49 protein-coding genes and 2 pseudogenes (2 of these 51 only partly in view) are annotated in these 56,968 nt (G+C 63.5%); 22 read left to right on the top strand and 29 right to left on the bottom strand.

Features of this window, described 5'->3' with window-relative positions; genetic code table 11:
- From NKI95_RS09400 to NKI95_RS09385, 4 genes are all read right to left on the bottom strand, one after another.
- On the bottom strand, positions 1–283 hold the 5' end (the start) of the coding sequence (locus NKI95_RS09400) for a carbohydrate ABC transporter permease (RefSeq protein WP_352716181.1). The gene continues 557 nt to the left of window position 1, outside the view; 283 of the gene's 840 nt are visible here — the first part of the coding sequence; the start codon lies at positions 281–283; the stop codon falls past the left edge of the window.
- Positions 284–295: 12 nt separating this feature from the next.
- Complete coding sequence (locus NKI95_RS09395) at positions 296–1,219, bottom strand: carbohydrate ABC transporter permease (protein WP_352716179.1); 924 nt, start codon at positions 1,217–1,219, stop codon at positions 296–298.
- A gap of 239 nt (positions 1,220–1,458) precedes the next feature.
- Entirely contained in the window at positions 1,459–2,718 is a 1,260-nt protein-coding gene (locus tag NKI95_RS09390; protein WP_352716177.1) for an ABC transporter substrate-binding protein, read from the bottom strand.
- A 2-nt stretch (positions 2,719–2,720) separates the two neighbouring features.
- On the bottom strand, positions 2,721–3,680 hold the full coding sequence (locus NKI95_RS09385) for an N-acetylmuramic acid 6-phosphate etherase (RefSeq protein WP_352716175.1): 960 nt from the start codon (positions 3,678–3,680) through the stop codon (positions 2,721–2,723).
- A 199-nt stretch (positions 3,681–3,879) separates the two neighbouring features.
- Between NKI95_RS09385 and NKI95_RS09380 the strand changes: the two genes are divergently transcribed.
- The 4 genes from NKI95_RS09380 to nagA are packed head-to-tail and all read left to right on the top strand — an operon-like array spanning position 3,880 to position 7,734.
- Positions 3,880–4,761, top strand: a complete 882-nt coding sequence (locus tag NKI95_RS09380; protein ID WP_352716173.1) for a glucosamine kinase nucleotide-binding domain-containing protein — start codon at positions 3,880–3,882, stop codon at positions 4,759–4,761.
- Positions 4,758–5,540 (top strand): GntR family transcriptional regulator, encoded by a 783-nt coding sequence (locus NKI95_RS09375; protein ID WP_292664124.1) that lies wholly within the window; start codon positions 4,758–4,760, stop codon positions 5,538–5,540. Before NKI95_RS09380 ends, NKI95_RS09375 begins: the two co-directional genes overlap by 4 nt.
- Positions 5,537–6,568 carry an SIS domain-containing protein gene (locus tag NKI95_RS09370; RefSeq protein WP_352716171.1) on the top strand — a complete coding sequence of 344 codons (1,032 nt, stop codon included), beginning with the start codon at positions 5,537–5,539 and terminating at the stop codon, positions 6,566–6,568. The genes NKI95_RS09375 and NKI95_RS09370 overlap by 4 nt, the downstream gene beginning before the upstream one ends.
- Positions 6,565–7,734, top strand: coding sequence for an N-acetylglucosamine-6-phosphate deacetylase (gene nagA / locus NKI95_RS09365; RefSeq protein WP_352716168.1), 1,170 nt, complete (start codon positions 6,565–6,567; stop codon positions 7,732–7,734). Before NKI95_RS09370 ends, nagA begins: the two co-directional genes overlap by 4 nt.
- 2 nt (positions 7,735–7,736) lie before the next feature.
- On the opposite strand, the pseudogene NKI95_RS09360 reads toward nagA, so the two are convergent.
- The 4 genes and pseudogenes from NKI95_RS09360 to NKI95_RS09345 form a co-directional block, all read right to left on the bottom strand.
- Positions 7,737–9,220 (bottom strand): annotated as a pseudogene (locus tag NKI95_RS09360) (malonate--CoA ligase).
- A 40-nt stretch (positions 9,221–9,260) separates the two neighbouring features.
- Positions 9,261–9,938, bottom strand: coding sequence for a ribulose-phosphate 3-epimerase (rpe, locus tag NKI95_RS09355; RefSeq protein WP_352716166.1), 678 nt, complete (start codon positions 9,936–9,938; stop codon positions 9,261–9,263).
- A 217-nt stretch (positions 9,939–10,155) separates the two neighbouring features.
- Positions 10,156–13,935 carry a DUF7929 domain-containing protein gene (locus NKI95_RS09350; RefSeq protein ID WP_352716165.1) on the bottom strand — a complete coding sequence of 1,260 codons (3,780 nt, stop codon included), beginning with the start codon at positions 13,933–13,935 and terminating at the stop codon, positions 10,156–10,158.
- A 10-nt stretch (positions 13,936–13,945) separates the two neighbouring features.
- On the bottom strand, positions 13,946–15,907 hold the full coding sequence (locus NKI95_RS09345; protein ID WP_352716163.1) for a hypothetical protein: 1,962 nt from the start codon (positions 15,905–15,907) through the stop codon (positions 13,946–13,948).
- Positions 15,908–16,475: 568 nt separating this feature from the next.
- Between NKI95_RS09345 and dnaK the strand changes: the two genes are divergently transcribed.
- From dnaK to NKI95_RS09315, 6 genes are all read left to right on the top strand, one after another.
- On the top strand, positions 16,476–18,392 hold the full coding sequence (dnaK, locus tag NKI95_RS09340) for a molecular chaperone DnaK (protein WP_352716162.1): 1,917 nt from the start codon (positions 16,476–16,478) through the stop codon (positions 18,390–18,392).
- A gap of 213 nt (positions 18,393–18,605) precedes the next feature.
- Positions 18,606–19,736 carry a molecular chaperone DnaJ gene (gene dnaJ / locus NKI95_RS09335; RefSeq protein ID WP_352716160.1) on the top strand — a complete coding sequence of 377 codons (1,131 nt, stop codon included), beginning with the start codon at positions 18,606–18,608 and terminating at the stop codon, positions 19,734–19,736.
- A 118-nt stretch (positions 19,737–19,854) separates the two neighbouring features.
- Positions 19,855–20,460, top strand: coding sequence for a phospholipid N-methyltransferase PmtA (pmtA, locus tag NKI95_RS09330; RefSeq protein WP_352716159.1), 606 nt, complete (start codon positions 19,855–19,857; stop codon positions 20,458–20,460).
- 51 nt (positions 20,461–20,511) lie between these two features.
- Complete coding sequence (locus NKI95_RS09325) at positions 20,512–21,108, top strand: NADPH-dependent FMN reductase (protein WP_352716156.1); 597 nt, start codon at positions 20,512–20,514, stop codon at positions 21,106–21,108.
- The gene (gene pyrF / locus NKI95_RS09320; RefSeq protein WP_352716155.1) at positions 21,105–21,818 is read left to right on the top strand and encodes an orotidine-5'-phosphate decarboxylase; all 714 of its coding nucleotides are present in this window, start codon (positions 21,105–21,107) and stop codon (positions 21,816–21,818) included. The genes NKI95_RS09325 and pyrF overlap by 4 nt, the downstream gene beginning before the upstream one ends.
- 27 nt (positions 21,819–21,845) lie before the next feature.
- On the top strand, positions 21,846–22,133 hold the full coding sequence (locus tag NKI95_RS09315) for a DUF1330 domain-containing protein (protein ID WP_023718908.1): 288 nt from the start codon (positions 21,846–21,848) through the stop codon (positions 22,131–22,133).
- On the opposite strand, the gene NKI95_RS09310 is transcribed toward NKI95_RS09315, so the two are convergent.
- From NKI95_RS09310 to NKI95_RS09285, 6 genes are all read right to left on the bottom strand, one after another.
- Entirely contained in the window at positions 22,130–23,188 is a 1,059-nt protein-coding gene (locus NKI95_RS09310) for a D-alanine--D-alanine ligase family protein (RefSeq protein WP_352716153.1), read from the bottom strand. The two genes, NKI95_RS09315 and NKI95_RS09310, sit on opposite strands and share 4 nt — an antisense overlap.
- Before the next feature lie 159 nt (positions 23,189–23,347).
- Complete coding sequence (locus NKI95_RS09305) at positions 23,348–24,229, bottom strand: SMP-30/gluconolactonase/LRE family protein (RefSeq protein WP_352716150.1); 882 nt, start codon at positions 24,227–24,229, stop codon at positions 23,348–23,350.
- On the bottom strand, positions 24,229–24,867 hold the full coding sequence (locus NKI95_RS09300) for a 2-dehydro-3-deoxy-6-phosphogalactonate aldolase (protein ID WP_352716147.1): 639 nt from the start codon (positions 24,865–24,867) through the stop codon (positions 24,229–24,231). The genes NKI95_RS09305 and NKI95_RS09300 overlap by 1 nt, the downstream gene beginning before the upstream one ends.
- Positions 24,864–25,814, bottom strand: a complete 951-nt coding sequence (locus NKI95_RS09295) for a 2-dehydro-3-deoxygalactonokinase (RefSeq protein WP_352716399.1) — start codon at positions 25,812–25,814, stop codon at positions 24,864–24,866. Before NKI95_RS09295 ends, NKI95_RS09300 begins: the two co-directional genes overlap by 4 nt.
- The gene (locus NKI95_RS09290) at positions 25,814–26,581 is read right to left on the bottom strand and encodes an SDR family NAD(P)-dependent oxidoreductase (protein ID WP_352716144.1); all 768 of its coding nucleotides are present in this window, start codon (positions 26,579–26,581) and stop codon (positions 25,814–25,816) included. The genes NKI95_RS09295 and NKI95_RS09290 overlap by 1 nt, the downstream gene beginning before the upstream one ends.
- A 131-nt stretch (positions 26,582–26,712) precedes the next feature.
- Positions 26,713–28,512, bottom strand: a complete 1,800-nt coding sequence (locus tag NKI95_RS09285; RefSeq protein ID WP_352716143.1) for a GtrA family protein — start codon at positions 28,510–28,512, stop codon at positions 26,713–26,715.
- Between the two features lie 128 nt (positions 28,513–28,640).
- On the opposite strand from NKI95_RS09285, the gene NKI95_RS09280 reads away from it, so the two are divergent.
- From NKI95_RS09280 to gshB, 3 genes are all read left to right on the top strand, one after another.
- Positions 28,641–29,648 carry a glycosyltransferase gene (locus NKI95_RS09280; RefSeq protein ID WP_352716141.1) on the top strand — a complete coding sequence of 336 codons (1,008 nt, stop codon included), beginning with the start codon at positions 28,641–28,643 and terminating at the stop codon, positions 29,646–29,648.
- Between the two features lie 8 nt (positions 29,649–29,656).
- Entirely contained in the window at positions 29,657–30,031 is a 375-nt protein-coding gene (locus NKI95_RS09275; protein ID WP_352716139.1) for a GtrA family protein, read from the top strand.
- A gap of 215 nt (positions 30,032–30,246) precedes the next feature.
- Complete coding sequence (gene gshB, locus NKI95_RS09270; RefSeq protein WP_352716137.1) at positions 30,247–31,191, top strand: glutathione synthase; 945 nt, start codon at positions 30,247–30,249, stop codon at positions 31,189–31,191.
- 10 nt (positions 31,192–31,201) lie between these two features.
- Here the strand turns inward: gshB and NKI95_RS09265 are convergent, their stop codons facing one another.
- Positions 31,202–31,582 (bottom strand): cupin domain-containing protein, encoded by a 381-nt coding sequence (locus NKI95_RS09265; RefSeq protein ID WP_292662001.1) that lies wholly within the window; start codon positions 31,580–31,582, stop codon positions 31,202–31,204.
- A gap of 331 nt (positions 31,583–31,913) precedes the next feature.
- Between NKI95_RS09265 and NKI95_RS09260 the strand changes: the two genes are divergently transcribed.
- The gene (locus tag NKI95_RS09260; protein ID WP_352716397.1) at positions 31,914–33,446 is read left to right on the top strand and encodes a YifB family Mg chelatase-like AAA ATPase; all 1,533 of its coding nucleotides are present in this window, start codon (positions 31,914–31,916) and stop codon (positions 33,444–33,446) included.
- A 270-nt stretch (positions 33,447–33,716) separates the two neighbouring features.
- Here NKI95_RS09260 and NKI95_RS09255 read toward each other — a convergent pair whose 3' ends face one another.
- The 10 genes from NKI95_RS09255 to lepA all read right to left on the bottom strand — a co-directional run bounded on the left by NKI95_RS09255 (position 33,717) and on the right by lepA (position 45,668).
- A complete protein-coding gene (locus NKI95_RS09255) occupies positions 33,717–35,888 on the bottom strand; it encodes a malate synthase G (RefSeq protein ID WP_352716134.1) in 2,172 nt (723 codons plus the stop codon).
- A 256-nt stretch (positions 35,889–36,144) separates the two neighbouring features.
- Positions 36,145–38,172 (bottom strand): hydantoinase/oxoprolinase N-terminal domain-containing protein, encoded by a 2,028-nt coding sequence (locus tag NKI95_RS09250; protein WP_352716132.1) that lies wholly within the window; start codon positions 38,170–38,172, stop codon positions 36,145–36,147.
- A 292-nt stretch (positions 38,173–38,464) separates the two neighbouring features.
- Positions 38,465–38,653, bottom strand: a complete 189-nt coding sequence (locus NKI95_RS09245) for a hypothetical protein (RefSeq protein ID WP_352716129.1) — start codon at positions 38,651–38,653, stop codon at positions 38,465–38,467.
- Positions 38,654–38,682: 29 nt separating this feature from the next.
- Positions 38,683–39,180 (bottom strand): hypothetical protein, encoded by a 498-nt coding sequence (locus tag NKI95_RS09240; protein ID WP_352716127.1) that lies wholly within the window; start codon positions 39,178–39,180, stop codon positions 38,683–38,685.
- A gap of 121 nt (positions 39,181–39,301) precedes the next feature.
- Positions 39,302–39,928: a CDGSH iron-sulfur domain-containing protein gene (locus NKI95_RS09235; RefSeq protein ID WP_352716124.1), complete on the bottom strand. Its 627-nt coding sequence runs from the start codon at positions 39,926–39,928 to the stop codon at positions 39,302–39,304.
- Between the two features lie 232 nt (positions 39,929–40,160).
- On the bottom strand, positions 40,161–40,532 hold the full coding sequence (locus tag NKI95_RS09230) for a hypothetical protein (RefSeq protein WP_352716395.1): 372 nt from the start codon (positions 40,530–40,532) through the stop codon (positions 40,161–40,163).
- A 283-nt stretch (positions 40,533–40,815) separates the two neighbouring features.
- Positions 40,816–41,328, bottom strand: coding sequence for a hypothetical protein (locus tag NKI95_RS09225; protein ID WP_352716122.1), 513 nt, complete (start codon positions 41,326–41,328; stop codon positions 40,816–40,818).
- A 171-nt stretch (positions 41,329–41,499) separates the two neighbouring features.
- A complete protein-coding gene (locus NKI95_RS09220; protein ID WP_352716119.1) occupies positions 41,500–42,120 on the bottom strand; it encodes a hypothetical protein in 621 nt (206 codons plus the stop codon).
- A gap of 80 nt (positions 42,121–42,200) precedes the next feature.
- On the bottom strand, positions 42,201–43,781 hold the full coding sequence (locus NKI95_RS09215; RefSeq protein ID WP_352716117.1) for an RNA-directed DNA polymerase: 1,581 nt from the start codon (positions 43,779–43,781) through the stop codon (positions 42,201–42,203).
- Positions 43,782–43,862: 81 nt separating this feature from the next.
- The gene (gene lepA, locus NKI95_RS09210) at positions 43,863–45,668 is read right to left on the bottom strand and encodes a translation elongation factor 4 (RefSeq protein ID WP_352716114.1); all 1,806 of its coding nucleotides are present in this window, start codon (positions 45,666–45,668) and stop codon (positions 43,863–43,865) included.
- 167 nt (positions 45,669–45,835) lie between these two features.
- On the opposite strand from lepA, the gene NKI95_RS09205 reads away from it, so the two are divergent.
- The 4 genes from NKI95_RS09205 to msrA all read left to right on the top strand — a co-directional run bounded on the left by NKI95_RS09205 (position 45,836) and on the right by msrA (position 49,164).
- Complete coding sequence (locus NKI95_RS09205) at positions 45,836–46,906, top strand: TadE/TadG family type IV pilus assembly protein (RefSeq protein ID WP_352716111.1); 1,071 nt, start codon at positions 45,836–45,838, stop codon at positions 46,904–46,906.
- Between the two features lie 331 nt (positions 46,907–47,237).
- Positions 47,238–47,963 (top strand): DUF1223 domain-containing protein, encoded by a 726-nt coding sequence (locus tag NKI95_RS09200; protein WP_352716108.1) that lies wholly within the window; start codon positions 47,238–47,240, stop codon positions 47,961–47,963.
- Positions 47,964–48,043: 80 nt separating this feature from the next.
- A complete protein-coding gene (locus tag NKI95_RS09195) occupies positions 48,044–48,358 on the top strand; it encodes a hypothetical protein (RefSeq protein WP_352716106.1) in 315 nt (104 codons plus the stop codon).
- 77 nt (positions 48,359–48,435) lie between these two features.
- Complete coding sequence (gene msrA / locus NKI95_RS09190) at positions 48,436–49,164, top strand: peptide-methionine (S)-S-oxide reductase MsrA (protein ID WP_352716104.1); 729 nt, start codon at positions 48,436–48,438, stop codon at positions 49,162–49,164.
- A gap of 168 nt (positions 49,165–49,332) precedes the next feature.
- On the opposite strand, the gene NKI95_RS09185 is transcribed toward msrA, so the two are convergent.
- The 4 genes from NKI95_RS09185 to NKI95_RS09170 all read right to left on the bottom strand — a co-directional run bounded on the left by NKI95_RS09185 (position 49,333) and on the right by NKI95_RS09170 (position 54,342).
- Positions 49,333–49,653: a hypothetical protein gene (locus NKI95_RS09185; protein ID WP_352716101.1), complete on the bottom strand. Its 321-nt coding sequence runs from the start codon at positions 49,651–49,653 to the stop codon at positions 49,333–49,335.
- Positions 49,644–51,866 carry a mechanosensitive ion channel family protein gene (locus NKI95_RS09180; protein ID WP_352716100.1) on the bottom strand — a complete coding sequence of 741 codons (2,223 nt, stop codon included), beginning with the start codon at positions 51,864–51,866 and terminating at the stop codon, positions 49,644–49,646. Before NKI95_RS09180 ends, NKI95_RS09185 begins: the two co-directional genes overlap by 10 nt.
- Before the next feature lie 101 nt (positions 51,867–51,967).
- Entirely contained in the window at positions 51,968–52,972 is a 1,005-nt protein-coding gene (locus tag NKI95_RS09175) for a cytochrome d ubiquinol oxidase subunit II (RefSeq protein ID WP_352716098.1), read from the bottom strand.
- Positions 52,969–54,342, bottom strand: a complete 1,374-nt coding sequence (locus NKI95_RS09170) for a cytochrome ubiquinol oxidase subunit I (RefSeq protein ID WP_352716096.1) — start codon at positions 54,340–54,342, stop codon at positions 52,969–52,971. The genes NKI95_RS09175 and NKI95_RS09170 overlap by 4 nt, the downstream gene beginning before the upstream one ends.
- 263 nt (positions 54,343–54,605) lie before the next feature.
- On the opposite strand from NKI95_RS09170, the gene NKI95_RS09165 reads away from it, so the two are divergent.
- From NKI95_RS09165 to NKI95_RS09150, 4 genes and pseudogenes are all read left to right on the top strand, one after another.
- The gene (locus tag NKI95_RS09165; protein ID WP_352716093.1) at positions 54,606–55,532 is read left to right on the top strand and encodes an ABC transporter ATP-binding protein; all 927 of its coding nucleotides are present in this window, start codon (positions 54,606–54,608) and stop codon (positions 55,530–55,532) included.
- 14 nt (positions 55,533–55,546) lie between these two features.
- Positions 55,547–56,308, top strand: a complete 762-nt coding sequence (locus NKI95_RS09160) for an ABC transporter permease (protein WP_292656992.1) — start codon at positions 55,547–55,549, stop codon at positions 56,306–56,308.
- A gap of 167 nt (positions 56,309–56,475) precedes the next feature.
- The gene (locus NKI95_RS09155; RefSeq protein ID WP_352716090.1) at positions 56,476–56,967 is read left to right on the top strand and encodes a MarR family winged helix-turn-helix transcriptional regulator; all 492 of its coding nucleotides are present in this window, start codon (positions 56,476–56,478) and stop codon (positions 56,965–56,967) included.
- A pseudogene (locus NKI95_RS09150) lies at positions 56,964–56,968 on the top strand (GNAT family N-acetyltransferase); it runs 675 nt beyond the window's last position. The gene NKI95_RS09155 and the pseudogene NKI95_RS09150 overlap by 4 nt, the downstream one beginning before the upstream one ends.

Below are 56,968 nucleotides of genomic sequence, written 5' to 3'. Positions count from 1 at the left end.
CCATGGCGCCGAACAAAAGCACGAAGAACAGCGAGGCGACGGTGACGACAAGGCTGTTCTGGAAATAGTGGATGAAGTCGCCCTGACCGATCACCGTGGTGTAGCCGATCAGATCGAAGGTCCCTGGCGTCGGCGGGGTCAGCGGCGCGCCGAAGATACCGGCACGTGATTTGAACGAATTCATGATGACGAGGATGACCGGAAACAGCGCGATCGCCGTGTAGGTCAAAAGGATCGCATGCGCGCCGATGGTGCGGGGCAGCGAACGGGTTGCGGTGCTCATGGTCGCGCTCCCCTAAAACTGATAGCGACGCAAGCGCGTCTGCACGAGGAACAGATAGACGCAGACGCCGCCGAGGATGATCAGGAACATCATCGTGGCGATCGCAGCTCCCATATTGGGGTCGCCAACCTGCAACTGGAAGCCGAAGAAGGCGCGGTAGAGGAAGGTGCCGAGAATATCCGTTGAATAGTTCGGCCCGGCCAACGCGCCTTGCGCGGTGTAGATCAGGTCGAAAGCGTTGAAATTGCCGACGAAGGTCAGGATCGAGATGATGCCGATCGACGGCAGGATCAGCGGCAGCTTGATCTTCCAGAACTGCGCCATCCCGGTGATCCCATCGCATTCGGCGGCCTCGATCACCTCTTCGGGGATGGACAGCAGTGCCGCGTAGATCAGCATCATCGGGATGCCGACGAACTGCCACACCGAGATCAGGCTGAGCGCGGTCAGCGCATATTGCGCCTTGCCGAGCCAGGGCGTGAACAGGCTTTTCAGGCCGACAAGGTCCATCATATGCGGTGCCACGCCCCATAGCGGCGACAGGATCAGCTTCCAGGCAAAGCCGACGATGACGAAAGACAGAATCGTCGGCACGAAGATCGCCGTGCGGTAGAAGGCGGAAAACCGCAGCCTGGGGCTGGACAGAAGTGCCGCCAAAAGGACGCCGATCGGGTTCTGCACCAGCATGTGGATGATGAAGAACCAGACATTGTTCCGCAGCGCGTTCCAGAAATTGACCGACCAGTTGGGATCGCCGAACAGCATGCGGAAATTTTCCAGTCCGACGAACACCTGCGACTGATTGATGTTGCGGAACAGCGACAGCTGCAGCGTTCCGGCCAGCGGCAGGATCATGATCGCCGTATAGACCAGCAACGCCGGCGCCAGGAAAACGCCGATATGCCAGCGGAACGGTCTTTTCGGTACTGCGGCCATGCGTTCGGTCCCCGCCGATCAGGTCTTGCTATTGCCGTCAAAGGGCACGGCGCCTCCCTCCCCCTCGAGGGGAGGGTGCTTCGCGAAGCGAGGCGGGTGGGGTCGGCAGAGGCAGCGCGCCATCGTCGTTCGACCGCGCTTTCCAACAACGATCAAGCCGCGGCCTGCCTCGACCGACCCCCTCTGTCGCCTTCAGCGACATCTCCCCCTCGAGGGGGGAGACAACGCTTCGCCGCGCCTTACTTCGCCGGCTTGTACCAGCTGTCGAGGCCGTCCTGCAGCTTCTTGGCGGCAGCCTCCGGCGTGTCGGTGCCGTTGATGACGTTGGCCGATTCAACCCACGTTTCGTTTTCGAGGTTCGGCGTGCCGCGCGACAGGATCTGGTAGGTCGAGCGGATCGTCGACTTGCACTTGCCGCGCCAGGAGACGAATTCCTGGGCCAGCGGGTCTTCCATCTTCACGGGGGTGTTGTTCAGGCTGAAGAAGCCCGGCAGCGCGTTGGCGTAGATGGTGGCGAAGTCCGGCGAGGCCACCCAGGACAGGAAGGTCTTGGCCGCATCCGCGTTCTTCGAGGCCGCATTGAGGCCCATGCCGATGTCGGTGTGGTCGGAGATGTAGCAGGTGTCGCCGGCCTTCTGTACCGGCGGCGGGAACGCGCCCATCTTGAACTGTGCCTGCGTGTTGAACAGGCCGATTTCCCACGAACCGGCCGGGTAGATGGCGGCGCGGCCGAGCGTGAACAGGTTCTGGCTGTCCGGATAGGTCTGCGCCTCGAAGCCGTCGCCGAGATAGTCCTTCCACTTGGCCAGTTCCTTGTAGGGCTCGACCCACTGCGGATCGGTCAGCTTCTGCTCGCCCTTGATCAGTGCCAGGCGGCCTTCCTCGCCCTTCCAGTAGTTCGGGCCGATGTTCTGGTAGCCCATGGTCGCCGCTTCCCAGAGATCCTTGGTGCCCATCGCCATCGGGATGTAGGTGCCGTCGGCCTTGATCTTGTCGAGCGCGGCGTAGAACTCCTCATTGGTCGTCGGCACCTTGATGCCGAGCTTGTCAAAGGCGTCCTTGTTGTAGATGAAGCCATGGATGACCGAGGCCATCGGCACGCAGAAGCTCGACTTGCCGTCGTCGGTCTGCCAGGCCGCCTTGGCAACATCGGAGAAGTTCTCCATGCCGGGCAGGGTCGAGATATCGGCGAGGTTGCCCTTCTTGAAGAGTTCCAGCGACTTGTCGAACGGGCGGCAGGTGATCAGGTCGCCGGCCGAGCCGGCGGCGAGCTTGGCGCCGAGGGCGGCGTCATACTCGGTTGGCGCCGACGGCGCGAACACCACCTTGATGCCCGGGTTCTTGGCTTCGAAGGCCGGGATCAGCTTGTCCTTCCAGATGGCAAGGTCGTCGCCGCGCCAGCTTTCGATGTTGAGCGTTACGTCGTCGGCATAAGCCACCCCGGCGGAGCCGAGAATGCTGGTGCCGAGAAGAAGTGCCGTCAGTAGCTTCGTTGTCATGCTCAGTCTCCCTGTTGACCTTTTTCAGGTTCGGTTTTGATGAGAACAGAGGCATTGCGCCCCTTGCTCCCCTCGATCGCGGAAAGGGCTGGCCGCAGCTTGTGGCCGGTCCCTTCCAATATCTTCTCGGCCGCATCGGCGCTGGCGGCGCCGGCGGCGAGCAGAATGGCGGTCTTGACGACGCCGCCGCTCCTTTCGAGCAGGCGCGCCGCCTCGTTCTTGTCGCGCCCGCTGATGGCGGCGACGATGCGAGCGGCGCGGTCGCGCAGCTTGATGTTGTCGGCCATGAGGTTGACCATGTAGCCGTCATGGACATGGCCGAGATGGATCGCGGCCAGCGTCGACAGCATGTTGAGCGCGATCTTCTGGGCGGTGCCGGCGCCCATGCGCGTCGAGCCGGCAATCAGCTCCGGCGGCGTTTCGAGCAGGATTGCGATGTCGGCCAGCCGCAGCAGCGGCGCATCCCGGTTGTTGGCGATGGCAATGGTCGCCGCGCCGCGGCGCCTGGCGTCCTCGATCGCCCTGACAGCATAAGGTGTCGAGCCACTGGCCGAGACGGCGATCAGGCAGTCGCCCTTGCCGATGCGGGCGGCAGCAACCGCTGCCGAAGCTTCCTCGGTGTCGTCCTCCGGCCCGCCGGCCAGTGTCTTGAAGGCCTCGTCGCCGCCGGCGATCAGGATGGCGATGCGGTCGCGCTGGATGCCGAACGTGCCCGGCAACTCCAGCGCATCGGCCAGTGCCATCAGGCCCGAACTGCCGGCAGCCGCATAGGCGAGCTTGCCGCCGCTTTTGAGTCTGCTTGCGATGATTTCGGCTGCCGCGGCAATGGCAGGAATGGCGCCGTGCACAGCCTTGGCGGCCTCGATCTGTGCGTTGGCCAAACAGGAAAGGACGGCTTCCGGGGCCTGGATATCCAGTCCCTCGGCGTTGTGGTGAAGCGCTTCGGTGCGCGTTTCGGCCATCCGCTTTCCTCCAATCGAGAAAACCATACCAAAAAAATACCACTTGTCCACATGCATTAATGAAATCATTGCGCTGGGGCAGACCTGCGGACCAAATCGGCTTATTTTCCAAGAAGGTAGGCGTTAACCTTGTTGAAATGGAAATTAATCCTTGGCTATTGGTATTTTATTGGTATTATCCGCCCGGAGGAGAAATCGCGTGAAATTCGTGCTCGGCATCGATGGCGGCGGCACCAGCTGCAGGGCGGCCCTTGCAACGGCCGAGGGCATCGTCCTCGGCCGCGCCAAAAGCGGCGCCGCCAACATCCGAACCGATCTCACCGGCGCCAGGACAAACATCGTCGACGCAGCGCAGCAGGCCTTTGTCGCCGCGGGCAGAGATCCCGCACTGATCCCGCAAACTCCGGCCGTTCTCGGCCTTGCCGGCGCCAATGTCGGCACCTACAGGCAGCAGCTCGAAGCGATCCTGCCGTTCCGCATCAGCCGCGTCGAGACCGACGCGGAGATCGCGCTGGAAGGCGCGGTCGGCTCCGGCGACGGCGCCATGGCCATCCTCGGCACCGGCACCGCCTATATGGCACGCAAACAAGGCAAGTCGCGCGCCATCGGCGGCTGGGGTTTCCAGGTCGGCGACCAGGGCAGCGGCGCCCGCATCGGCCGCGACCTGCTCGAGCAAACGCTGCTCGCCTATGACGGCATCCGCCAGGGATCACCGTTGACGCAAGCCATGCTCGCCATCTTCCGCAACAATCCCGAGGATGTGGTCGAATTCACCACCAATGCCAAGCCCGGAGACTTCGGCGGCTTCGCGCCCAAGGTGTTCGAACATGCCGAAAAAGGCGACGTTGTCGCTATTTGGATCCTCGACAAGGCGGTCGCCGATGTCGAGGCAGCACTTGGCGTGCTCGACCTCGGTGACGACGATCCGCTCTGCCTGCTCGGCGGCCTGGCGCCGCTTTATGCGCCGCGCCTGTCGGCCCGCTACCGGGCGCTGCTGAACCCGCCGCTCGACGACGCGCTGGGCGGCGCGGTTCAGATGGCGGTTCGGATTTTCGCAAACACGGCGGAGGCAGCGCGATGAGCGAGGCGGCCGACCAGATATTCGCGGCGCTGAGACAATCGTCGCAGAGTGGCGCGCCACTCTATCTGCAGCTCAGGAAGAGCATCGAGGACGCCGTCAAACGCGGACTGATCGGACCGGGCGATGCGCTGCCTTCCGAGCGCGACATCGCCAGCAAGGCCGACATTTCGCGCGTCACCGTGCGCAAGGCGGTGCAGGACCTGGTCAAGGGCGGCATCCTCGTCCAGCGCCATGGTTCCGGTACCTTCGTTGCGCCGCGCATGGAGCGCGTCGAGCAGTCGCTGTCGATGCTGACCTCGTTTACCGAAGACATGGCGCGGCGCGGCATGGCGGTGCGTTCGGCCTGGCTCGACCGCGGCCTCTATCCGCCGTCGCCCGACGAGATGATGGTGCTCGGCCTGGCGTCGAACGAATTGGTTGCGCGCGTGGCGCGCCTTCGCATCGCCAACGACACGCCGCTGGCGATCGAGCGCGCCTCGCTATCGACAAGCGTGCTGCCCGATCCGGCGGCGATCGGTTCGTCGCTCTACGCGGCGCTGGAAAAGACCGGCAACAGGCCGGTGCGGGCGGTGCAGCGCATTTCCGCCACCAATCTCGGCGATGGCGACGCACATCTGCTGGAAGTGCCGCCGGGCATTGCCGGCCTGCATATCGAGCGTATCTCCTATCTGGCGAGCGGCAAGGTGATCGAGTTCACCCGCTCCATCTACAGAGGCGACGCCTATGATTTTGTCGCCGAACTCCGGCTGAGCGGGCCGGGCGAAGAGGGCCGGCCATGACCGCAACAACGACCCATATGCGGCGCGAGATCGAGGAGATCCCGGAGGCCACCGCCCGCCTGCTCGACGGCTCGGCCGCGGTGCTGACGGAAGCCGGACGCGGCATTCGCGAGCGCGATCCGAATTTCATCGTCACAGTGGCGCGCGGCTCGTCCGATCATGCCGCGACCTTCATGAAATATGCCGTGGAGCTGACCGCCGGGCTGGCGGTCGCATCGGTCGGCCCGTCGATCGCCTCGATCTATGGCGCCAAGCTGAAGCTGGGCGGCTCGGCCTGCCTGGCTATCTCGCAATCCGGCAAGAGCCCGGACATAGTTGCCATGGCGCAAGCGGCGCGGGCCGGCGGTTCGCTTACCGTCGCCATCACCAACACCGCCGATTCGCCGCTGGCGCGCGCCTGCGACTACGCGATCGACATCCTGGCCGGACCGGAGCGCAGCGTTGCGGCGACGAAGACTTTCGTCAATTCGGCCGTCGCCGGGCTCGCCTTGATGGCGCATTGCACCGGCGACGACAAACTCCTGGCAGCACTCGCCCGCTTGCCGGAGCATTTTCGCAAGGCGATCGCTTGCGACTGGATGGCGCTGGCTGGGGCACTTGAGACGCCGAAATCGCTGTTCATCCTTGGCCGGGGCCCGTCGGCGGCGATCGCCAACGAGGCGGCGCTGAAATTCAAGGAAACCTGCGCCATGCATGCCGAGGCCTATAGCGCCGCCGAAGTCATGCACGGCCCGCTGGCGCTGGTCGGTCCCGGCTTCCCGGTGCTGGCACTTGCCGCCCGCGATGCATCCGAGCCGTCGGTGGCCGGTGCCGCCGATAGCCTGGCCGGCAAGGGCGCCGCCGTCTTTGTGACGTCGAACAAGGCAAAGAGCGCGCAGCCGCTGCCGCATGTCGCCACCGGTCATCCGCTGACCGACCCGCTGACACTGATCGTGTCGTTCTATGGTTTCGTCGAGGCTTTTGCACGCCATCGCGGCCTCGACCCCGACACGCCGCCCAATTTGCGCAAGGTGACGGAAACGCTATGAGCGACCGTTTTGCCCTGACTGGCGCCCGGATTTTCGATGGCGACGACTGGCACGACAATGCGGCGCTTGTCGTGCGCGACGGCCTAGTCGAGGCCATCGTTGCCGCCGGCGCCATTCCACCCAATGTTGCGCGTATCGAGACCGGCGGCATGCTGGCGCCTGGCTTCGTCGATCTGCAGGTCAATGGCGGCGGCGGCGTCATGCTCAACGACCATCCCGACGTCGCCTCGATCGAGACCATCTGCCGGGCGCACGCGCCCTTCGGCACGGCGGCGCTGTTGCCGACGCTGATCACCGACACGTCCGAGATCACCGCCGCGGCGGTTGCGGCCGGAGCCGAGGCGGCACGGAGGAAGGTGCCGGGATTCCTGGGCCTGCATCTCGAAGGGCCGCATCTTTCGATCGCCCGCAAGGGCGCGCATGACCCGGCTTTGATCCGGCCGATGCTAGACCCCGACCAGGCGATGCTGATCGCCGCACGGAAAAACCTGCCCGTGCTGCTGACGACGGTGGCGCCCGAATCCGTCGAGCCCGGCCAGGTGTCGGCGCTCAGCAAGGCCGGCATTGTCGTCAGCATCGGCCATTCCGATACCGGCTATGCCGCGGCTCGCGCCTTTGCCGAGGCCGGCGCAACGGTGGTCACCCATCTGTTCAATGCGATGAGCCAGATCGGCAATCGCGAGGCGGGGCTGGCGGGCGCGGCAATCGATACCGGCACATTCTATGCCGGCATCATCGCCGACGGCATCCACGTCGATCCGGCCACCATGGCCATCGCCTTGCGCGCCAAGCAGGGGCCCGGCAAGATCCTGCTCGTCACCGACGCCATGGCGACGATCGGCACCGACATGACCTCGTTCACGCTGAACGGCCGCACCATCCACCGCAAGGATGGCAGGCTGACACTTGCCGATGGCACGCTGGCGGGCGCGGATCTCGATATGATTTCCGCCGTGCGCTTCGTGCACCGCGTCGTCGGCCTTGGCCTTGACGAAGCCTTGCGCATGGCCTCGCTCTATCCGGCGCAGGCGATCGGCCAGTCGCACCGGCTCGGGCGCTTCGCCAAGGGCACCGCCGCCAACATCGTTTCGCTGTCGGACGATCTGGCCATGAAAAGCGTCTGGATCGATGGCGCCAAGGTTTTTGCAGCCAGCCCTGCTCGTTAGGGTTAGCCGGCTTTGGACGTATAGAGGTCCTTGTAGGCTTCGCGCAGCAGGTTCTTCTGCACCTTGCCCATCGTGTTGCGCGGCAGTTCGTCGACGAAGACCACCCGTTTCGGATGCTTGTACCTGGCGAGGCGCCCGGCGATGGCCTCGATGATCCCTGCGGCGCTGATGGTCGAGCCCGGCGCCCGCACCACGACAGCGGTAACGCCTTCGCCGAAATCCGGATGGACAACGCCGATGACAGCGCTTTCGGCGACACCAGGCAGCGCGTCGATCTCGCTCTCGACTTTCTTTGGATAGATATTGTAGCCGCCGGAAATGATCAGGTCCTTGCCGCGGCCGACGATGTGGACATAGCCGTCGGCATCGATCAGCCCGAGATCGCCGGTGACGAAGAAACCGTCGTCACGGAATTCGGCCCTGGTCTTTTCCGGCATGCGCCAGTAGCCGCAAAAGACGTTCTGGCCCTTGACCTCGATCATGCCGACCTCGCCCCGGGCAAGTGTTTCGCCGCCATCGGGATCGGCGATGCGCAGGGAGACGCCGGGCAGGGGAAACCCGACCGTGCCGGCTCGCCGCTCGCCCTCATACGGGTTCGACGTGTTCATGTTGGTCTCGGTCATGCCATAGCGCTCGAGGATGGCGTGGCCGGTGCGCTCTCGCCAGGCTCTGTGCGTCTCGGCCAGAAGCGGCGCCGAGCCGGAAATGAACAGGCGGATGTTCTTCGCCGCTTGCCGGTTCAAACCGTCCTGCTGCAGCAGGCGGACGTAGAATGTCGGCACGCCCATCAGGACGGTGGCGCGCGGCAGCAGCGAGACGATGCGGGCCGGGTCGAATTTGGTTTCGAACAGCATCGAGGCGCCGGCCATCAGGACGACATTGGTGGCGACGAAAAGGCCATGCGTGTGGAAAACCGGCAACGCGTGAATCAGCACGTCTGCGGCAGTGAAGCGCCAGAGGTCGACCAGCACCCGCGCATTGGAGGCGAGGTTTTCGTGACTGAGCATGGCGCCTTTCGAACGGCCGGTGGTGCCGGACGTGTAGAGGATCGCAGCAAGGTCGTCTGGTCCGCGCGCCACATCGTGGAAGTCCACGGCCTCCTCAGAGGCGCGATCGGTCAACGAACCCTCGCCCTTGCTGCCGAGTGTCGCGACCGCAGCGCCGGGTCGCAGACGACCAGTCGAGGCTCGGCATCGCTGAACAAATAGTCGAGCTCGGTCAGCGTATAGGCGGTGTTGAGCGGCAGGAAGATCGCGCCGGCACGCAGGCAGGCGAGATAAAGGAAAATGGCCTCCGGGCTCTTCTCGACCTGAACGGCGACGCGGTCGCCGGCTTCGACGCCCAGCTGCGACAGCGCATGTGCCAGTTGAGCGGAGCGCGCCAGCATTTCGCCATAGCTGATCGAGCGCCCGTCCTCTGCCTCCATCAAAAGGCGTTCGGGCGCGGGCATCCGGGCACGGAAAGCATCGAACAGATGGTTGCTCATGTTTCCCCCGAGCCGCGGTTTCCGGGCCAGGCGGCAGCGGTCAGCCGGCCGCCTTATCCGCCGCTGCCCTGATTGCCTCGATGTTTGCCCGGTAGGCCTCGACGCTGCCGCCCTTGAAAATGGCCGCACCGGCGACCAGCACGCTGGCGCCGGCTGCGGTGACCAGGGGTGCAGTTTCAGGCGAAATGCCGCCGTCGATCTCGATCCGGATCGGCCTGTCACCGATCAGCGCCTTCACCCGCTTCACCTTATCGACGATCGCCGGAATGAAGGCCTGGCCGCCGAAGCCCGGATTGACCGTCATGATCAGGACCAGATCAAGCCGGTCGAGCACGTATTCGATCATCGTCTCCGGTGTCGCCGGGTTGAGCGACACGCCGGCCTTCTTGCCAAGGTTTTTGATCGTCTGCAGCGAACGGTCGAGATGCGGCCCGGCTTCGGCGTGCACCGTGATGCCGTCGCAGCCGGCCTCGGCGAAGGCGGCCAGATAGGGATCGGCCGGGGCGATCATCAGATGGCAGTCGAAGAAAGCCTTGGTGCGGTTGCGGATCGCCTTGATCACTGGCGGCCCGAAGGTGATGTTGGGGACGAAATGCCCGTCCATGACGTCAAGGTGAATCCAGTCGGCGCCCGCGGCCGCCACGGCATCGACCTCGTCGCCGAGCTTCGAGAAATCGGACGCCAGCACCGATGGCGCGATCAGGGTTTTTTTGCTCATGATGCGGCCTTCTCGAACGCCCCGGTTTATGCCCTATGTCTGCATCGACTGCCTAGACCATGAGTCCGGAAAGTGGAAGCTGGTTTGTCCTTCCGCCGACGCAGCGGCTTCAGGTTTGCGCTGCCTTCTCATCTGCCGCCGAAGAAAACCCCGCCGGATCGCTCCGGCGGGTTTTGGGTGACGCGAACCATCACCGTTTGAAGTTCCGCGCGCGATCCTATTGCTCGAGCTGCGGCTTGCGCCTTGGCACGACCTGCTGAAGAACCTTTGGATTCAGCAGCAGGGTCGGTTTGCGGATCGGCTGGCACTGGCCATTGATCGGCCGCGCGCCCGGTGCGCATTCCAGCCGTGGTTTGCGGCAGGCGCCGTCGCGCAGCTCTGTCCCACGCGGGCAGACGCAGACGCCGCGCTTGTTGTGGATCTGGCCTGGTATCGGGCACTCCACCACAACAGGCTTCTTGCGCCTGCAGGCATTGCCTTGCACTTCCGTGCCCCTCGGGCAGACGCAATCGCCTTCGGCGTCGTGGATCTGGCCACGGATGGTGCACTGCTCGGGCTTTGGCCGGATTGGCCGGCAGGCATTGCCTCTGACTTCCGTACCCCGCGGGCAGACGCAATCGCCAGTGGCGTCGTGGATCTGGCCACGGATGGTGCACTGCTCGGGCCTTGGCTGGATTGGCCGGCAGGCATTGCCTCTGACTTCGGTGCCCCGCGGGCAGACACAATCACCAACAGCGTCGTGGATCTGGCCACGAATGGTGCACTGCTCGGGTTCCGGCTGGATCGGCCTGCAGGCATTGCCTCTGACTTCGGTGCCCCGCGGGCAGACGCAATCGCCGGCAGCGTCGTGGATCTGGCCACGGATCGTGCACTGCTCGGGCTTCGGCTCTTTCCCCACGCAAGCGCCGTTCTCCAGCTCGGTTCCGCGCGGACAGACGCAACGTCCGTCTTCGGTGCGGATCTGGCCTTTGAGCAGAACGCAAGGTCTTGGCTTCGGCACGATGACCGTGCCGCCGCCGGACGAGCATTGGCCGTTACGGAAGGTCGTGCCTGGCGGGCAGACGCAGTTGCCGGCGTCGTTCATGACGAAGCCTTGCGAGCATTCCTTCTTCACCTCATTCCTGATGGTGAAGGGATGGCAGGCATAGGCTTTGCCGCGATCACCCTGCACGTTGGCCGCACCGCGGGACAACACGTCGCCACCGCCTTGCACCGGCGTGTTCGGAGACAGCACGCCGACGCAGTTCTGGCCGTTGACGGTGCCCTGCAGATTGGCCAGACGGCCATCGTCGGGAATGATCACGGTCACATTGTGCACGTGGCTTTCCCCGGCGCCGATCGTCAAATTGGCGACGCAGGACAGAGGCAAGGTTGCCGGCTCCGGCGAGCAGCCGAAGGGCGGATCGATCGAGGTGATCGCAACGCCTTCCAGCCGGCCGAGGCCTTCGACGCCGATGGCATCGCCGATGCGAACCGGACCGGAGAAGGCGCTCGTCCCATCGTTCGTGATGGTGATCTCGAACGAGCAGGGCTGGCCGGGCTTGCACTCGGCGTCGCCGGTCTTCTCGACGCGGATGGTCGAGGCGACGCCCTTGGCGCAGGCCTGGCCGATCGGATAGACGATGTCGTCTCCCGGAGCCGGGCCGTAGGAGCCGCGTGCGCAGTTCTCGAATTCGCCATTCGCGGCAACCGTCACGTCGAAATGGCGACTGGTTCCGGGCGTCATAACGGCGCCGGGAATCTGGCAGGACAGTGTGTTGGCCGGAACCGGTCCGCAAGCCCATTCCGCGCCGTCTGGGGTGACGGTCTGGATCTGGACCGGCGCTCCGCCGGTTATCAGCGTCGCGGCATCGTTGACCCGCACCGGACCGGTCGGGGCAGCGGCGCCGAGGCTGATGACGGTGATGCGGCAGGAAACGATCGCAGCACCGGCCAGCGAGCCATTGCACACCTTGGTGATGCGCAGGGCCGGCTCGCCGCCATTGGGATGACGGATGCGTTCCTTGGCGCAGGCTCTGTTGTTGGTGATGTCGTTCTCACCGGGAATAGCCTTCACCTCGGCGCAGTTCTCGACGGTATCGGGCCGGTAGTTGGCCGGCATCACCGCCCTGACGAAGATCGGCGTCGAGGCGCCAGGCAACAGCACGATGCCGGCATTGTCGCAACGGAACTTGCCGGGACCGTTCGGCCCGCAGATCCATGGCGGCGTCGGGCCGAAGGTCGAGGATGCCGGCGCGCCGCCCGGATAGGTGTCGACGACCGTCAGCGGCCCGTTATAGGGGACGCTGCCATTGTTGATGATGTCGATCACGAAGGTGCAGACGCCATCGGCCGAACAGAATTCGGTTCGGGCGCGCTTCTTCAGGATCAGATCGAACTTCTTCTCCACCGGCGGCCGGCAGTCACGGTCACGATCGCCACGCCGGCAGATTGGGATCGAAGCACAGCCGCGATCGTTTTGCTGGCTGCCGAAAAGCAGCTTGCCGCTGCCGCCATAATTGTAGGTGGCGCAGTTGCGCAAGACGCTGCCTCGCCAGCCTGCGGCCGGCTTGAAGCCGAGCTTGAGGTCGACAGAGGCACCCGGACTGAGCGTGGTCACCGGATGGGTGCATGTCATCGGGGTGATTCCAGGCGCGCAGATCCAAGGCGGGTTCGGCCCTGAATCGAGGGTGGAGCTGGCCGGCAGGGTGACTTCGTCGAGCACGATCTTGCCGTGGTAGGGTGCATCGCCGACATTGGTGACCCTGATGGTGAAGTCGCAGCCGCCGCCCATCGTGCAACGTTGCACGTCGGCGCGCTTTTCGACTTTCAGATCCGGTTCCTTGTCCTTCGGCGGGCAGCGCTGATCACGCGGGATGACGATGTCGATGGTCTGCGTGCAGCACAGGCCCCAGCCCTCCTTCGGGCCGGCATAGGTTTCGATACCGGTGACGATGAGGTGGATGACTTCGCCAGGTGAAGCGCCGACGATCTTCCAATTGAGCACACCGCCGCCCGCCGGCACCAATTGCGTGTCGGGAATGATGGTGATGCCGGGTGTCGTCGTCGAAAGCTGCACCCATTTGCCAGCCATCTCTGGACCGACCGGCATGTGGTAGATGAAGGCGCCGCCGCCAGGCACGCAATCGACCGTGCCGCGCTCCACCTTGAAGCATTCCTTGCCGGGAGGTGGCGGTGGCGGATTACACTTGATGACGTCGATCCTGATTGAGGTCTTTTCGCCGGTCAGGAAATTACCGTCGTCCGGCTTGCCCGGATCCTGCGACGGGATTTCGACGCCAGCACCGCGTTCGCGGCTCACCTTGACTACGCCCTGGTTGTGAACGATCGTCGGTGACGGAAACGCCGAATGGTCGATCTTGGCGATGATCTGGAACGTAATGACGCGCTCGTTCCCAGCGCCGATGCCGTCGAGATCGCTGGCGGAAAGCCGGAAATCGGACACCGTCGCGGTATCGTCCGGGCCAGCCGAACTGCTGATCGTAGCGCCGGGCAGCGGTCCGCCGGACGCATCGGTGCCGTCGCCGGTCACATGCACGCCCACAATGCGCAGGCCGTGCGGGAGCTGGTCCCTGAAATCGAGCCGGACCTTTTTCAGCATGGCCGCGAGGCCGGGGCTGGCAAAACCCTGCGGATTGCCGCGCAAGCCAAAGCTCAGCGAATATACGACATAGTCGCAGCCTCTCTGGGTGCCTTTCTTGGTGAAGAAGGGCACGATCCGGCCCGGCTCCGGATTGACGATGCGAGGATTGTCGAAATCGAGCTTGGTATCTGGAATGACAGTGCCCGTATCGGCAGGCTTGGTCTTGGCCGGAGCAAGGTCTTCAGCGAAGCCTTGCAGCGGACTCAGCATGGCGACCGCGATACCGGCCGCCATCAGCCAGCGCGCGCCGCGCCTAGCGAGTGACAGGGGTTTCATGATGGTCTCCATGACAAATGATTGTTTGCCGGTTGATTGGCTGCTCGCCGCAGGCGGGAAAAGTGCAAGATTGCTCATCTTCCCCTCCTCACGGTTCGCAGCTGACGGCTGGGGTTCTGAGCGGCAAGGTCATCTTGCAGCAAGGGTAGTAGCCACCCTTGTCGCGGTCGGACTGCCGGTAGAAGCAGAGCCCGACATCGACCCTATCGCCAGGATAATGGCCGGTGATGCCGATCGTGAATGGCGCGCCGGGCGCATGCGACAGGGGTGAAGTCACCCCGACGCCAGGCGTCCTGGACAGAGCCTTGATCGAATCGCCGCCAAAGCCGGCATGGTCGCGGAGATAGAGATCGGCCTCGAGGCCGGAGGGCGTGCAGAAATACCTGACATCGTCGACATCGAGGCAAGGAGGCAGATTGCCGGGAGGCGGGAAGTCCGGCGGATAGAACGGTGGCAGATAGCCGCCCGGCACTTGTTCGTAATAGCCGGCGCGGCCTTCGCAGGGGCGCCAGACCTCGACGTCGCCGACATGGCCCTCGACTTCCGGGTCTTCGAAATAGGTGTCGAAGTCGACGAACCACGAGCCGAAAGGCGGCACGTTGGCCGGCTTGACCAGCGCCGTCGGCGTGATCTGCACGCCGTGCACGGCAAGCGGCCCGCCGGCTGCGAGTTGTTCAGCAAGCTCCGGGTTGTCGCGCAACTTGTCACCGGTATCGACCAGCGTGTCGGTGCAGACGCCGGTATCGAGATTGCCTTCGGCATCGTAGCCATATTGCAGGTCGAGGCCGCCGGCCGACTGCCGGTTGTCTTGCGGGAAGCCGACCGCATATGCCTGCGGCACTTCCACCCAGGCCGATTCCGTCGCCGGATCGTCCGGATTTTCGCGCCAGTAGCGGATGACCTCACCCTTGCCGGAATCGGCGAACTGGCTGTAGTCGTAGCGGTTCTCCACCGGGCCGCGCTGGGCCAGGTACATGAAGCCCTTGTTATCGAAGGCGATGTCGGTGACGGCGTAATCCTTGTCGGCCTTGACCGTCAGTTCCCAGCGCGGGTCGCCGGCGAAACTGCCGTCGCCGGCAATGCCCACCGACCAGATCTCCGCCTCATCACCGACCGAATAATAGAGCCGGCCGCCACGATAGGCGACCGACCAGACGCGGCGCTCGTCCTGCGTGTAGCCCCAGCTGTCGGGTTCCTCGCTGTCGAAGGCAGCACCCTGGATGTCCATCACCGAGCCGTCGTCTGCAAGGGCGGCAAGCCCGTGCGCCGGGCGGCCGGCTATGCCGTGGTCGAACGTGTCGAGCAGCGCGCCATTGGCGTCGATGCGGTGGATGAGGCCGGTGTCGAGATCGCTGGCGAAGAACTGGCGGTGGATATTGTCGAAAGTGACGTCGCCGATGCCGGGACCACTATTGGCGTCGATATCGGCGAATTTCGAGACGGCGCCGGTGATGCCGTCGATCTTCCAGATCGTTCCGGGGCCGCCGCCGTTTTCGGTGCCGAACTGGCCATCCATGAAGACCGCGTCAGCCGTGCCGCGGCGCTGCCGCTCCGGCCGGCCGTCGGCGTCGCCGTCTGGTGTGACGATACGGATGCCGTGCAGCGACGTGGCGCCGGCATAGAGGTTTGGAATGGCCGAGGGAACACCGTCGCGCACGCCGTCGTCATAGGCGATGCCGAACACCTGGCCGATTTGCCCGGCCGTGACCTCGAACGGTGGCGGGGTGAAGACCAATTGGCCAGACGCCGGCCCGCCCAGCCTTGAGACGTCGAAGATGCGTAAGGTCGCGCGCGCCGTGTCGATGAAGGTTTCGTCGACGGGATCGACGCCCGGCGGCAGGCCTTCCTCGAAATTGGGGATGATGGTGCCGGAGAATCCGGTCACTGCCATCGAGCCGGGATAGATGATCTGGGTTTCCTGAGCCTGGGCCGAGCCACCGAGCCAGAGCCCAGCGGCGAGCGCCAAGATCGACAATCCGCTGGCAGCCTGGATGGCGCGGCGCAAACGGCCGGCACGAGAGCGCACCAACGCGCCGTGGTCGCAAGACATGGATCTCCCCCCACAGGTCATGGGAGAAACATCCGGTCCCGGCGCGCAAATCAGGGCAAGGCGCGGCGTTCCGGCACGTTCATCCCTGATCGAATTGTCTGCTTTCCTCGACGTCACGATACGCCTGCGTCCGCGCAGGGTCAACGGAACCAGCGAAAAGCCCAGCGCATCGACCCGGTCCCGAAGGCGATGGTCGCGCTGAGCTCCTGCTGTTCCCGGAGACCATGGAGCCTCTGGATCTGTGGTCATGGGGCTTTCCTTTCCGGGGCCGCACCACGCGGCACCTGAGCGTCAGTCGCGGGGTGAGGCGGAAAGGTTCATGGGCCGGCCGGGCCGGCTGGGTCATCGCCGGAAAATACGGGCCTGCCGGTCCCGAATCGGATCAACCGCGATGAATGGTGAACGCCTTGCGCAGAATGCTTGCGCGCCACGCAGCGTGTTCTTATATACGCGCCAAGCCGTCCAGCGCCGAATGCCGGTTGCCGGAGCGGAATTTCTTGTGAACAGGGGCTTTCGTCGGAACGCCTGTACGGGTCCTGAGAGCCTGCTTAGCGGAGAGATTAGAACAATGGCAAAAGTAATCGGTATCGATCTAGGAACAACCAACTCCTGTGTCGCCATCATGGATGGCAAGGAATCCAAGGTCATTGAGAATGCGGAAGGCGCGCGCACGACCCCTTCCATCGTCGCCATCAACAGCGACGGCGAGCGCCTCGTCGGCCAGCCGGCCAAGCGCCAGGCGGTTACCAATCCTGAAAACACCATTTTCGCGGTCAAGCGCCTGATCGGCCGCCGCTACGACGATCCGGTGACGGAGAAGGACAAGAAGCTTGTCCCCTACAAGATCGTCAAGGGCGACAATGGCGACGCCTGGGTCGAGGCCGGCGGCAAGAAGCAGTCGCCCAGCCAGATCTCGGCGATGATCCTGCAGAAGATGAAGGAAACGGCGGAGGCCTATCTCGGCGAGAAGGTCGAGAAGGCGGTCATCACCGTTCCCGCCTATTTCAACGACGCCCAGCGCCAGGCGACCAAGGATGCCGGCAAGATCGCCGGCCTCGAAGTGCTGCGCATCATCAACGAGCCGACGGCGGCCGCACTTGCCTATGGACTGGACAAGAAGGAAGGCAAGACGATTGCCGTCTATGACCTTGGCGGCGGCACGTTCGACATTTCAGTACTCGAAATCGGCGACGGCGTGTTCGAAGTGAAGTCGACCAATGGCGACACCTTCCTCGGCGGCGAGGATTTCGACATGCGTCTGGTCGAATATCTGGCGGCCGAGTTCAAGAAGGAACAGGGGATCGACCTGCGGAACGACAAGCTCGCCCTGCAGCGCCTCAAGGAAGCGGCTGAAAAGGCCAAGATCGAGCTGTCGTCCACCACGCAGACCGAAATCAACCTGCCCTTCATCACCGCCGATGCCACCGGCCCCAAGCACCTGACGCTGAAGCTGACGCGGGCGAAGTTCGAGAGCCTGGTCGAGGATCTCGTCCAGCGCACGATCGATCCCTGCAAGGCGGCGCTCAAGGATGCCGGCCTGAAGGCCGGCGAAATCGACGAGGTCGTCCTTGTCGGCGGTATGACCCGTATGCCCAAGATCCAGGAGATCGTGAAACAGTTCTTCGGCAAGGAGCCGCACAAGGGCGTCAACCCGGATGAGGTCGTCGCATTGGGCGCCGCCATCCAGGCCGGCGTGCTGCAGGGCGACGTCAAGGACGTGCTGCTGCTCGACGTGACGCCGCTGTCGCTCGGCATCGAGACGCTGGGCGGCGTGTTCACGCGGCTGATCGAACGCAACACGACGATTCCGACGAAGAAGAGCCAGGTGTTCTCCACGGCCGAGGATTCGCAGTCGGCGGTGACCATCCGCGTCTTCCAGGGCGAGCGTGAAATGGCCGCCGACAACAAGGCGCTCGGCCAGTTCGATCTGGTCGGCATCCCGCCTGCGCCGCGCGGCGTGCCGCAGATCGAGGTCACCTTCGACATCGACGCCAACGGCATTGTCAACGTCTCGGCCAAGGACAAGGGCACCGGCAAGGAGCACCAGATCCGCATCCAGGCGTCCGGCGGCCTTTCGGACACCGACATCGAGAAGATGGTCAAGGACGCCGAGGCCAATGCGGAAGCCGACAAGAAGCGGCGCGCGCTGGTCGAGGCCCGCAACCAGGCCGAGGCGCTGGTGCATTCCTCGGAGAAGTCGCTGAAGGAATATGGCGAGAAGGTTTCCGAGGCCGACCGCACGGCGATTGCCGATGCGATCGCGGCGCTGAAGACCGCTGCCGAAGGCGACGACGTGACCGAGATCGAGGCCAAGACGCAGACGCTCGCCGAAGTCTCGATGAAGCTCGGCCAGGCCATGTACGAGGCTTCGCAGAAGGAAGCCGCCGAGGCCGACGCCAAGGCTGATGCTGCCAAGGACAGCGACGTCGTCGATGCCGATTTCGAGGAAATCGACGAAGACGACGAGAAGAAGAAGTCGGCCTGAACCGCCTGACGGTACAGGTAAGGGAAAAAGCCCGGCGCACAGCCGGGCTTTTTTGCAACCCTTTGCCGGAAAAACGCTGAGCTGCCCGAAAAAATGCGGACAAAGCCTCGTAGACACTGGCATCGCAGCTCCATCACACCTAAATCGGAACAGCGTGCCGGCAAACGACGCAACGATGCTTCAAGACGTTGAATATCCGGACTGCGGGAGAACATGAAAGCTGATTTTTACGAAACGCTGGGCGTGCAAAAGGGCGCCGACGAGAAGGAGCTCAAGAGCGCTTTTCGCAAGCTCGCCATGCAGTTCCATCCCGACCGCAACCCAGGCGACCATGCCTGCGAGCACAAGTTCAAGGAAATCAACGAAGCCTACGAGACACTGAAGGACCCGCAGAAGCGCGCCGCCTATGATCGCTTCGGCCACGCCGCCTTCGAGCACGGCGGTATGAATGGCGGGGGGCAAGGCTTTGGCGCTGGAGGCTTCGCCGACATTTTCGAAGACATTTTCGGCGACATGATGGGCGGGCGCCAGCGCCGCTCGTCCGGCGGCCGCGAGCGCGGCGCCGACCTGCGCTACAATATGGAAATTACGCTGGAAGAGGCATTTTCCGGCAAGACCGCGCAAATTCGCGTGCCGGCCTCGATCTCCTGTTCGGAATGCTCGGGCAGCGGCGCCAAGCCCGGCACCCAGCCCGTCACCTGCTCGATGTGCAACGGCCACGGCAAGGTGCGCGCCACGCAAGGCTTCTTCTCCATCGAGCGCACCTGCCCGCAATGCCAGGGGCGCGGCCAGACCATCAAGGATCCGTGCCCGAAATGCGCCGGCCAGGGCCGTGTCACCGAGGAGCGCTCGCTGTCGGTAAACATCCCTGCCGGCATCGAGGATGGCACCCGCATCCGGCTGGCCAATGAGGGCGAGGCCGGCCTGCGCGGCGGCCCGTCGGGCGATCTCTACATCTTCCTCGCGGTCAAGCCGCACGAATTCTTCCAGCGCGACGGCGCCGATCTTTATTGCAAGGTGCCGATCTCGATGACGACGGCAGCGCTTGGCGGCTCGTTCGAGGTGACGACACTGGACGGTACCCAGACGAAGGTGAAGGTGCCGGAAGGCACCCAGAACGGTCGCCAGTTCCGCCTCAAGGGCAAGGGCATGCCGGTGCTGCGCCAGCCTAATATCGGCGACCTCTACATCCAGACCGTGGTTGAGACGCCGCAGAACCTTTCGCGCCGCCAGCGCGAATTGCTGGAGGAATTCGAGCAGCTTTCCTCAAAGGACAATTCGCCCCAATCGAGCGGATTTTTCGCGCGCATGAAGGATTTTTTCGAAACGTTCGGCGAGCACTGAAGCTGATCCCTGGAAAACGCTTCCCGAGCGTCATCAACACCTTATCCGGGGATTCACCTTGTCTTGCACCTCGTAACTGCTAAGTAGCGTGCGAGGGAGCGTTGAGGAGGACTTTTCGATGACGCGTAGTCCAGGACTGCGAAAGACGCTGGCGGAAAAGTTCGACGACGAGTTGAAGTTCTTCAAGGGCTGGATCGACAAGCCGAAGGCGGTCGGTTCGATCGTCCCGACCAGTTCCATCACCGCAGGCAAGATGGCCTCGATCGTCGATCCGACATCCGGCCTGCCGGTGCTCGAGGTCGGGCCCGGTACAGGCGTCATCACGCGCGCCATCCTCGCCCAGGGCATAAAGCCTGAGAATCTCTACGCGGTCGAATATTCCTCTGATTTCGTGCGCCATCTGCGCCAGCTTTATCCAGGCGTCAACGTCATCGAGGGCGACGCCTTCAATCTCGACGCGACGCTTGGCGACAAGCGCGACCTGATCTTCGATTCTGTGATATCGGGCGTGCCGCTGCTCAATTTCCCTGTCGCCCAGCGCATCGCCTATGTCGAGAGCCTGCTCGACCGTATCCCGGCGGGCCGGCCGATCGTGCAGCTGACTTACGGGCCGCTGTCGCCGATCCCGCCGGGCCGCGGCGACTATACGGTCGAGCATTTCCATTTCGTTATCCGCAACATTCCGCCGACGCAGCTTTGGATCTATCGGCGCGGGGCCGCATGAATTGAAGCGTTGGGTTTGAATAGCACTTGTCTTAATACCCAAGGCAGACCCATGGCTGTGATCCCGAAAATTCTTGTCTTCGCCGGTTCGGTGCGCAGCGGCGCCTATAGCGGCAGGACCGCCGACGTGGCACAGAAGGAACTTGCCATGCAGGGCGCCGAGGTGACCCGCATCTCGCTCGCCGACTATCCGTTGTCGATCCTCGACCAGGATTTGGAAAAGAACGAAGGCATTCCCGAAAACGCCGTCAAGCTCGGCCGGATGATCGCCGCCCATGACGGGCTGCTGATCGCGACGCCCGAATATAACGGCTCCATTCCGCCGCTGCTCAAGAACACCATCGACTGGGTGAGCCAGCTGCGCAAGGATGGCGGCCGGACGTTCAGGCCGCTTGCCGGCAAGGTCGCCGGCCTCTGCTCGTCTTCCAACGGACCCTTCGGCGGGATACGCTGCATCAACCATCTGCGCGCCGTGCTGGTGCGCTGCCGGATGGAAGTGGTGACACCGGAATGCTCGGTGCCGGAGGGCGGCAACGCCTTCGACGACGAGGGCAACTTCAGGGACGAGAGACTACACCAATCGATGGAGCACCTATGCCGCACGCTGATCGAGACCTCGCGCATGCTGTCGACGCGGATCGAGGCATGATCCCGGACGCCACGCATGCCGACACAATGCAGGAAAGGCTGATCGTCGGCCTCGACCTGCCGACGCTGAAGGAGGCCGAGAAGGCGGTGCGCGAGCTCGACGGACTCGTCTCCTTCTACAAGATCGGCTACCAGCTCGCCTTTGCCGGTGGGCTCGACTTCGCCCGCGAGCTGGCCAGCGGCGGCACCAGGATCTTCCTCGACATGAAGCTGCTCGACATCGACAACGCGGTAGCCAAGGGGGTCGACAACATCGTCAAAATGGGCGTGAGCATGCTGACCATCCATGCCTATCCGAAGACGATGAAGGCGGCGGTCGAGGCTGCGAAGGGCAGCGACCTTTGCCTGCTGGGGGTCACTGTGCTGACCTCGATGGACGAGCAGGACGTGATCGACGCCGGCTATGAGTATGATCCGCATACGCTGGTGCTGAGGCGCTCCGAGCAGGCGCTGCATGCCGGCATGGGCGGCATCGTCTGCTCGGCCGAGGAAGCGGAGGCAGTGCGCCGCATCGTCGGCCCCGACCTGGCCGTCGTGACGCCGGGAATCCGGCCGAAGGGCAGCGACCATGGCGACCAGAAACGCGTGGTGACGCCGGCGCAGGCGATCCGCAACGGCTCCAGCCACCTCGTGGTCGGCCGGCCGATCGTCGGCGCGGCCGACAGGCGGGCGGCAGCGGAAGCGATCCTCGATGAAATGCGCTCGGCCTGACGCCAGGAATTAACCCGGAGAAAAGCCATGCCCAAGGGATACTGGATCGCCCGCGTCGATGTACGCGATGCGGAAGGCTACAAGGACTATGTCGCAGCTGCCAAGCTGGCCTTCGACCGCTTCGGCGCCAAGTTCCTGGCGCGCGGCGGCGCGCATGAGAAGGCAGAGGGACCAGGCCGCGACCGCAATGTGATCATCGAATTTCCGTCGCTTGCGGCGGCGCATGACTGCTACCACTCGCCCGAATACCAGCGCGCCGTCGCGATCCGCCAGAAGGTGGCTGACGGCGAAATCGTGCTGGTCGAGGGGATTTAGGCGAGAAATCGGTTCATCGCGGTTTCAGCCATCGCATCGGCGAGGCTCAGGCCCCATTGTCGGCGACAGTAATCGCGGAAATCGAAGCAGGGCAGGCCGGGGCAGACCTCGAACTCGATGAGGTGCACGCTGTCGTCGGCTTCGACCCGGAAGTCGATGGAAAAGACGTCCCGCAGGCCAAGCCCGACCATCAGGTTTCCGGCTATTCGGCGAATAGTTGCATCCGCTCGAGGCTGGCTGTCGGCGACCGGCAGCAGCGCCGGCTCTGTGTATGTTCCCGACGCTTTCGCCACTGCGCCGGTATCGCCGTAAAGCGCCAGGCTGTCCTGCATGGTCTGGAAATCGCCGCCTGAATCGACAAAGGCGATGCCCAGCGCCTCGACGCCGGTATCCGGCCTCAACCCGAGAAAACTGGCCCGCGCGTTGCGCCCGGCGACATAGGGCTGGACGACGACATCGTCGCGATAGGCGGCGAAGACCCGCCGGCTAAGCTCCAGCGCATGGCCTAGATCATGGCAGCGCGAATCCGGCCAGATGCCGATCTTAGCGCCGAGCCGGTTCGGCTTGACGAACCAGCCGGCGGGCGAGGCCGGTGGCGCGACCAGCCAGGCGCCGTCACGGGCAAGGCCCGCCTGCGGCACCGGCAGGCCAAGCGCGCCGAGCACGGCGCCGGACCGGAACTTGTCCTGACAGAGCGCGAACAACGCATCGTCGGCGCCGATCGCCTTCAGGCCATTCAGCCGTGCCAGAGCTGGTGCCGCGCCGCCACGGAAATAGGCAATGCCGTCGGTCAGCGTCCAGACAAGCGTGGTCTTCGGGTCCTCGCCGACGAGAACGCTTGCGGCATCGTCGAGCGCCAGTGGGGCGAACGACAGGCCGCGCGTCTGGCAAGCGGCTGCAAGTGCGTCGAATTCAGCAGTGATGTCGGTCGATTGCGCCAGATAGGAGGCGATTTCGGCGGCACGCTCGGGCAAGTAGCCCTCGGCGAGCAGCCGGTCGAAGCAGGCCTTTTCCGGCTCATAAACCAGGATCAGTTTCGGCTTGCGGGTTGACATGGGTGGAACGGCTCCTGGCAGCACGATTGCCTACCATCGCACGGGGAACGCATTCGGCTTGCGCGGAACCGACGTTGATCGGACGCCTGCACGACAGCAAGCGCACCATCTTCTTGTTTGACCATGATCTTTTCCGAACCAAAGGTTCGGGACCATGGTCTAGCCAATCAGCACGCGTGGCTCGAAGCGACCATTGACTGGAATGTCGAGCATAAATGTCATGCCGGCTTGCGGGTCGAGCAGGCGCTGCTTCTCGCTCTTGCCCGACCAGGCGGAAGTGACCGCCAGCCGGTCGGCGTTCCTGCCGACGAAAGCTGGACAGGACGGTTGCGTCGCCGGCATCGCCACCGAACGGACAAGCTTGCCGTCGGGCCCATAGGCTTCGACGACGCTGCCGCCCCAGCAAGCGTTCCACAATATGCCGTCGCGGTCGAGCACCGAACCATCGATATAGCCCTTGGCGGAACGGTGGTCGACGAAGACCTTCGGTTCGCCAACCGGCAGGCCGGTCGCCGGATCGCAGCCGACGCGCATCAACAGGCCGGTGCTGGTGTCGGTGTAATAGGCAATGGTCCCATCCTCGGAAAAGCAGATAGAATTGGGCACGGTAATGTCGGCATAAAGCCGGCGCAGCTCGCCCTTGAAGAACCAGTAGATCGAACCGGCGCCCTTCTCCTCGCCCTTGCCCATGGTGCCGACCCAGAGCGCGCCGCAAGGGTGAACGCGTGAATCGTTCGAGCGGGTGACCGCATTGTCGGCCTCGATCGGCGTGTGCAACGTCAGCTTGCCGGTCGCGACGTCGCGGACATGCAGGCCGGTCTCGGTGGCGATCAACTGGCGCCGATCGTCGACGATGGCGACGGCGCTGGCCATCTGACCGAGCTCGTGGATCTTGACGGCACCGCCCGACAGGCGCTGTTCCAGGAGCTGGCCGTTGACGATGTCGAACCAGTAGAGCGTGTCGGTGGCAGGGTCATAGCTTGGTCCCTCCCCGAGTTGGCAGACATGGTCGGAAAAAACCGAAACAATGGTCTCGCTCATCATGCCACTCCAAACGCCGCGTCCCAGGCCTGAACTGCGGCTTTCGCTCGCGCTGCCACTTCGTCGACGCTCATGTCCGGCTTGAAGAGGCTGGAGCCAAGACCGAAGACGCTGACGCCGGCTGCCTTGTAGCCGGCAAAATCCTTGTCCGAAACGCCGCCGACCGCACCCACCAGCACACTGGCTGGCAGCACCGCGCGCATCGCCGAAATGCCCGCCGCGCCAAGCACGCTCGCCGGGAAGAATTTCAGTGCCGAGGCGCCGAGCCGGATTGCCTGGAATGCCTCGGTCGGCGTGAACACGCCGGGCATCGTCACTATGCCGTACTGCATGGCACGGCCCATGACCTCGACATCGATATTGGGGCTGACCAGCAGCCGCCCGCCGGCCTTGTGCAGACCGTCGACATCGGCGGCGGTGAGCACCGTGCCGGCGCCGACCAGCGCCGTCGGAGGAAGCGCTTCGACAATGCTGGCGATGGAGGCAAAGGGCTCGGGCGAGTTGAGCGGCACCTCGATTGCTTCGATGCCGGCGCCGAAGATCGCCTGGCCGATCGCCACCGCCTCGCTTGGCTTGAGGCCACGCAGGATCGCGACCAGACCCCGCTCGAGCTTTGGAAAAGGTGCGGTCTCTGTCATGCGGCAACTCCATTTTTGGCGATCATGCCATTTTCGCGCGCGGCTTCGGCAAGGCCGGCACGCACCGCCTCGTCGGCGTCGACCGCCCTGAAAGCGAGCCCGGCAAGGCCGAGCGCCTCGGCATAGAGCGTGCCGAGTGCGCCCGACGCGATCAGCACGACGGGCACAGCGCTTGCTCCATAACGGCGATTTGCCGAAGCGATCTCGCCGCCGATCAGCAGGCCGGACAGGCAGGCGGCGGCATCCTCGGGCTTCAGATCCTGCAACAGGCTGGCGGCGCGGATCGAGAACAGTCTTGAAACAATGTCACCGCCCTCGGCCAACGCCTTCAGGCACCAGTCCCGGAAAAACGGACTTTCGGCGGCAACCGGCTTCGGCGGCTCGCCCAGCGAATGGCGCAGGATCGAGTGCGCGGCCAGCACCGAAAACAGCTCGCCGGTCGGCCAGGTGCCGAAGCCGGCAACGGAGCCGTCCTCGACCAGCACCCATTTCGAATGGGTGCCGGGCATGCAGACGAGGTGGCGTCCCTTTGCCGGCAAACCGGCGCCGGCAAGCTGGGTTTCCTCGCCGCGCATGACGTCAGGTGCATCGGCGAGGCGTTGGGCGAGGCCAGGCACGATGCGGATATCACGGCGCTGGCCGGGGATGCGGGCAGCGCCGGCGAGGATAGCGCCGATCGGCGCCGGCACGCTGACATAGGGCGCCTCCAGCCAGCCCTGGCGCGAACCGGCCATGCCGCAAATGATGACCGGCAGCGCCTCTGGAGCGCCCATGGCGGCCAGATGCCCTTCGAGAACGGACGAAAATCCTTTGGCCTGGGCGGTGATCAGTCCGTCATCGCCGCGCCGCTCGGCGAGAACCTTGCCGGTGCCATCGAGCAGCCAGACCCTCATACGGGTGGTACCCCAGTCGACGGCCGCGACAGACGCTGCCTTGCTCGGTGAGATCACAGGAACCCCCCGTCGACGATCAGCATCTGCGCGGTCAGCATGCGTGAAGCATCCGACGCCAGGAACAGCACGGTGCCGACAATGTCTTCAGGTTGCATCACCTCTTTGATGCACTGCTTGGCGACGTGGGCGGCGAGCGCCTGTTCGGTGACCCAGAGCTTTCTCTGCCGCTCGGTGATCACCCAGCCGGGCGCGATCGCGTTGACACGGATGCCGTCGACGCCGAGCTTGCCGGCGAGACCCTTGGTGAGGCCGACGATGCCGGCCTTGGCGGCGGTGTAGGCCGGCATATCGGGATGGTTGATGAGAAACGAGGTCGAGGTGAAGTTGATGATCGAGCCGCCGCCGGCCCGCTTCATGCCCGGCGCCACCGCCTGTGCGCTAAAGAAATGCGGACGCAGGTTGATGGCATGGTTGTTGTCCCAGAACTCGACCGTGACGTCTTCGACGGCATGACGGTCATCCTGCGCGGCATTGTTGACCAGCACGGTGACGTCACCATGGGCCGCGGCGGCCTTGGCGACTGATAGCCGCAAGGCCTCGATGTCGCGTATGTCGGTCTTGAGATAGAGCGGCCGAAAGCCGAGCTCCTTGTCTAACCGATCGGCCAGCGCCAGGCTCGGACGGTCGGCGATATCGATGAAGGCGACCTTTGCCCCCTGGCGGACAAAACCTTCGGTCAAGGCAGCGCCAATGCCGGAGCCGCCGCCGGTGATCAGCACCGAAGCGCCTTCGAGGTCGGCAAAGCGTGCCGATGGCATCATGAATTCTCTCCCGGTCCAATGATCTCGGTCGGCCGGCGCGCATCCTATCCAGCCGTGTCGGGCGGGCAAGGGCGAAAGAGTGGATTGTCAGGACTTATGTCCGACAAAAGGCCGCACGGCCCGCCGATCGATCAACTGCCCAGCCGGACGCGGTACAATTCGACGGCGGCTCCGCTGGTCCCGGCAACCGGCTCAAGCCATTCCGGCACGCTTCCGCCCATCAACCCGGCAAGAAAGCCTGCCGGCGCCTTGGTTGCGAGGAGCTTGCTTTCGGCGCTGCCGGGGCAGAGCGCGACGAGGCCGACGTGATGATCGGTCAGGATCGTCCTGGCATCGGCATCGGACCCAAGGAAGGCATCGAGCGCCAGCAGGTTGCCGGCTACGTTGCGATGATAAGGCCCGGCGAAGACGCGATGTCCGGAATAGGCCAGGATCGGCGATCCGAGATTGGAAATTGCCAGCACCGTGGTGCCGGGCAGGCGGCCGAGTGCCGCAAAGGAGGCCATGCGCTGGCAAGCGACATCGGTGCCGTCGCCGTTATCGGCCGTCGTGTTGCTGTCGTCGAAGGCTACCGAGGTCGCCGCGGCAGCCCCAGTCCAGACCGCATTCACCGAAACCAGCCAGACGGCAGCCATACGCAGCGCCACACCACGCGACGGGCTGGCCTCAGCCCGTTGACGCCATTTGGCAATCCAGGCGGCAAGCGGGATGACGGCGAAGGCGATCGAGAATGTCGAACCGCGCACCTGCCAGGCGCTGACGATGAAGGCCACGACAAGCAGCGCGCCGACAAGGCTGTCCTGCCGTCGCCAGCCGTGGCCAAGGCGAAGCGCCATCAGCACGAGCGCAATGAGCGGCGTGGCATAGCGCGCCACCACCTCGGCCGGATCCTCGGCGAGCAGTTTGAACAGCGACTGCGCCTCGTCGATGTGATCAAGCCATAGCTCCTTGAGGCGCGGATCGAGGTTGGCATAGGGGGCTGCCAGGCATTGTGGGAACACCAAGACGACGAAAGCGCCCAATAGCAGGGCAAGCAGGCCAAGTGAGGCGATGCGCCGTTGGCGCGTGCGGCCTGCGGGCTCGATCGACGCTATGGCCGCAAGGCCGGTTCCGGCAATCGCTGCGACGACGAACTGCACGGTCGAAAAGGCGTCGCATTGCGCCTGACCCCAAGCGGATGGCGCAATGGTGGCGACAAAGACGAGGGCGGAGACGCCGGCAAAGCCGAGGCCGAAATCCCTGGCGATCGACCTCTCGCCATTGGCGTCGAGGGCAAACAGCATGGCGACAGAGGCGCCGATGGTGGCGACGTAAGGCGCGGTTTCCATGCCGACAGCCAGCATCAGCCCGGCGCATAGGCCGGAGAGCAATGCTGCCGGCTTGCGCAATGGCGCTTCAAGCAACAGGCTCAGGCTGGCCATGCTCAGCATCAGCTGGACATTGTGGTGATCGAGCGCGCCAGGCGAAAAAATGCCGAGGAAATGCAGTGCGGCGGCGCCGACGACGACAGCCGGCAGGACGGCGCCGTAGCCGGCAAAGCTACGCGCGGCGCGGGCGGTGAAAAATACGGTCAGGCAGAAAAGCAGCGCCGGCCACAGCACTTGAGCCACATTCTCGGCAAGGGCCGCGCTGCCGGTCAGGGCCGATACGGCGATGATGATGGCGGCGATCGGCGCATCGACCAGCCGCGACCAGTGCATGACGAAACCGCCTTCCAGGCCCATCCTGTACTGGTGCAGATCGAACCAGCCTTGGCCGGCCAGCATGTCGCGAACTTCGACAAGGCGCAGCAGATTGTCGTTGTCGCCTCCGGCATTGGTCAGTTCCGGGAAGCCGGCAAAGGCATTGACGGCCAGCGCCAGCAATGTGGCAAGCAGCGCCAGCGCGATATCGGACCTCCAACTGGAGGCGCCATCGTCGGCTGTGCTCATATCAGGGCCTTTGGAAGGAATACGGGGTGGTTTAAACCTAGCCTTAACAGCTTCAATAAATAGTAAAGCCGCCCGAGCGAGGCCGGCGTTTGCGGTCAGGGGCCTCACAGGGCATCCGGAGACGAAAAATGCCACAAGAAGTGCGCCATGAGCCGAGCATCGCCGTGCTGCTGCCTTGCTACAATGAGGAGCTGACGATCGGCGAAGTGGTGCGGCGCTTTCGCGAAACGCTGCCTTCCGCCGCGATCTATGTCTACGACAACAATTCGCGCGACCTGACAGCGCTCCGAGCCCGCGCCGCCGGCGCTATCGTGGTGCGCGAGCCGCGCCAGGGCAAAGGCAATGTCGTGCGCCGCATGTTCGCCGACATCGAGGCCGACATCTACCTGATGGCCGACGGCGACGGCACATATGCGCCGGAGGACGCGCCGCAACTGATCAACACGCTGCTGACCGAGCGCTCCGACATGGTGGTGGGCACGAGGCGCGGGGTCGCCGACGATGCCGGCAGGACAGGCCACGCCTTCGGCAACCGCATCTTCAACAGCCTCTACAAGCGGCTGTTCGGCTCGGACTTTACCGATATCTTCTCGGGTTACCGCGCCTTCACCAGGCGCTTCGTCAAGAGTTTTCCTGCCGTTTCCGGCGGCTTCGAGATCGAGACCGAAATGTCGGTGCACGCCTCGCAGCTCAAATTGCCGGTCAGCGAGATCGGACTCGACTATGGCCGCCGGCCGGAAGGCTCCTCGTCGAAGCTGTCGACCTTTCGCGACGGCGCGAAGATCCTGTGGATGTTCGCCATGCTGATGAAGGAGACGCAGCCGCTGCGTTTCTTCGGCGCTTTTTCGGTGTTCTTCCTGGCATCAAGCCTGTTTCTGATGGCGCCGGTGCTGATCGAGTTCGCCGAAACCGGACTTGTGCCGCGCATGCCGACCTGGGTGCTGTCCGTCGGGCTGCTGCTGCTGTCGATGCTGGCGGCGGTGACCGGGGTAATCCTCGATTCGGTGTCGCGCGGCCGGGCCGAGCAGAAGCGCATCTTCTATGTGTCGATGCCTTCCGGCCGCGTCGAACGCGAACGCGCAAGTGCGCTCGCGACTTTGAAGGCCGGACCGCGCAAGACCCCGCGGGCGGCTTAGAGCCCTAAATGGGACGCCTCGCCCGCTTCATTGTCGCCGGCGGCATCGGCTTCGTCGCCGACGCGGCGGCGCTTTGGCTGGTGTTGGCGATAGCGCCGCTTGGCCCCTTCGCGGCTCGCATCATTTCGATCGGTTTTGCCCTGTCCGTCACCTGGCTGATCAATCGCCACCTGACCTTCTCGCCTTCCAGCCGCGGCGTCGCGCAAGAGGGCGCACGCTACGGCGGCGTCGGCATTGCCACCAGCGTCGTCAATTATCTCGTCTATTGCGCCATGTTGTTCGCGCTGCCGATGGTGTCGCCGCTCATAGCCCTTGCGGTCGCCTCGCTGGTTGCCATGGCGCTGTCCTTCGTCGGCTATTCCAAGCTGGTCTTCGACCGCTGAAGGCCCATCGCGTTGCGATCTGCGCCAAGCGAAGCGTAGCCTCATCATGACCTTGGCCGATTGGCAGAAGCCGCCGATTTCCTTATATCGCTGTCGTCGATGCATCGGCGCGAAAATCGGAATCGACTTTCGGAAAGCACGATGCATGGATTCAAAGTGTTGGAGCGTACTTTGTGCATCCAAGTGGATCGCTCCAACTGCGCCGGAGAGCTGCCATGCCCCTGAAAGTCGCCGTCCAGATGGACCACATCTCCACCGTGTCGATTGCCGGCGACACGTCGTTTGCGCTGTCGCTGGAAGCGCAGCGGCGCGGCCACCAGTTGTTCCACTACACGCCCGACCGGCTGTCGCTGCGCGACGGCAAGGTGTTTGCCCGTATCGAGGCGATGCAGGTCCGCGACGAGAAGGGCAACCATTATTCGCTGGGCGAAGAAGTCCGCACCGACCTTTCGGAAATGGACGTCATCCTTTTGCGGCAGGATCCGCCGTTCGACATGAACTACATCACCACCACGCATATCCTCGAGTGCATCCATCCGAAGACGCTGGTGGTCAACGATCCGGCCTGGGTGCGCAACAGCCCGGAAAAGATCTTCGTCACCGAATTTCCCGACCTGATGCCGGACACGCTGATCACCAAGGACCCGCTCGAGGTCGCAGCCTTCCGCAAGGAGTTCGGCGATATCATCGTCAAGCCGCTCTACGGCAATGGCGGCGCCGGCATCTTCCATCTGCATGAGGCCGACCGCAACCTCGCCTCGCTGCTCGAAATGTTCGGTCAGATGTTCCGCGAGCCCTACATCGTGCAGCGCTACCTCAAGGAGGTGCGGGCTGGCGACAAGCGCATCATCCTGATCGACGGCGAGCCGGTCGGCGCCATCAACCGCGTGCCGGCCGAGCATGATTCGCGCTCCAACATGCATGTCGGCGGCCGCGCCGAAAAGACGGAGCTGACGGAACGCGAACGCGAGATCTGCGCCCGCATCGGCCCCTCGCTGAAGGAGCGCGGCTTCATCCTGGTCGGCATCGACGTCATCGGCGACTATATGACCGAGATCAACGTGACGTCGCCGACCGGCATACGCGAAGTGCAGCGTTTTGGGGGCGCCGACATCGCCAGCCTGTTCTGGGATGCGGTGGAGGAGAAGCGGAGAAAATAGATCCCGTTGCCTACGCTGGTTTGGCGTACTGCTCGGCGCTCATGACTTCGATGCATACAAAGCGTTCATTGCCTTCCACCCAGGCGTCGTGGCCGGGCGGAATTGTGTAGGACGTGCCTTGCTCGAAAGTTTTCTGCGTCCCGTCATTCATTCTGACGGTGATGGCTCCGGATACGACGTAGCCGACATGCGACACCTGACAGCTGTCCGTCTTGACGACCGGCTTCACACACTCGGACCATTTCCATCCCGGTTCCATATTGAGCCGCCCGAGAGTAAACCCGGGGAGCCGCACCACTTCGACGCGCGTCTTATCGGGCGCTCGAACTTCATCCGGTGTGTTGTGAGACTTGGAAGCAAACTTCGTGACGTTCATTGCACTATCAGCCATGTCAACCTCCCTGTATTCGACGCGGAGCCTGACGTTGCGATCGCCGGAACCGCTATCGGGTTTATACCTCATTTGGCGCTCGATTATAAGCGATTGCTAAAATACATGCGCCCGCTCCTTTCGTGCGGAGCTGCTTGTTCGGCGCGCACCGTGAGCGACGAGCCCTGCCTCGCTGCGGTCGCCTGCATTGTCAGGCCGAGTTCATTGCTTTCACGAACGCCCGTTCCCCAAATGTTCTTGCCTTAGCCGGAAATCTGTGGTTGTCTCCGGTGACGCCGTTCGCGGCATGATCGCAAAGGCTTGGGGCAAGGCCTGCACCCGGGGTGAAGACATGGTGGCGCGGATTCGCACGGTTGCTTTCCAGGGCATCGAGGCCGTGCCGGTCGACGTGCAGGTGATGATCGCGCCGGGCAAGGTCAACATGCACATCGTCGGCCTTGCCGACAAGGCGGTAGCCGAAAGCCGCGAGCGGGTACAGGCAGCACTTCATGCATCCGGCCTGTCGATGCCGTCGAAGAAGGTCACCGTCAATCTGGCGCCGGCCGACCTGCCCAAGGAAGGCAGCCATTACGATCTGCCGATCGCGCTCGGCCTGATGGCGGCGCTCGGCGCCATTCCGGGCGACATGCTGGCCGGCTATGTCGTGCTTGGTGAATTATCGCTCGACGGCACCATTGCCGCGGTGGCCGGCGCGTTGCCGGCGGCGATCGGCGCCAATGCCGAAGGCAAGGGCCTGATCTGCCCGTTCGCCTGCGGGCCGGAAGCGGCCTGGGCCGGCAAGGATTTCGACATATTGGCGCCGCGCAGCCTGATCGCAATCGCCAATCATTTTCGCGGCACGCAGGTTCTGTCGCGGCCGGAAGCCGGCATCCACGCCTCGGCGCGCGACCTGCCCGATCTTGCCGACATCAAGGGTCAGGAGACCGCCAAGCGGGCGCTCGAGGTGGCGGCCGCCGGCGGCCACAATCTTTTGATGGTCGGGCCGCCGGGGTCGGGAAAATCGATGCTAGCGCAGCGGCTGCCATCGATCCTGCCGCCGCTGGCGCCGAGGGAATTGCTCGAAGTCTCGATGATCGCGTCTGTGGCCGGCGAGCTCGGCGAAGGCAAGCTCACCGACCGACGGCCGTTTCGGGCGCCGCATCATTCAGCCTCGATGGCGGCGATGGTCGGCGGCGGCCTGCGCGTGCGGCCGGGCGAGGCCTCGCTCGCCCATCACGGCGTGCTGTTCCTCGACGAGTTTCCCGAATTCTCGCCGCAGGCGCTCGATGCGCTGCGCCAGCCGCTGGAGACCGGCGACTGCATGATCGCGCGGGCGAATCATCGCGTCACTTATCCGGCGCGCATCCAGCTGGTTGCGGCGATGAACCCGTGCCGCTGCGGCATGGCCGGCGAGCCGGGCTATCGCTGCCTGCGCGGCGACCGCTGCCGCACCGACTACCAGGCGCGCATTTCCGGCCCGCTGCTCGATCGCATCGATCTCAGGATCGAGGTGCCGGCGGTTTCGGCCAGCGATCTGATCCGGCCGGACCGGGCGGAGAAGAGTGCAGCCGTGGCACTTCGCGTAGCACGGGCGCGGACGATCCAGCGCGAGCGCTTCGAGCGGCTCGGCGCGACCTCCTCCACCACCAACGCGCATTGCTCGCCGTCAGTCATCGAGGAGATTGCCATGCCCGATGCCGCCGGCCTGTCGCTGCTCAGGGATGCCAGCGAAAAGCTTGGCTTTTCCGCGCGGGCCTATCACCGCGTCTTGAAGGTGGCGCGGACACTGGCCGATCTCGAGGCCAGCGAGACGGTCGGCCGCATCCATCTGGCCGAAGCGATTTCCTACCGCATGAGCTCGGAACGGATGGCACAAGCGGCGTAGGTTTCCCTCCCCCTCGAGGGGAGGGTGGCCGCGAAGCGGCCGGGTGGGGTCGCCGGTGACGTGCTCTGGCTTTAACGTCTACGCCACATGCGGCGTCTGCGCATATGCGGCCGATCAAGATGGCACCGAGTATCGGTCGCTAAGACAATCCTCGTTCCCGTTCTTGTCGCCGGAATGGGAGTCGGCGCACTTCTTGCAGGACCCCTCCCGGCCCTTCGGGCCCCCCTCCCCCTCAAGGGGGAGGGGGACGCCGGCTCCCGCGGCTTCGCTTCAGGTGCCCTGCCTTGCCTTCAATTCCAGCCGCCGCGCGTGCAGCACCGGCTCGGTGTAGCCGTTGGGCTGGACGCGGCCCTTGAAGACGAGGTCACAGGCGGCGAGGAAGGCGATGGAATTGTCGAAATCCGGCGCCATCGGCCGGTAGAGCGGATCGCCTTCGTTCTGGTGGTCGACGATCGCCGCCATGCGCTTCATCGTTTCCATCACCTGCTCGGGCGTGCAGACGCCGTGATGCAGCCAGTTGGCGATGTGCTGCGAGGAGATGCGCAGCGTGGCGCGATCCTCCATCAGGCCAACGTCATTTATATCTGGCACTTTCGAGCAGCCGACGCCCTGGTCGATCCAGCGCACGACATAGCCCAGAATGCCTTGCGCGTTGTTGTCGAGTTCCTTCTGGATGTCTTCAGGCGACCAGTTTGGCCGCACCGCGACCGGCATCGACAATATGTCGTCCAGCTTCGCCTTGGGCCGGCTTTTCAGCGCCTTCTGCACGGCCTGGACATCGACCTTGTGGTAGTGCGTGGCGTGCAGGGTTGCCGCCGTCGGCGAGGGCACCCAGGCGGTGTTGGCGCCGGCCTTGGGGTGCGCGATTTTCTCGGCCAGCATCGCCGCCATCAGGTCGGGCATCGCCCACATGCCCTTGCCGATCTGGGCGTGGCCGGCCAATCCGCATTCCAGCCCGATGTCGACGTTCCAGGCTTCGTAGGCGGCAATCCAGGCGGCCTGCTTCATGTCGCCCTTGCGGATCATCGGGCCGGCTTCCATCGAGGTGTGGATTTCGTCACCGGTGCGGTCGAGGAAGCCGGTGTTGATGAAGACGATGCGGTCCCTGGCGGCGCGGATCGCCTCCTTGAGGTTGACGGTGGTGCGCCGCTCCTCGTCCATGATGCCCATCTTGATGGTGTTTTTGGCCGTGCCGAGCAGCGCTTCGACGCGGTCGAAAATCTCGACGGCGAAGGCGACTTCGTCGGGCCCGTGCATCTTGGGCTTTACGATGTACATAGAGCCCGCGCGTGAGTTGGCGCGGCGCCCCTTCGGGCCGATGTCATGCAGCGCGATCAGCGCCGTCAGCGCCGCATCCATGATGCCTTCCGGCACCTCGTTGCCCTCGCGGTCGAGGATCGCCGGATTGGTCATGAGGTGGCCGACATTCCTGACCAGCATCAGCGAGCGGCCGGGCAAGGTCAGCGAGCCGCCATCCGGCGCAGTGTAAGTACGGTCGGGATTGAGCCTTCGGACAAAACTCTTGCCGGCCTTGGTGATCTCTTCCGCCAAGTCGCCCTTCATCAGGCCGAGCCAGTTGCGGTAGACAAGCACCTTGTCCTGGGCATCTACTGCAGCGACCGAATCCTCGCAGTCCTGGATGGTGGTCAGCGCCGATTCCAGCACGACATCGGCAATGCCGGCCGGATCGGTGCGGCCGATCTGGTTGTTGTGGTCGACAACGATTTCGATGTGCAGGCCGTTCTTGACCAAAAGGACGGCTTCGGGGTTGGCGGCATCGCCGCGATAGCCGGCAAACTGCTTGAGGTCGGCAAGCGTGGTGGCGCCGGCACCCTCGCCCAGCCGCAACAGGCCGTTGGCGACCGAAAGCCCGTTCACCCCCGCCCATTTGCCTGTCGTGAGCGGCACCGCCTCGTCGAAGAAGCTTTTCACCCAGGTGACGACCTTGGCACCGCGCACCGGATTGAATTTGTTGCCTCGCTCGGCGCCGTCCGTTTCCGGGATGGCATCGGTGCCGTAGAGCGCATCGTACAGCGAACCCCAGCGCGCATTGGCTGCATTCAGCGCATAACGCGCGTTCATCACCGGCACCACCAGCTGCGGCCCTGCGACCGAAGCGATTTCCGGGTCGACATTTTCAGTGGTCACGCTGAAGGCCGGCCCCTCGGGCAGGAGATAGCCGATCTCGCGGAGGAACGTCTTGTAGGCCTCCATGTCGACGGGCGCGCCATTGTCGCGATACCAGCGGTCGAGCTTGTCCTGCATGGCATCGCGCTTTTCGAGCAGCGCCCGGTTTTTTGGCGAGAGTTCATGGACGATCGCCGAAAAGCCGCCCCAGAATGCCTCCGCCTCGATGCCGGTGCCCGGCAGCGCCTGGTTCGCGACGAAATCATGAAGCTCGCGGGCAATCCGCAATCCGGCGATCTCGACGCGATCGGTCATCAGGGCTTCTCCAGACGAAGGCTAGGCCGGGCCTTTGGCATGTCACGGTGGCAGGGTCAATTCGGCTTAGGGTGAAGGTAGGGCGTTTTCGCTGCCGATCTCCCCCCTCGAGGGGGAGATGGCCGGCAGGCCAGAGGGGGGCGCCTCGCGTGGAGTGCGACGCCATGTGGTGCAAAGAAGGGGTCGCGCTTCATGCGCGGCGCCCCCCACTGTCGCCATCGGCGACATCTCCCCCTCGAGGGGGGAGATTACGCGCTCACACCGCAATCCTTGGCCGTCCTGACGCGACCGCCACGACATGCGCCTCGATGAACATGCGCTGGCCCTCTACGGTGGAGACGCGGAACTCGCTGGCGACTTCGATCTCGGCGCTGTCGGTGCCGGCGTCCTTCGCCCGCCCGGCGGCAATCGCCCGCACATCTTTCTCCGCTGCGGCGATCGCCGCCGCCTCGTCGTTGAAATCGCGTACACTTTCGCCGGAGGCAACGCGGAACAGCCCTTCCTTGGGCTGGCTGACCCGCGCCTCGGCCGAGACCCGGACCTGGCCGACGACCGCGCCGAGCGCGTTGGCGACGTCGGTATCCTCCGGCACCACGCATCGATTGCCGACAAGCTCGGCCAGCCCGGCATAATGCAGTGGCGCCGAGGCGCCGAGGCCGATCACCGGACGGTCGAGCGCGACGCTGAGGCGGGCGATGCCGGGATGCGCGTCGACGGCGCGCTGGACCAGGGCATGGGCGACGGTCGCCGCGCCATCCAGCCCGTCCTCGGCAAAGGCGGTTTCGAGGATGACTTCCGCCGACAGGCGGGTCAGCGCGGTCAGCACCCGTTCCGAGATCGCCTCCGGCGAGGCGGCGATGAACTGGCCGCGGCCGTCACGCCTGCGCGCGAACAGCTCGGCACCCAGACGCGCCGCCGCCGGATCCCAATTGGCCTGCCTGCCCAGCACATGCGCGGCGTCCGACGGTGTGAAGCCGGCGACATGCACCAGCCCGCGCGACACCAGCCGGTTCAAGGTGGCGTTCTGGGCATTCGAGGTCAGCAATCTGTCGAGAGCCTGCGGCACGGCACCGATCAGCTCGTAAAGCTTGGCTTCGGCGCCGGTCAGTCCAGCCGCCAGACGCTCCGGCACGCCGGTGCGCACCGCCAGCCGGCCATCCATGCGGCCGGGGTTGGGCGCGCGCAGCTGGCGTTCGAGCTCCGCCGTGACGGCCTCGCCATGCATCAAGCCGGCCAGCGCCAGCGGCACCAGGCGGCGCGGCCCGAGCAGGATCTTCGGGCTGAGCGCGCCGTCCTCCAGCGCCACTTCGGAATCGCCGCCCAGCCCAAAGGTGCGCATGGCGACGGCCTCGACCATGGTGCGGAAGCCGCCGACGGTGGCGCCTTCCGGATCGAGCCGCGGCCGGCCCTTGTCGAGCACGGCGACGTCGGTGGTGGTGCCGCCGATGTCGGAGACCACGGCATCGTCGAGGCCGGTCATGTGGCGGGCGCCGACCAGGCTGGCGGCCGGGCCGGACAGGATGGTCTCGATCGGCCGCTGGCGGGCGAAGGCGGCCGAGACCAAAGCGCCGTCGCCGCGCACCACCATCAGCGGGGCGGCAATGTTGCGCGCGGCCAAAAACCCTTCGGTCGCCGCGACCAGCCGGTCGATCATCGAGATAAGCCTGGCGTTGAGCAAGGTCGTCAGCGCCCGGCGCGGGCCGCCGAGCTTGGCCGACAGCTCGTGGCTGGCGGTGACCGGCAGGCCGGTCCTGTCGCGGATCAGATCGCGCGCGGCAAGCTCGTGCGCCGGATTGCGGGTGGCGAAATAGGCGCAGACGGCAAAGCCGGACACCGATTTTTCCAGTTCCGGCAGCGCCGCCTCCAGCCCGGAAAGATCGAGCTTTGCCGCATTGCCATGCACGTCGTGGCCGCCGGCGCAGAACACCACGGGATCGGTGCCGAGCGCCGCCTTCAGCCCGTCGCGGGCAAGGTCGCCCTCGGCAAAGCCGATCATCACAAGTGCCACGCGCCCGCCCTGGCCCTCAACCAGCGCATTGGTGGCAAGCGTCGTCGACATCGACACCAGTTTTATCGCAGTCGGGTCGGTGCCGGCTTTTTGCAGCACCGCATCGACCGCGCCCGATATGCCGACCGCCAGGTCGTGACGGGTGGTCAGCGCCTTGGCCTTGGCCAGCACTTTTCCGCCGGGGCCGCCGGCTTCCGACCAAAGCACGGCGTCGGTATAGGTGCCGCCGGTGTCTATGCCGAGGAACAGGGATGAGGGTTTGGTCTTGGCGGTCATTGGCGGGCCCGGAGAATTCTCTTGCCCCGCCCCTTAGCGGATATGAACGGGCCGATAAAGCCGCGATGGCTGGGCCAAGGCAGTGTAATCTCCCCCCTCGAGGGGGAGATGTCGCCGAAGGTGACAGAGGGGGTCGGTACGTCCGGGCGCGACGTCCTCTCAGCCAAGGAAAGAAGAAGCCGGCGCTCCACGCGAGACGACCCCTCTGGCCTGCCGGCCATCTCCCCCTCGAGGGGGGAGATTCGCAGCTTGGCCGCCTACCCCACAAGAAAGGCTTGTTGGCCGAATAGGGCTACGCCCGGCTGCCCGGCGAGCCTTCTAGCGGCCTGCCGACAGAAGCGGTGGGCCGTTCGCGGCAGAAATACAAGATCGTCAGCATCACCGCGACAAGCAGGATGGCGTAGTAGATCGACACTCGGGCATAGACCTCCGCCTTTTCCACCGGGAACGAGCGGCCCTGGCTGGCGGCGCGCGCCACCATCGAGGCAATCAGCGCGTCGCGGGAGAAGATCAGGTTATCGCGGTCAATGGCAGGACCGAGGCGAACAGCAGGGCATTGCAGAGCTTCGCCTTGGGCTCGAACCGCAACAGCATCACGCCACACCAACTGTATAGGGCGCTGTAAAGCGCAACGGCCGCGGTCTTCAGCGGCGTGTCCTCCACCATGAAAAGGAACGGCGTGCCGTCGTCTGGTCCGGTGAGGCGCAGCAGGTACCAAATCCCGGACAGGACACCAAGCGTGCCAAGCAACAGATTGGCCCATTGTCGCTGGCCGGCCGGCTGCTCCATCTGCGCATAGGACAGCAGCCATTCCCCCACCGATATGTTTGCCACCCGTACAAGGCTGAACAGGATCAGCGAAAGGACCTGCCGAGCCGCCCATGACGCCGGCTGGCCAAGAACGGTCTCGGCAATGCCGGGAAACAGCCGGTCGGCCAGGACGACGGCCGCATTTACCCAGATGTAATCGATACAAAGGCTGAGAAACAGCAAGACATATTTGCGCAATTTGAAATCCCCCAAGCCCGACGAACCGCCACTCCGGCACATGCACGCACCGGTAGCAAAAATCTAACATCAACCGGGCGCAATTGTCGAAGGCCGAGATTGGCGGCGAGCGCTGGGCCGCCTACCCGGCAAATCCCACGCGCTTGTGGCTGCCATCGCAAAACGGCTTGTTGGCGGAGTGGCCGCAGCGGCAGAGGAAGGCGCGCTGCGTACGGTCTACAGTGTGGCCGGTGCCGGTGACGATTTCGAGATTGCCTTCGAGCTTGAGCGGGCCGTTGGTCGTCGGCGTCACGGCCAGCGGGCCATCCCGTACTTCCAGCGCCGGCGTATCCTTCAGCGCCGGTTCGCCGGTGGCGGTGAAGCCCGCTTTGGCGTGGCTGCCGTCGCAGAACGGCTTGTTTTCCGAAGCGCCGCAGCGGCACAGCGTGGCGCGGAAAAACGTTTCGCCGCCCAGCACTATCTCGGCATGGACGGCCAGCGGGCCGTTCTCCCTTATGCGCACGGTGTTGACCACCGGCGGCTGTTCCTGCGGCCCGCCATCCTTGCGGACGTAGGTGATGGCGCCGGACGGGCAGGCTTCGGCGAGCGTCACGACCTTCTCGACGCTGGCCGCCTCGGGGTGGATCCACTGGCCGGGCGCGTTGGGCACGAAAACATGCGGATCGCCAAGCACGCAATTGCGCGAATGGATGCAACGCTTTCCCGAAAAGCCGATATCGATCTTCTCGCTTTCGACCATGCCGGCCATTAGCTGTACTCCTCGCTGAAGGCATCACGCTATGGCGGCGGCCCTGACGCCGTCAAGCTGGCCGAGAGGCTGGGCGCTCTATCTCCCCCCTCGAGGGGGAGATGGCCGCATAGCGGCCAGAGGGGGTCGGCCCGACGGGGCTCGGCCTGCTGCTGCAGAACAGGTTGGCGCTCTACGCGCGGCCCTGTCGCCTTTGGCGACATCTCCCCCTCAAGGGGGGAGATTTGCCACGTCACGGAACCAGATCGATTTCCTCGGTCTCGCCGCCACTGCAGGTGTAGCAGCAATCGTCGCATTTTTCCGTGTTGGCGGGGCCGACGCCCCAATAGGTATTCTCGTCACCATCGACCCAGGCGCCGTAGCAGATCGATTCGCCGTCATTGCAGGACAGCGGGATCGACTTGGTCTCGCCGTCGTTGAGATAATAATCCTGATTGTTGCCCGGCCAGACGTAGTCGCGGTCCTGGCTGTAGAGCTCGACGCGCATGGCGTTGGGATGGCTGTTCTTGATCTCGAAGGTGACATCGCCGGCATGCGCGACGGGCGCAAACAACGCGACGATAAAGAGCGCCGCGGCAACGCGGCGCGCGAAAGCGTAAGACAACATGATGATTCCCCCCGGAATGAAACGGCCTGCCCGGCCGCGAGGGGGAGCATGGCATGGCGGGTTGAAGGGTGGAAGAGGTGATTGCGGCATTTGCGTCGCGAGAGGCGCGAGGCTGCCAAGCAAGACCCCTCTCCGGTTTGCTTCGCAAACCACCTCTCCCCACGTTGTGGGGCGAGGAAATGCCAATCGCCGAAGCCTCGCAAAGCTTGGGTTCCTCGCCTCCTCGAAGTGGGGGAGAGGTGGCCGCGAAGCGACCGGAGAGGGGGCGGTCCGGCCGGGCTCAACGAGCAGGCTTCAGCAGCGTCCAGATCCAGCCGATGAATGTGAGCACCAGGAAGGGATATCCGGCAGCGGGCAGCGGCGCCGAGGTCGGCAGCAAAGGCGCGCCCCACAGGATCAGGCCCACTGAGACGACAAACAGCACAGCCGCCACGACAGCGGTGAGCCGCACCCACAGCGCGAAGGTTTTCGGCGCGCTGATCATGACCAGCGCCGCCGCCCAAAGCGAGATACCGCCGACATAGGAGGCCACGCTGGCCTCAAGCCCCGCCGCATTGCCGGCGAGCAGCAGGCTTTCGCCGGCGAGAAAGGTCAAAAATCCGGCCGCCACGCAGTCATTGCGCTGCCGCTGATATTTCATCGTCAACAGCGCGGTCGCCACCACGAGCGCCACGCCGTCGATCGTCCAGAGTGTTTCGCGGAGTGGCGCGCTCTCGACGAAGGTGCCGGCGAGGCCCAGAGCGCCGCCGATGGCGAGTCCGATCGCGGCGATGATGTCCAGCGTGGAGCGCATCGAGATCTCCCCAAGCTGGGAGAGAATAGGCCAAGGTAGCAGGTTCTTGGAAGCTCGTGATGGTAGGAAAGTGCACGTCGACTGTCCACTCCATGCAGCTCTCGCAATGCTGATAAGAACCGCGCCTTCTTAATCACCGCGAAGGCCGCCACCTCTCATTATGACGACACGTCAGTGGGATACCTCTCCACTGGAGATTGTGTAAGAGAGTCTCTGGAAGAATTCCGGCACATCGGAGCCGGACGCGCCGTAAACTAATTCGTCGATGTTCGTAGTAAACTCGATCCCTAGCAGCGGATTCAATATCGTTATGGCTTTGTACGCTTGCTTCCCCTCGTAATATCGCAGTGCTGAGTAGGTGATCACCTGGCGCAAATCGTGGCTACGAAATTGCCTATCGACGTACTTCATCTCTACCAGCGTGTCAGAAAACTCGAAGTCACCGTTGCAACTTTGGATAATTCCGTGCCCTTTGTAAAATGGAATACTTATTTTCTCTAGCGGGACACCCAGTCCACTAAAGTAGTGACGGAGCCACCGAGCCAATCTATCTACTTCGTCAGCTTCAGGCGCGCTCAATTCGTCCCTTTCTGTCGTAAACTCCAGGATGTTGCCCTTAAGAAAATCCAATGCGCTTGCGACTGCTCTTGACCGCAATACCTCTGCCGATTCCTCCGGCTGGCGAACGGACTCAAAGAAAAGAAAATAGCCTGCTTCACTGATTAGGTCCCGCCGCGAAGGACTGCTCGTAGAGCTAGCTGGCCCACTTATACGGTTGTAGGCCAGATTCACAGAACGCGTGACAGCTTCCAAGTTCGGAAGTGCGCTACGCCAGAAGTTTGAGAACTGTGATGCAAACAACCTCTCGCTTATCATATCGCTAACGGCACGTTCGGCTTCTCTGATCTCCAATCTCGAACAATCAACTCAAAGGCGTCAAACCTACTTTTCATATGGTCACGCCAGTGCGACCCTTCGTCAACCATCGAATACGAAGCCAATATGAGAGCCCTGCGTTGCCAACCTGACACCGCTCCAAAATTTGCCTTGAACATCGACAGCCACGAGAAATTACCCCAATTCGAGAAAATCATGATTATGTCACGCCGTATCAATTCAGATGTCTCTGTCTCGAAGCACCTGTGAAGGTAATTTCTGGTCTTTATAGAGTTGTATTTGCCAACAATTCGGTTAGCGTACGCAACATGCATGTCTAAAGCCATAACCTCGTGGCCACTTTCGTACAGCTCTATTATTCTATCACAAATTCCCGCCTTTTCCCGCTCACCCAATTCGTCGAATACCTGATATACCGTTTGAAATACCGTTGGCGCGATGGGATAAAGAGCATCCATATTGTCGAGCATCGACAGCATCGCCCCATACTTTGCGTTGGTGCCTACTAATTTCAGCGCTTCGACAATTTTTCGCGTGGTGGGAATGTGCACTCGGGTCTGCGACAGCTGCTCATTCAAGAGCGCAACGACATCTATCTCTTCGAGCTCATCTTTGAGCTCGTCGTACTGCTCGGCCGCGTTGGGTGCGTATGGATCAAACCTTAGCGTTAGAGACATAAGGCGCTGTATCGGTGAGCGGGTGTCCCTATCATCACCCCCACGTATCTGCGCCAAAACGTGCTTGAATTCAGACGCAGTTAGTATCCGCGTTTTTGACTTTTGAAGTGATAGCCCCTCATTATCGAGCGCCTTGTATATTTTAACAATGATCTCATGGGCCTCCTTCTTGCTGCCGCAGAAAACATGATAATCATCGGCGTAGCGAATGAAGTGAACGCCAGAACTGAAAAGATATTGATCAGAGTTTGCGAGGGCCAGTTCTGCTAGAATTCGTGCGGCCGGGCCGCCAATTGGCAGGCCAGCCGACCTTGTTCCTGTAAGATGCTTCATGTATTCAAGGACCGCCTTTCGAACGTCCGGCTGCACACCGAGCATCCGAAGTGCGTTATCAAGCTTGTGGTGGCTTATCCTTGAATAACAATCAGCTATATCACGTGTTATCACGTAGCTGTTATTTTCGCATTCGGCAATCGACTTGTTGATGAAGTCTTTCCAAGAGATGTCCCGCCGAAAAAGCTCCCCGGACAGATAGCTATCTTTGTTCAATCGATAGGAGAATATCCGCTCCGGCCCAAGCCTGGCCGCTTCTATGGTCTCGGCGATTGAAAGCACATTTCCAAGTAGAAAGACGTTCCATAGCGGGTCTAATTGCGATGCCCATCTAAACCCAGAATGATGCACAGCCACTAGTGAACGGATGTCGTTCGGCGGCTCTTGTACAAACAATTTATCAAAATCGGAATATCTTTTTAATAGTAAATCGGCGATCTCGTTTCTCTTGTCATTTATTATTCTGTTCTCGATCGGAAACGGAAATATGTCAGTGTCGCCATGCTTATAGATATTGTCTATGGCCGCGTAGAAAAATTTCTTCATAGAAACTGCCAGCCCCCTGTCCCGCTGAGGCTGCAGACTATCTATGAATATCGCATGATCAAGCTGGCTGAAGCGGTATTTTCAATCGCCCATTTTCAGCGCCTGGATAAACGCCTCCTGCGGGATATCCACCTTGCCGAACTGGCGCATCCGCTTCTTGCCCTCTTTCTGCTTGTCGAGCAGCTTGCGCTTGCGCGAGACGTCGCCGCCGTAGCATTTGGCGGTGACGTCCTTGCGCAGCGCCGAGATCGTTTCGCGGGCGATGACTTTGCCGCCGATCGCCGCCTGGATCGGGATCTTGAACAGATGGTGCGGGATCAGCTCCTTCAGCTTCTCGCACATCTGGCGGCCGCGCTTTTCCGCCGCCGTGCGGTGGACCAGCATCGACAGCGCGTCGACCGGCTCCTCATTGACCAGGATCGACATCTTGACCAGGTCGCCTTCGCGATAGTCGGTGAGGTGATAGTCGAAGGAGGCATAGCCCTTGGAGATCGACTTCAGCCGGTCGTAGAAGTCGAAGACGACCTCGTTGAGCGGCAAATCGTAGGTCAGCATGGCACGCTTGCCGACATAGGAGAGGTCGGCCTGGATGCCGCGCCGGTCCTGGCAGAGTTTCAGGATGCTGCCGAGATAGTCGTCGGGGGTGAGGATGGTGGCGCGGATCCACGGCTCCTCGATGGCCGAGATCTTGACCACGTCGGGCATGTCGGCCGGGTTGTGCAGTTCCTTCATCGAGCCGTCGGTCAGCAGGAGCCGGTAGACGACGCTGGGAGCGGTGGCTATGAGGTCGAGGTTGAATTCGCGCTCCAGCCGCTCCTGGATGATTTCCAGATGCAGCAAGCCTAGGAAGCCGCAGCGATAGCCGAAGCCGAGGGCGGCACTGGTTTCCATCTCGAAAGAAAAGCTGGCGTCGTTGAGGCGGAGCTTGCCGACCGCGGCGCGCAGATCCTCGAAATCGGCGGCGTCGACCGGGAACAGGCCGCAGAACACCACCGGCTGCGCCGGCTTGAAGCCGGGCAGGGCTTGTGCCGTCTGGCGCTTGTCCTCGGTGATGGTGTCGCCGACGCGGGTGTCGGCCACTTCCTTGATCGAGCCGGTGAAGAAGCCGAACTCGCCGGGGCCGAGCTCGTCGACATTGATGCGGGCCGGGGTGAAGACGCCGGTGCGCTCGACCAGGTGCTTGGCGCCGGTGCCCATCATGCGGATGGTCTGGCCCTTCTTCAGCACGCCGTCGATGATGCGGACCAGCACGATGACGCCGAGATAAGCGTCGTACCAGCTGTCGACCAGCATCGCCTTCAGCGGAGCCGTGATGTCGCCCTCGCGCGGCGGCGGCAGATCGTTGACGATCGCTTCCAGAACGTCGGGAATGCCGAGCCCGGTCTTGGCCGAGATCAGCACCGCGTTGGAGGCGTCGATGCCGATCACCTCCTCGACCTGCTCGCGGATGCGCTCGGGCTCGGCGGCGGGCAGGTCGACCTTGTTCAGCACCACGACGATCTCGTGGTTGTTGTCGATCGCCTGGTAGACATTGGCCAGCGTCTGCGCTTCGACGCCTTGCGAGGCATCGACGACCAGCAGCGAACCTTCGCAGGCGGCGAGCGAGCGCGACACTTCATAGGCGAAGTCGACATGGCCGGGCGTGTCGATCAGGTTGAGGATATAGTCCTGCCCGTTGTTGGCGTGGTACTTCAGCCGCACCGTCTGCGCCTTGATGGTGATGCCGCGCTCGCGCTCGATGTCCATCGAGTCCAGCACCTGCTCCTTCATGTCGCGCAGCTCCAGCCCGCCTGTCGACTGGATCAGCCGGTCGGCAAGCGTGGATTTGCCATGGTCGATATGGGCAACGATGGAGAAATTGCGGATGTTCTTGATCGGCGTGGTCATGCGGCGCGCTTTAGCAGGGGCACGGTATATCGGCAAGCGGCGGGGCGCGTGTGCGGCGGCGGCGGCGGCGGCGAGGCAAAGTCATTAAACTTTGATCCATGAGATTAGAGCATAGTTTGCGCCCGGCGTGGTAGCCCACCGGTCTATCGCCGTTTCGGGGGGTCGGAATGCCGCTGTCAGCACGCAAATTTCTCAGATCGGTGAGCGGCTCGTTCGCGCCATTGCTCGCCATTTTGCTTATCCCAATGGTTGCCGCATTGGGTTTTTCCATAGACTATACCTCGGCGGTTTCGACCAGGGCCTCGATGCAGAACGCGCTCGATGCAGCGTCGCTGTCGATCACGACACTGGCGACGACCACGTCATTGGCGGACCGCCAAGTAAGCCTGCAGGACTTCTACCTGGCCAATGGCGGGCAAGGCACGGCCAAGCTCGACAGCTTCGTCGTCGCCACCGACGGCGCCGCCAGCATCAAGGCTTCGGCCGGCTTTGCCATGCCGACGGCTTTCATGCAGATCGCCAGGATCAACACGGTGCAGGTCGGCGTCGCGTCGGCGGTGACAAAGCGGCCGGCACTGACGGAGGCCACGTTCAAGATCGACAAGGTCTCGGGCTGGTGGGACAAGACGATGACGCTCTACGGCACCAAATTCGGTGAGACGAATGCCAATAAGCTGATGAAGATCGTCTACGTACATAACAGGTTTGGCGACCCGAAAGGCTACGGAACGTCCTCTGTGTACACGATCGACGGGACGACGGAGACGCTGGTCCAGAAACAGGTATGCACGACCACCACGGTGATCAGCTTCTACGGCTTGCCCACCGGCACCATCACCCAGATCAGCGGCATCAGGAAATACGCAACCACTTGCGTCAATACCGGCGTCGGCGCGGTGGTCAACGTGACAGACATGGATAACCTCTCTCTGGAGATGAAGATTCCGAATCCCAATCCTGGTCTTGGCGGCGGCTATCTGCCTAGCGGGACGAAAGAAACCCTGCGATCCGATGATCCGGCCACTTCCGACCGATTGTTCATCGACAAGGTCAAGACGCCTGCCAATACGACTGTGGACATCTTTACAGCCGTGCCGTGCGGCATCACCGGCAGTCAAGCGTGGGAAGATGGCGGATCACTTACCAACAACACCATAGATGACGCCGATTTCTCCTATTTTGTGACCGGCAAGTGCGCCTTCAACAAGCGAGCTTCGGAGACCGTGCTTACACAATAGCCGGGCGGCGGCTGAGTGCCCCAGAACGGTCGTCTATCGCAACGCCCGCCGGTCACCGCCGGCGGCGTTTTTTTGTTGTGGGCGACCGTCTTCCCTTCTCCCCCTGTGGGAGAAGGTGGCCGAGCGAAGCTCGGTCGGATGAGGGGTGTTCCAGGGAACGCCAACGCCTCACTCCGTGCAACACCCCTCAACCGTCTCGGCGCTTCGCGCCGATCCACCTTCTCCCACAAGGGGAGAAGGGAGAGCTGCGAACGATCACGAAGCGGTGATGCTGTAACGAACCGTGTGTCGGCGGCGAAGTGTGGACATGGAACCGCACAGGAGAACAGCGATGACCGGATCGAAACGCGGCACGGCCCTTATCGGGCTTGCCCTGGCCCTATTTTCGGCGACTTTGTTTTCGGCAATCGGGTTTTCGGCAACCAGCGCGGCTGCCGGCCAGACGTTGACCGTCGTCGAGCTGTTCACCAGCCAGGGCTGCTCGTCCTGCCCGCCGGCCAACGCCAATCTGATCAAGGTCAAGGACCGCCCCGGCGTGCTGGCGCTGTCCTTCAACGTCACCTACTGGGACTATCTCGGTTGGAAGGACACATTCGGCAAAGAAGAATTCACTCAGCGCCAGGTCCGCTATGAACCGTCGCTCGGCCGTTCCGGCCCGTTTACGCCGCAAGTGGTGGTGAACGGCAAGGCCGATGCCGTCGGCGCCAGGCCGGGCGAGATAGAGCAGCTGATTTCGAGCGGCGGCCACGCCGACGGACCTTCGCTGTCGCTCGCCGGCGGCAAGGTCAGCATCGGCGCCGGCCCGGTGCCCGGCGGCAAGGCCGACGTCTGGCTGGTGCGTTACGGCAAGGGCGTCATCGAGGTGCCGGTGGCGCGCGGCGAAAACACCGGCCGCACGCTGCCGCACGCCAATGTCGTGCAGTCGCTGACCAGGCTGGGCAGTTGGACCGGCGACGCCACCGCGCTGCCGCTGCCGGCGACGACGGGCGGCCTCAGCACCGCGGTGCTGGTGCAGGTGCCGGGCGGCGGGCCGATCCTTGCTGCCGCCACGAACTAGAAACCCTCTCGCGAAATTTTCCCAAACACGCAGCGGCGCCGCCGCATGCCGTCAACCTCTGCCAACCCAAGGAGATCACCATGACCAATCGTTTGACCAATCGCCCGACCCTGGCGGCACTCGCCTTCGCACTTTGCTCGACGGCGCTGTTCGCAGGAGGCGCGGCGCGGGCCGAAGATGCGATGAAGCCGGCGATGGCGACAAATGCCATGAAACCGGCAACGGACGCCATGAAGCCGGCCGGCGCCATGGCGCCTGACGCGATGGCCACGACCGCGATGAAGGCGGGCGATCCGATGAAGGCCGACTGCATGAACAAGGCCGCCGCCGAGACGGACGCCATGAAGAAGGCAGAGGCGACCAAGGCTTGCGATGCCATGGCTCCGGCCAAATAGGCGATGCGCACAGCAATGTGAGAGCCCGGCGGACCTATCCGTCGTATAATCCATACCAGCATCATGGGAGATCAGACATGACCGCAGCCGTGAAACGATCGTCGATTTTCGCAAAAGCAGCACTTGCCGCGCTTATCCTCACGGCCGCCGCGGCCGTGTTCTGGCAGACGCCGGCAGTCTCGGCCGAAGACGCGGTGGTGATCCCGCCGCCGGCGATGGACGAGAAGGCCACCGCCGGCACCGAAAAGGCGGTCTTTGCCGGCGGCTGCTTCTGGGGTGTGCAAGGCGTGTTCCAGCACGTCAAGGGCGTCACCAGCGCCGTCTCCGGCTATGCCGGCGGCGACAAGGACACGGCCGTCTATGAAATGGTCGGCACCAGCCGGACGGGCCATGCCGAATCCGTCGAGATCACCTACGAGCCGTCCAAGGTGACCTACGGCCAGCTGCTGCAGGTGTATTTCTCGGTGGCGCACAATCCGACGCAACTGAACTACCAGGGCCCGGACAGCGGCACCCAGTACCGTTCGACGATCTTTGCCGAAAACGACACGCAGAAAAAGATCGCCGAAAGCTACATCGCCCAGCTCGACAAGGCCAAGGTGTTTCCTAAGCCGGTCGTGACGACGCTGGAGACAGGCAAGAGCTTCTATCCGGCCGAGGACTATCACCAGGACTTTCTGACGCTCAACCCGACCTATCCCTATATCGTCTACAACGATCTGCCCAAGGTCGAGAATTTGAAGCGGCTGTTCCCCAACCTCTACAGCGAAAAGCCGGTTCTGGTGCTGGCCGCCAACAAGAGCTGAGTTGTGGGGAGGTAATCTCCCCCCTCGAGGGGGAGATGTCGCCGAAGGCGACAGAGGGGGTCGCCGCGCGCAGAGCGCCAACATCGACCTCCTCGAAATGCAGCGTGGCGCCAGCCGAACCGACCCCCTCTGGCCTGCCGGCCATCTCCCCCTCAAGGGGGGAGATTACTACACACCCTTTTTCCAGGGCAGGCTCCAGCGCACTTTCTCCAGCGTCGCCTTTGCCTCGGCCGAGTCCGGGTCGGGCTCTGTCTCGCGATAATGCGCCGAGCCCTCAGGCGGGTAGGCAAGCGTGTTGTTGAGGGCAAATTTGTCGATCTGGCTGAAGTCGGGGAAAGGCAGGTTTTCCGCCCCGCGCCAATCGCTGACCCTTTTCTCCGCGGCGATGCGTTTTTCGTCGTCGACCGGAAGATCGGTGGCTCTGTATTCCAGTGACGAAGGGAAGGCGAACTGCGCGCCGGCATCATCCATGATGTTGATCATGGACAACAGGATGTCCTCGCGGATGGCTTGAAATTCGGCCACGTCGGCGGTTTTGACGTAAGTGAACACATCGATGTCGAGCGAATAGGCACCGAAGCCGGCAAAGCCACGCGGCACGGCTCGTCGATAACGCGCGGATGGGCGATCAGCAGCTTGCGCAGCTCGGCCAGGACGTAGCGCAGCTGATCGGGCGTCGTCTCGTAGCGCAGCTGCAGCGTCGTCGCGAACCGGGTGCGGTCGCGATGCGCGTAGTTCTCGATCTGCATGCCGGCGAAATCCGAGTTCGGCACCGAGATGATCGTGCGGTCGAGCGACCTGATGCGCGTCGAGCGCATGCCGATATGCTCGATCGTGCCGGACTGGTCGCCGAACTTGCAGAAGTCGCCGACGCTGACTGGCCGATCGGCATAGAGCGTCAGGCCGGAGAGGAAGTTCTGCAGCGTCGGCTGCGCGGCCAGCGCCACCGCCAGACCGCCGATGCCGAGACCGGCAATGACGCCTTCGTAGGGGATGGCGAGCACTTCGGCCAACAGCAGGAAGGCGACGACCAGCACGGCGACGCGCGCGACACCGGTGGACAGCGAAATCAGCGTGTCGTGGTAGCCGGGCACCTGCCACAGTCCGCGATAGTGGTCGGCGACCTTGCCGATCAGACGCCAGACCACCGGCACGGCGCCGATCACGATCAGGCTCCAGGCGATTGCCTTGACCGGGGCGGCGACCACTTGCGGCAGACCGAGCGGGCGCAGCGTCAACAGCAGGAAGAAGCCAAGCACGATCGAGCGCACCGCCCATTCGACAATGCGGAAGAAGGCCGAGCTGTCCGTCCTTGGCACAAACAAGGAAATCAGCGCATTGGCGATGTAGCCGAAGACGATGCCGGCCAGTGCGGCAAGGCCGAGCATCCACCATTGCCAGTGCTCCATCGGGCCGGTGCGGGTGAGCAGGCCGGGGCTGATCTCGCGGGCGAGGCCACGGGCGATGAAGAATGGGTCGGTGCTGGCGAAGGCGGCGAATTCCGGCGCCACCGGCACGTCTTCGACGTCGGCGTAGAGCGCGCGGATGTGGGCGAGCGTCTCGGGCGTGAACTGCCAAATCTTGCCCTTCTCGGTCTCGACCGGGCCGATGACGATGTTGCCGGTGGGATGCTCGAAATAGACGAAGGGGGTGTTGCTCTTCGGATCGTCGGGGATCTCCTGCCAATAGACATAGCCGATGCGGTCGATGACCTTTTTGAGATAGCGTTCGAGCAGGAAAGCCTCGTCGCCGCGCACCGCCGGACTGTAGTTGCGCAGGTCGAGCGCCGCCTGTGCCGGATCGCCGGCTTCGGTGAGGCCGCTCAACAGTACCTTGAACGTATCGCGCGGCGAGGCGAGCTTGCTCGGATCGTCGACCATGTCGACAGCTTCGCCACGCGCTTCCTGGAATTCGGCGAGCTTGGCCTGGAGCTGGGCAAGTGGCGGCCCGACGATGAACCAGTCGCCATTCTTGCGGCGAAAAGTGACGTCGAAGGAAACCCTGGTGCCGTATTGCGGCAGCGTCGCCCTCACCTCGTCGCCGGCAATCGTGTCATGCGGCAGGCTCCACAGACGGAACGTCGCGTTGTCGATGACGGTGAACAGAAGCTTGGTGTAATCGGGCATGTTGAGGCCGCCGCGGTCGGTCTCGGTGACGTCGACGAGACCCGCTGCCAGACCGGCAAGACCCATGCCGCCGCCGGTGGCGCGCGGCACGTTGTCGGCGCCGCTCTCGTTCATCGTTTGCAGGAACGAGCGCATGGTGCTCATCGGGCTCGACTGGTCGACACGGACGTCCTCGACGGCGCTGACGCGCACCCCCGTCCACCATTCGGCGGTGGCGGCATCGAAACGACCCATGAAGCTGCCGCCGTCGGGCGACTGGACGAAGGTGAAGGCGCCCTGGCGGTCGCCTTCGAACCAGTGGCCGACAAGCTTGTCGCCGTCGGCCTTGGCCTCGATGCGGCCGTTGTAAAGCGGGTACACGCCCTTTACGTCAGCGCCGGTCTGCTCGAACTTGATCTGGGCGCCGCCGCCGCGCCACTTCGTGTCCCACACACCGGTCCAGTTGGCCGCGTCCTGGGCATGCGCCTGCGGTATGGCCGGCAGCAGGCCGGCAAGCGCGAATGCGCCGATCAGCGCGACCGTCCGGATCAGCATAAGCAACAGCCGATCCTGCCTTGCCGCAAAAAAGGGGGTCATTCTGTTGCCCTTCTTCTGCCGGCGATTCTGCTGGGCCGGCCAGAGAAGGTTATTCCGCTTGAAGATGAATATTCTGTTTCAGGCGGCGACGGCGATGCCGGTCAGTCATAGGTCAGATCCGTCGCCTTGCCGGCGAACACCCGGTAGGCAAAGAACGAATAGAAGATGATGATCGGCAGCACGACGACCGTCCCGACCAGGATGACGGCCAGGCTTTCGGGTGCCGAAGCAGCCTGCCAGATGGTCAGCCGGTCGGGCACCACGAAAGGGTAGAACGACCAGGCGAGGCCGGCAAAGCCGAGTGTGAAGATCGCGGCCAATGTCAGGAACGGGAGCAGCGCGTGGCGGTCGCCGGGCTTCGGCAGATGGAAGGTCTGGCGCCATAGCCACAGGAACAGCACTGCCGACAGGATCGGCAACGGCGACAAATAGAGCATGGCCGGCCAGACGAACCATTTGTCGAAGATGCGCGCGCTGGCAAAGGGCGTGGCCAGCGATACCGCGACCATGCCGAGCGCGGTCAGCACCAGTGCCGTGCGCAGCCACAGCACCGCCTTCCTCTGCAGGTCGCCTTCCGTCTTGTAGATGACCCACGCCGCTCCCATCGCCGCGTAGGCGGCGGCAAGGCAGAGCGCCACCAGCGCGCCGAAGGCGATGCCGCCAGCGCCGACGTCGAGGCCGAGCACATAGACGCCGAGCATATAGCCTTGCGCCAGCGATGCGATGACCGAACCGAGAAAGAAGATGCGGTTCCAGCGGTGCTTCCTGCCGGCAGGCACCTTGGCGCGGAAATCGAAGGCGACGCCGCGCAGGATCAAGCCGACCAGCAGCACGAAGACCGGAATGTAGAGCGCCGTCAGGATGGTGCCGTGCGCCAATGGGAAGGCGACCAGCAGCAGGCCGACCGCCAGCACCAGCCAGGTCTCGTTGGCGTCCCAGAACGGGCCGATGGCGGCGATCATCGTATCCTGCTCGGTATCTTCGGCTGCGGCGAACAGGATGCCGATGCCGAGATCGAAGCCGTCGAGGATGACGTAGATCAGGATGGCGAGGCCCATCAGGCCGGCGAAGATCAGAGGCAACAGGGTCGGCCAGTCGAAGCTCATGATGTTTCTCCCGGTTGCGCAACCGGCTGCGACAGCGGCCTGTTCATGACGCCCGGCAGCGGCGAGGTGTCACCATCCTTCGCCGCCTTCAATGCCAGATGCACCAGCACGCCGAGATAGGCGATCAGCAGCAGCGCGTAGAGGATGAGATAGACCGCGAGCGACAGCGCGACATGGCTGCCGGCGACCGGGCCGACAGCATCGGCGGTACGCAGCACGCCGGTGACCAACCAGGGCTGGCGGCCGATCTCGGTGGTGTACCAGCCGGCCAGCGTCGCCAGCCAGCCGGACAGCGCCATCGGCACCATGACAAGCGCCAGCGGCTTAGGCAGGCTGTGGCGGCGCTTGAGGAAGAAGGCCGCCGACCAGGAGACAGCGAGCATCAGGAGGCCGGTGCCGACCATGATGCGAAAGCCCCAGAACACCGGAAATACCGGGGGATGGTTGCCGGTATAGTCGTTCAGCCCCGGTACGATGCCGCCGGCGCTGTGCCTGAGGATAAGGCTGGCGCCATCGGGAATGGTGAGCTCGAACCTGTTCTCCTTGGCCGCTTCATCGGGAAGCGCAAACAGCACCAGCGGCACGTTGGGACCGGTGTTCCAGTTGGCCTCCATCGCAGCGATCTTCTGCGGCTGATGTTCAAGCGTGTTGAGGCCGTGCTGGTCGCCGGCAAAGATCTGGATCGGGATCAGGATCGCGGCGGTGAAGACGCCGGTGCGCAAGGCCTTCCACATCGATTCCGAGCGATCGCCGTAGAGATAGCGCAGCGCCGACAGGCCGGCGATCAGGAAGGAGACGGTCAGCCCCGAAGCAAGCAGCATATGAACGAGCCGGTAGGGCATGGACGGATTGAAGACAACGGCCCACCAGTCGGTGGCGTGCGCCACACCATCGCGCATCTCGAAGCCGGCCGGCGTCTGCATCCACGAATTGAGCGCGATGATCCAAAAGGCGGACAAGGTGGTGCCGCCGGCCACCAGCACCGTTGCCAGCGTATGGACGCGGTTCGAGACGCGGCGGAAGCCGAACAGCATGATGCCGAGGAACGCCGCCTCGAGAAAAAAGGCGGTCAGGATCTCGTAGGCAAGCAGCGGGCCGGCGATGTTGCCGACCGTCTTCATATAGCCCGGCCAGTTGGTGCCGAACTGAAAGCTCATGGTGACGCCGGAAACCACGCCCATGGCGAAGGACAGCGCGAATACCTTAACCCAGGTGAAATAAGCGCGCATCCAGGCGGAATCGCCCGTCGCGTTGTAGCGGAGTTTGAAGAACAGCAGCACCCAGCCGAGCGCGATGGTGATCGCCGGGAACAGGATGTGGAACGAGATGTTCGCGCCGAACTGTATGCGCGACAGAATGAGCGGGTCCATGGCGGCTCCGGCTGCTGCTTGTTTGTACAAGGATAGGCTTGATGCGCCGGACGGTCAAAGCGGCGTCCCGCCGCGAGGCGGAACGCCGCAGTGCCGGTTAATCTGCTTTTGTATGGAATTTGGCTGGACGACCGGGAAGGTGTTGCCTATTCCGGCGAACCTCGATGTCCAGAACTGTCAGGAGCGCCATTGACATCCGGATTTGCGAACCGACATTCAGCGGATTAAATCAACAACTCTGTTTCAAGCAGCCGTTTTCAGCCATGCAGCCGATCATCTCGATTTCCGGGGTCACCAAGACCTACGCCACCGGCTTCCAGGCTCTGAAGGAGATCAATCTCGATATTGTGCGCGGCGAGATATTTGCGCTGCTCGGGCCGAACGGCGCCGGCAAGACGACGCTGATCTCGATCGTCTGCGGCATCGTCAACCGCTCGTCGGGTTCCGTCACCGTCGACGGCCATGACATCAACCGCGACTACCGCGCCGCGCGCAGTCTGATCGGGCTGGTGCCACAGGAACTGACCATCGACGCCTTCGAGAGCGTGTGGGCGACGGTCAATTACAGCCGCGGGCTGTTCGGCAAGCCGGCGGACAAGGCGTTCGTCGAAAAGGTGCTGCGCGACTTGTCGCTCTGGGACAAGAAGGATGCCAAGGCGATCACGCTGTCCGGCGGCATGAAGCGCCGGCTGATGATCGCCAAGGCGCTGTCGCATGAGCCGCGCATCCTGTTCCTCGACGAACCGACCGCCGGCGTCGATGTCGAGCTGCGCCAGGACATGTGGGCGATGGTGCGCCGGCTGCGCGAAGACGGCGTCACCATCATCCTGACCACGCACTACATCGAAGAAGCCGAGGCGATGGCCGACCGCGTCGGCGTCATCAACCGCGGCGAGATCGTGCTGGTCGAGGACAAGGCCGAGCTGATGCGCAAGCTGGGCCGCAAGCGGCTTGTGCTGGAACTGCGCAGCCCGCTGGCCACCGTTCCCGACGCATTTTCGCGCTACGCGCTGGAGCTTTCGCCGGATGGCGGGCAGCTGACCTATACCTATGACAACCAGAGCGAACGGCCGGGCGTCGCCTCGCTGATCCGCGAGCTCGAGGCGGCCGGCATCCAGTTCCGCGACATCGATACGGAAAACAGCTCGCTCGAGGAGATCTTCGTCAATCTGGTGAGGAAACAGGCATGAACCCGCGCGCGGTCATGAATCTTCATGCGGTATGGGCGATCTATCGGGTGGAGATGGCGCGCGCTCTTCGCACCGTGCTGCAGAGCATCGTTTCACCGGTCATTTCGACGTCACTCTATTTTGTCGTCTTCGGCTCGGCGATCGGCTCACGCATCACCGAGATCGACGGCATCAGCTACGGAGCCTTCATCGTGCCGGGGCTGATCATGCTGTCGCTGCTGACGCAATCGATCTCCAACGCGTCTTTCGCCATATACTTTCCGAAATTCGTCGGCTCGATCTACGAATTGCTGTCGGCGCCGGTGTCCTATCTGGAGATCGTCATCGCCTATGTCGGGGGTGCGGCGACAAAGTCGATCGTGCTTGGCCTGATCATCCTGGCGACGGCCTCGCTGTTCGTACCGCTGACGATCGAGCATCCGTTCTGGATGCTCGCCTTCCTGGTGCTGACGGCGGTGACCTTCAGCCTGTTCGGCTTCATCATCGGCATCTGGGCGAAGAGTTTCGAGCAGCTGCAGCTGGTGCCGCTGTTGATCATCACGCCGCTGACCTTCCTTGGCGGCAGCTTCTATTCGATCAACATGCTGCCCGGCATCTGGCGCACGGTGACGCTGTTCAACCCGGTGGTGTACCTGGTTAGCGGCTTCCGCTGGAGCTTCTACGGCAAATCCGACGTTTCGGTCGGCGTCAGCCTTGGCATGACGGTGGTCTTCCTGCTCGTCTGCATAGCAATCGTCGCCTGGATCTTCAGGACCGGCTACCGGCTGCGCAACTGATCGAACGGGCCTTGTCCAGGCGAAGCAGCCTTATCGATCGACGTTTCTTTTCCGAAGGCGATATAGGCCTGCGCCCGTGCCCGGAGCCGGCGCTTGAACGCTCAAGCTTGCTTTTTATGCATTGTTATATATCATGTTATCGATTTTCGCATGAGATGAAGTGACCTATGGAAGACGTCATACGATCGCTTGGCTTCCTGTGCCTGGGCAGCAGGCTGAAGCGTATGGGCGAGCAACTGCAAGCGGAGGCGCAGCGCCTGCTCGACCGGCTGGATGTCCCGGTTCAGGCGAGCCAGTACCCGTTGCTGGCCGCGCTCGACAGGCTGGGCCCGCTGCCAGTCGGAGAACTGGCGCAATCCCTTGGGATCGCGCAGCCAGGTGTAACGCGAAGCGTCTCGCTTCTGGCCGAATTGGGATTGCTCGAAGTCAGTCAGTCGACCGATGACCAGCGGCGCAGGATTGTCTCCCTCACTCGGGATGGCCGGCGGCTGGTCGATGTCGCAAAGCGCGAGGTCTGGCCGCGCATCGAGAACGCCGTCGCGGATCTGTGCGCGGATCTTTCGGGGCCTCTTCTTGATCAGCTGGCTGCCATCGAGGACGGCCTCGCCGCGGCTCCCCTCGACCATCGAGTAAAAAAACCGAAGGATGCGGTACAATGAG

It is taken from the genome of Mesorhizobium sp. M0306 (genome assembly GCF_040321655.1).
Lineage (GTDB): Bacteria > Pseudomonadota > Alphaproteobacteria > Rhizobiales > Rhizobiaceae > Mesorhizobium.
This window is presented reverse-complemented; position numbering and strand designations above follow the sequence as displayed.

Bases quoted from the DNA above. Each gene is read 5' to 3' on its own strand.
- NKI95_RS09395 (WP_352716179.1), bottom strand. From the start codon at position 1,219: ATGGCCGCAGTACCGAAAAGACCGTTCCGCTGGCATATCGGCGTTTTC.
- NKI95_RS09390 (WP_352716177.1), bottom strand. From the start codon at position 2,718: ATGACAACGAAGCTACTGACGGCACTTCTTCTCGGCACCAGCATTCTC.
- NKI95_RS09385 (WP_352716175.1), bottom strand. From the start codon at position 3,680: ATGGCCGAAACGCGCACCGAAGCGCTTCACCACAACGCCGAGGGACTG.
- NKI95_RS09375 (WP_292664124.1), top strand. From the start codon at position 4,758: ATGAGCGAGGCGGCCGACCAGATATTCGCGGCGCTGAGACAATCGTCG.
- NKI95_RS09370 (WP_352716171.1), top strand. From the start codon at position 5,537: ATGACCGCAACAACGACCCATATGCGGCGCGAGATCGAGGAGATCCCG.
- nagA (WP_352716168.1), top strand. From the start codon at position 6,565: ATGAGCGACCGTTTTGCCCTGACTGGCGCCCGGATTTTCGATGGCGAC.
- rpe (WP_352716166.1), bottom strand. From the start codon at position 9,938: ATGAGCAAAAAAACCCTGATCGCGCCATCGGTGCTGGCGTCCGATTTC.
- NKI95_RS09350 (WP_352716165.1), bottom strand. From the start codon at position 13,935: ATGAGCAATCTTGCACTTTTCCCGCCTGCGGCGAGCAGCCAATCAACC.
- NKI95_RS09345 (WP_352716163.1), bottom strand. From the start codon at position 15,907: ATGTCTTGCGACCACGGCGCGTTGGTGCGCTCTCGTGCCGGCCGTTTG.
- dnaK (WP_352716162.1), top strand. From the start codon at position 16,476: ATGGCAAAAGTAATCGGTATCGATCTAGGAACAACCAACTCCTGTGTC.
- dnaJ (WP_352716160.1), top strand. From the start codon at position 18,606: ATGAAAGCTGATTTTTACGAAACGCTGGGCGTGCAAAAGGGCGCCGAC.
- pmtA (WP_352716159.1), top strand. From the start codon at position 19,855: ATGACGCGTAGTCCAGGACTGCGAAAGACGCTGGCGGAAAAGTTCGAC.
- NKI95_RS09325 (WP_352716156.1), top strand. From the start codon at position 20,512: ATGGCTGTGATCCCGAAAATTCTTGTCTTCGCCGGTTCGGTGCGCAGC.
- pyrF (WP_352716155.1), top strand. From the start codon at position 21,105: ATGATCCCGGACGCCACGCATGCCGACACAATGCAGGAAAGGCTGATC.
- NKI95_RS09315 (WP_023718908.1), top strand. From the start codon at position 21,846: ATGCCCAAGGGATACTGGATCGCCCGCGTCGATGTACGCGATGCGGAA.
- NKI95_RS09310 (WP_352716153.1), bottom strand. From the start codon at position 23,188: ATGTCAACCCGCAAGCCGAAACTGATCCTGGTTTATGAGCCGGAAAAG.
- NKI95_RS09305 (WP_352716150.1), bottom strand. From the start codon at position 24,229: ATGAGCGAGACCATTGTTTCGGTTTTTTCCGACCATGTCTGCCAACTC.
- NKI95_RS09300 (WP_352716147.1), bottom strand. From the start codon at position 24,867: ATGACAGAGACCGCACCTTTTCCAAAGCTCGAGCGGGGTCTGGTCGCG.
- NKI95_RS09290 (WP_352716144.1), bottom strand. From the start codon at position 26,581: ATGATGCCATCGGCACGCTTTGCCGACCTCGAAGGCGCTTCGGTGCTG.
- NKI95_RS09285 (WP_352716143.1), bottom strand. From the start codon at position 28,512: ATGAGCACAGCCGACGATGGCGCCTCCAGTTGGAGGTCCGATATCGCG.
- NKI95_RS09280 (WP_352716141.1), top strand. From the start codon at position 28,641: ATGCCACAAGAAGTGCGCCATGAGCCGAGCATCGCCGTGCTGCTGCCT.
- NKI95_RS09275 (WP_352716139.1), top strand. From the start codon at position 29,657: ATGGGACGCCTCGCCCGCTTCATTGTCGCCGGCGGCATCGGCTTCGTC.
- gshB (WP_352716137.1), top strand. From the start codon at position 30,247: ATGCCCCTGAAAGTCGCCGTCCAGATGGACCACATCTCCACCGTGTCG.
- NKI95_RS09265 (WP_292662001.1), bottom strand. From the start codon at position 31,582: ATGGCTGATAGTGCAATGAACGTCACGAAGTTTGCTTCCAAGTCTCAC.
- NKI95_RS09260 (WP_352716397.1), top strand. From the start codon at position 31,914: ATGGTGGCGCGGATTCGCACGGTTGCTTTCCAGGGCATCGAGGCCGTG.
- NKI95_RS09255 (WP_352716134.1), bottom strand. From the start codon at position 35,888: ATGACCGATCGCGTCGAGATCGCCGGATTGCGGATTGCCCGCGAGCTT.
- NKI95_RS09250 (WP_352716132.1), bottom strand. From the start codon at position 38,172: ATGACCGCCAAGACCAAACCCTCATCCCTGTTCCTCGGCATAGACACC.
- NKI95_RS09245 (WP_352716129.1), bottom strand. From the start codon at position 38,653: ATGGTGGCGCGCGCCGCCAGCCAGGGCCGCTCGTTCCCGGTGGAAAAG.
- NKI95_RS09235 (WP_352716124.1), bottom strand. From the start codon at position 39,928: ATGGCCGGCATGGTCGAAAGCGAGAAGATCGATATCGGCTTTTCGGGA.
- NKI95_RS09225 (WP_352716122.1), bottom strand. From the start codon at position 41,328: ATGCGCTCCACGCTGGACATCATCGCCGCGATCGGACTCGCCATCGGC.
- NKI95_RS09215 (WP_352716117.1), bottom strand. From the start codon at position 43,781: ATGAAGAAATTTTTCTACGCGGCCATAGACAATATCTATAAGCATGGC.
- lepA (WP_352716114.1), bottom strand. From the start codon at position 45,668: ATGACCACGCCGATCAAGAACATCCGCAATTTCTCCATCGTTGCCCAT.
- NKI95_RS09205 (WP_352716111.1), top strand. From the start codon at position 45,836: ATGCCGCTGTCAGCACGCAAATTTCTCAGATCGGTGAGCGGCTCGTTC.
- NKI95_RS09200 (WP_352716108.1), top strand. From the start codon at position 47,238: ATGACCGGATCGAAACGCGGCACGGCCCTTATCGGGCTTGCCCTGGCC.
- NKI95_RS09195 (WP_352716106.1), top strand. From the start codon at position 48,044: ATGACCAATCGTTTGACCAATCGCCCGACCCTGGCGGCACTCGCCTTC.
- msrA (WP_352716104.1), top strand. From the start codon at position 48,436: ATGACCGCAGCCGTGAAACGATCGTCGATTTTCGCAAAAGCAGCACTT.
- NKI95_RS09180 (WP_352716100.1), bottom strand. From the start codon at position 51,866: ATGACCCCCTTTTTTGCGGCAAGGCAGGATCGGCTGTTGCTTATGCTG.
- NKI95_RS09175 (WP_352716098.1), bottom strand. From the start codon at position 52,972: ATGAGCTTCGACTGGCCGACCCTGTTGCCTCTGATCTTCGCCGGCCTG.
- NKI95_RS09170 (WP_352716096.1), bottom strand. From the start codon at position 54,342: ATGGACCCGCTCATTCTGTCGCGCATACAGTTCGGCGCGAACATCTCG.
- NKI95_RS09165 (WP_352716093.1), top strand. From the start codon at position 54,606: ATGCAGCCGATCATCTCGATTTCCGGGGTCACCAAGACCTACGCCACC.
- NKI95_RS09160 (WP_292656992.1), top strand. From the start codon at position 55,547: ATGAATCTTCATGCGGTATGGGCGATCTATCGGGTGGAGATGGCGCGC.
- NKI95_RS09155 (WP_352716090.1), top strand. From the start codon at position 56,476: ATGGAAGACGTCATACGATCGCTTGGCTTCCTGTGCCTGGGCAGCAGG.